The sequence below is a fragment of the Streptomyces sp. SID5464 genome (assembly GCF_009862985.1).
Taxonomy (GTDB): domain Bacteria; phylum Actinomycetota; class Actinomycetes; order Streptomycetales; family Streptomycetaceae; genus Streptomyces; species Streptomyces chartreusis_D.
Genome location: NZ_WWIQ01000050.1, coordinates 118,350 through 164,112, shown reverse-complemented (window position 1 = coordinate 164,112; position 45,763 = coordinate 118,350). Strand labels below are relative to the sequence as shown.

Genomic DNA, 45,763 nt, shown 5'->3' with positions numbered 1-45,763 from the left:
CCGGGCGATTAGCTCAGTGGGAGAGCGCTTCGTTCACACCGAAGAGGTCACTGGTTCGAACCCAGTATCGCCCACCGGAAACAGCCGGTCCGTCCCAGACGGACCGGTTTTTTCATGCCCCGCACCAGGTGCTCAGGCCGCCGCCGGCAGGTCCGGCCGCAGCGGCCAGGCCGGGTCGACCGATTCCTCCACGCCGCTGCGTGCGAACCACGCCTGGAGCCCCCGGGCCTGCGCCGCGTGCCACACCGCCTGAAGCGTGTGCAGCTCACCGGGGGCGAGGCGCTCCAGCCGCGACGCGAAACGGCGGCCCACCGCCCGGGTGACCTCCAGCGCCGCCACGGCGTCGGCCGCCGCGTCGTGCGCGCCCTCCAGGGCGACGCCGTAGTGCGCGCACAGATCGGTCAGGGTGCGGCGGCCCTTGCGGTAGCGGTCCAGGTGCTTGTCCAGGACCCTCGGGTCGAGCACGAACAGCGGCGCCGACTCGAACCAGCGGCTCAGGGCCGAGGCGCGGTGACGGCGCAACTCCCGGTCGAACAGGGTCAGATCGAACGGCGCGTTCATCACCACGACCGGGCGGCCCGCCTGCGCCTGCTCGGCGAGCGCCTCCGCTATCTCGAACATCACCGGCGCCGGCCACCGGCCGTTGCGCTGGAGGTGTTCCTCCGTCAGCCCGTGCACCGCCGTCGCCTCGGCGGGCACCGGCACGCCCGGGTTCACCAGCCAGCGGCTGACCCGCGGCCGGATGCCCGGGGCGTCCTGGACGACGACGGCGGCCGACACGATGCGGTCGGTCTCGACGTCCACGCCCGTCGTCTCCGTGTCGAAGGCGGCCAGCGGCCCTTCATACCAGCACGTCGTCATAGCCACACAACCCCTCTTCACCTTCGGCAGTTGACGCACCGTCCGCTGCCCGATCCGGTGATACCCGGGCTGTTTGCGCCGTACGCCGGAAGGAGACAACAGGAGTACGGGTCCGCGCAGTTCAACGGCCCGCACGGGGACTCACTTGTTCTGGAAGGCTGTTGGCCATGGCCATAGCGCAGCCCGAACGGGGCGGGCTGCTGCCCGAGCGCACGGCCCCCTCCCGCGGCACCCTCGCCACCACCGCCTGCATGGAGACACTCCAGGTCGGCTATCTGCACGCCGTCGCTGCGGCCGCGGGCTGCTCGCTCTCCCAGCCGTTCCCCGACAACGGCATCGACTGGCACGTCAGCCACAGCGCCCCCGGGCACACCGTCGACGACGAGGTCACCATCAAGGTGCAGCTCAAGGCCACGTACCAGGTGCCGCCCGACCCACCGGGCCGCACCTTCGCCTTCACGCTCGACAACGACCACCTGGCGAAGCTCGCCCGCACACCCGTGTCGGTGCACAAGATCCTGGTGGTGATGCTGGTGCCGCGCTCCCGGGACGACTGGCTGCGCGCCGGCCACGACCGGCTCGACCTCAGGCACTGCTGCTACTGGACCAACCTCGCCGGCCAGCCGATCACCGGCCGCCGCCGCACCACCGTGCGGATACCGACTTCACGCATCTTCGACGACCGGGCCCTGTGCGAGATCATGACGCGGGTCGGGACGGGAGGGAAACCGTGACGCACCGCCCGACCGAGGAGCCACTGAGGCCCGTGCGGCCGCACCCCGTCGACACCACCTTCAGCGGCGCTCCGCCCGAGCCCGCGGACGTCGACCCGGCCGTACTGAGCGCCCTGCTCCGCCGGCACGGCTGGCAGCGGCGCGGCGGCGCCCCGGGACGCTACGGCCGCTGGACCCCACCCGGCCCGGGCAGCGCCGGCACCAGTCTCCTCGTGCCCGAGAACCGCGCCTTCCCCGACAGCGACGACCTGCTCGGCGAGGCCCTGCTCGCCCTGTCCCGCAGCGGCTCGCCCTCCGCCCGCGAGGTCCTCGTCTCCCTCGCCGTCCCCAGCGACGAGATCCGCTGGTGGCACGACGTCCCGGCCGGGCCCGCCGGTGCGGCGCCCTGGACCGTCGAGGACCGGCTGCGCACCGCCGCCCGCCGGATGCTGCTCGCGGCGGCACTCGCCACCCGTGCCCGGGCCGGCTACCACGGCGCCCGCCACCGGGCCTCCGCCGCCGCGGCCCTGGAACACGTCCTCGTCGGCTCCGCCGCGGACGGCCGGCTCACCGCCTTCGTGCCCGTCGCAGGCGGCCGCCCCCTCGCCGTCCGCCTCCACCAGGCCCTGTACGCCGCTCGTGAGGCCATCGACTACCAGCGCGCCACCGGCGGCATGGACGCCTTCGACGCCGCGGTCGAGGCGGGCGTGAGCCACGAGCTCACCGAGGCCCTCGTCGCCCTGGTCCGGGGCACGGAGGGCGCCCGGGTCGCCGTCGAGTGGGCCCCGGCCGCCGGTGTGCCCGAGGGCTGCGCGCCCTCCGCCGAGCCCGTCGAGTTCTCACCCGGCGACCTGCCCGTGCTGCGCGAGGCGGGCGCCCGCTACCTGCGCGAGGAACCCGCCGTGCCGGTGCGGATCACCGGAGCGGTGACACGGATGCGCAGATCGGGGCCGCGCGGCGAGGGCACCGTACGGCTGCGGGTGCTGGCCGGGGCCGACGTACCGAACGTCCGGATCACCCTGGACGAGGAGGCGTACCGGATCGCCGGGCACGCCCACCTCGTCGGGCTGCCGGTGCGGGTCCAGGGACGGCTGGAGAGCAGGGGCGGCTTCCGGCGTCTCACCGGCGCCCACGGCGTCGTACCGGTGCAGGTCGACGACGCCGAGCGGGACCGCCTCATGAAGGCGCTCCAGGAGAACGCCGGGGTGGCGGCCTTCTTCGAGGAGGCCTGCGGAGGGGACTGCGGGGACTGATTTCGCGAAGGGTGGTCCCGGGTCGGTACGATCCTTACTCGTGCGCGCGCTCCGGTATGGCGCACGCAGCCCCCTTCAGTCAGGAGAGACCGGTGTCAGACGTCCGTGTGATCATCCAGCGCGATTCCGAGCGGGAAGAACGCGTGGTGACGACGGGCACTACGGCCGCCGAGCTCTTCGCCGGCGAGCGCTCGATCATCGCCGCGCGCGTGGGCGGCGACCTCAAGGACCTGTCGTACGCCCTGTCCGAGGGCGACGAGGTCGAGGGCGTCGAGATCTCCTCCGAGGACGGCCTCAACATCCTGCGCCACTCGACCGCGCACGTCATGGCGCAGGCCGTGCAGGAACTCTTCCCCGAGGCCAAGCTCGGCATCGGCCCGCCCGTCAAGGACGGCTTCTACTACGACTTCGACGTCGAGAAGCCGTTCACGCCCGAGGATCTCAAGGCCATCGAGAAGAAGATGCAGGAGATCCAGAAGCGCGGGCAGCGCTTCTCCCGCCGCGTGGTCACCGACGAGGCCGCCCGCGAGGAGCTGGCCGGTGAGCCGTACAAGCTGGAGCTGATCGGCCTCAAGGGCTCCGCCTCCTCCGACGACGGCGCGGACGTCGAGGTCGGCGCGGGCGAGCTGACGATCTACGACAACCTGGACGCCAAGACCGGCGAGCTGTGCTGGAAGGACCTCTGCCGCGGTCCCCACCTGCCCACCACCCGCAACATCCCGGCGTTCAAGCTGATGCGCAACGCGGCCGCCTACTGGCGCGGCAGCGAGAAGAACCCCATGCTCCAGCGCATCTACGGCACCGCATGGCCGACCAAGGACGAGCTGAAGGCGCACCTGGAGTTCCTCGCCGAGGCCGAGAAGCGTGACCACCGCAAGCTCGGCAGCGAGCTCGACCTGTTCTCCATCCCGGAGCAGATCGGCTCCGGCCTCGCCGTCTTCCACCCCAAGGGCGGCATCATCCGCCGGGTCATGGAGGACTACTCGCGCAAGCGGCACGAGGAGGCGGGCTACGAGTTCGTCTACACCCCGCACGCGACGAAGGGGAAGCTCTTCGAGACCTCGGGCCACCTGGACTGGTACGCCGACGGCATGTACCCGCCCATGCAGCTCGACGAGGGCGTGGACTACTACCTCAAGCCCATGAACTGCCCGATGCACAACCTGATCTTCGACGCGCGCGGCCGGTCGTACCGTGAACTGCCGCTGCGCCTCTTCGAGTTCGGGACCGTGTACCGGTACGAGAAGTCGGGCGTCGTGCACGGCCTGACCCGCGCCCGCGGCTTCACCCAGGACGACGCGCACATCTACTGCACGCGCGAGCAGATGTCCGAGGAGCTCGACAAGCTGCTCACCTTCGTGCTGGAGCTGCTGCGCGACTACGGCCTGACCGACTTCTACCTGGAGCTGTCCACCAAGGACCCGGAGAAGTTCGTCGGCTCGGACGAGGCCTGGGAGGAGGCGACCGAGACGCTGCGCCAGGTCGCCGAGAAGCAGGGCCTGCCGCTCGTCCCGGACCCGGGCGGTGCCGCCTTCTACGGCCCGAAGATCTCCGTCCAGGCCAAGGACGCCATCGGCCGCACCTGGCAGATGTCGACCATCCAGCTCGACTTCAACCTGCCGGAGCGCTTCGACCTGGAGTACACGGCCGCGGACGGCTCCAAGACCCGCCCGGTCATGATCCACCGCGCGCTGTTCGGCTCGATCGAGCGCTTCTTCGCGGTGCTCCTGGAGCACTACGCGGGCGCGTTCCCTGCCTGGCTGGCACCGGTCCAGGCGCTCGGCATCCCGATCGGCGACGCGCACGTCGAGTACCTGGAGAAGTTCGCGACGGCGGCCAGGAAGCAGGGGCTGCGCGTCGAGGTCGACTCCTCCTCCGACCGGATGCAGAAGAAGATCCGCAACGCCCAGAAGCAGAAGGTGCCCTTCATGGTCATCGCGGGCGACGAGGACATGTCCCACGAGTCCGTGTCCTTCCGCTACCGCGACGGCTCGCAGGAGAACGGCATCCCCTTCGACGAGGCCATCGCGAAGATCCAGAAGGTCGTCGAGGAGCGCGCGCAGGTCTGATCGCACGGCGCTCGGGCCCCCGGGAGATCCCGGGGGCCTTTGCCGTCCCCCCAGCTCGACGCCATATGCTGCACTGCATGACGAGTGAGCCGGAGCAGCAGCTGGGAGTGGGGACGCAGGACGCGTTCCAGCGTCTGTGGACGCCCCATCGGATGGCCTACATCCAGGGTGAGAACAAGCCGACCGGCCCGGGCGCCGGCGACGGCTGCCCCTTCTGCTCGATCCCGGCCAAGTCCGACGAGGACGGACTGGTCGTCAAGCGCGGCGAGCAGGTCTACGCGGTGCTCAACCTGTACCCGTACAACGGCGGGCACCTGATGACCGTGCCCTACCGGCACGTCGCCGACTACACCGACCTCACCGCGGGGGAGACCGCCGAGCTCGGCGAGCTCACGAAGCAGGCGATGACGGCCCTGCGCACCGCCTCGGGCGCCCACGGCTTCAACATCGGCATGAACCAGGGCTCGGTCGCCGGCGCGGGCATCGCGGCGCACCTGCACCAGCACATCGTGCCGAGGTGGGGTGGCGACACGAACTTCATGCCGGTGGTGGGGCACACGCGGGTGCTGCCGCAGCTGCTGGCGGACACGAGGAAGATGCTGGCGGAGGCCTGGCCGACTACCTAGCCTGCGGGCAGTCGTGCCGCTGGGGCGACGGGGCCCCTGTTCGAGCGAACCTGTTCGAGCGAAGCCGAGAACTTGGAGGAGGGTGGGCACAGGCGGCACCCCGCAGCGCCGGGTCGCGCACCCACCCGGCCCCAGCCGAAACGCAGGGCGCCGAAACAACTAGGCGTCGTAGACGTCGGCCTTCTTCGGCGAAGCCTCCTGCACCGCCCCACTGAGCACCGCCGACCTGGAGCCGAACTTCTCCACATCCACCCCGTTCTCCCGCAGCACCTTCAGCGCCGCCGCGTGCACCACACGCAGCACGGGCGTCGCAGCCCGCAGCGCGTCGTCCGCCATGAACCGGTGCCGCCACGGCTGATCCGCCCACGAGTGCCGCAGACCGAACGGCTCCGGAAGCGTCAGGCTGCCGCCGAGCCAGTTCAGCAGCGGCGGGTACCAGGTCAGCGGGGCGCGCGCGGCCAGCCGTACCACCTCGTCGGCGTCGATCAGAGGCAGTTTCACGGTGCGGGTCTCCCAGAAGCGGAGAGCCTTCTGCACCGTCTTCTCCTTGGCCGCGGGCTTCTCGTTGAAGAGGGGGTTGACCGGCCCCAGCGCGTGACCGGTGACCTCGATGCGCAGCGTGTCGTGCAGCACCGTCACCGTGATCAGCATCGTGATGACCAGGTGGCCGTCCCACAGCGTCCACTGCACGCCGAGGTAGTGCCGGTCGCCGCTGCCGAACTGCTGCTTGTTGCAGATGTCCTGGATGGCGTGCGTCCGCACCGTGTACGCGTCGACGTCCGCACCGCTCGGCCGGGACACCTCCGTCGCCTTCTCGCCGATCGGCGTGACGATCCAGTGCGTGATGGACGGCTTGGGGAAGCCGCCGGTGTTGATGGACGTGCGCTCCAGCATGCCCAGGCCGCCCTGGATCGCCACGATGACGTCCCAGCTGCGGAAGGGGTGGAAGTCCTTGCCCGGCTCGGCGGACACCAGCTCCTCGGCCAGCTGCCAGCTGCCCCACCGCGTGCCCATGCCGAGTATGCCCTTGGGCCCGGCGTAGAAGACCGAGTTGGACCGCTGCTCGGCGCCCAGGCGCGCCAGCTCCTTGCGGACCTGCTCGGCCGCGTCGCCGGGGTTGCCCGGGACGGCCTCCGGGATCTTGGCGCCCACGCCGCCGCCCGACAGCAGGCTCGACCAGCGGTCCCGCAGGTCCCGGGCCGTCCGCTCGCAGATCTGCTTGGCCCAGAACCAGCCGACCACCGGCATGACGACCGCCGCGCGCCCGTACAGGGCCCAGAATCCTTCGAACGGCATGCGGATCAGGAACAGCACGGCGAGCGCGCCCACGGCGACCAGCAGGGTCGTGGCGAGGGCGCCGGCGCGCTTGTCCTCGCGCTTGGCCATGGTGGTGCGCAGCGTGAACACCAGCAGCCACACGAGGAATCCCGGCAGGAAGAGCACCCCGCAGATCACCGTGACCGCCGAGAGCCAGTTGTCGCGGTCGCGGCGGATGCGGTGGGCCGCCAGGCAGTGCTCCACGACGACCTGGGGCTCGATGCCGAAGGACTGGATGACCGGCTTGCGCCCGGCGCCCAGCATGCGGTCGACGACGGCGCGGGAGAAGGCCTCGCCGAAGTTCGGGCGGAGGATCTTCGCCCAGGGGCGCGGAGGGGTCACCTTCGACTGGTGCCACTCGTTGTCGGCGTTCAGGATCTTGGTGACCTCGTCGTCCCGGTACGCCGCGGCGGCCAGCGCGTAGGTCGCCGCGGTCTGGCCGCTCGCACCCGCCAGAGGCACCTGGGCCCCCGGGCTGAAGTCGAATCCGTCCGTCACTGCCGCCCCCATCGCTGCCGCTTCCGCATCAAGCGGCCTTCCCGAGTTCCGCGCTCCGCACACCTGTTGATCAGGTCATCAGCGTATCCGCAGGCACCGACATCCGTCGGCGGGCGGTCCTCGAAACCGCCCGCCCGCTCGGAGGGAGCCCCCACGAGGGCCACTTGAGGCCTCCTGGGCCCCAACCAGGAGGTGGTGCACGCCTGTTCAAGGCGGCTCTGTGCTCCTCTTCTAGGAGGCCTTGCGCTCCTCTCCACGGATCCGGTCCGCGACCTGCTGCGGCATCGGCTCGTGCCGTGCGTACCGGCGGCTGAAGCGGGCCGTGCCGTGCGTCATCGACCGCAGGTCGATCGCGTACCGGCCGATCTCGATCTCGGGCACCTCGGCCCGGATCAGGGTGCGCCCGCCGGGCGTCTGCTCGGTGCCGAGCACCCGGCCGCGCCGCCCCGACAGGTCGCTCATCACGGCGCCCACGAAGTCGTCGCCGACCAGCACCGACACCTCGGCCACCGGCTCCAGCAGATGGATCTTCGCGTCGGACGCGGCCTCCCGCAGGGCGAGCGCCCCGGCCGTCTGGAACGCGGCGTCGGAGGAGTCCACCGAGTGCGCCTTGCCGTCCAGGAGGGTCACGCGGACGTCGATGAGCGGATACCCGGCGGCGACTCCCTTGGCGGCCTGGGCCCGCACGCCCTTCTCCACCGACGGGATGAACTGCCGGGGCACCGCACCGCCGACGACCTTGTCCACGAACTCGATGCCCGAGCCGCCCGGCAGCGGCTCCACCTCGATCTCGCAGATGGCGAACTGCCCGTGCCCGCCGGACTGTTTGACGTGCCGGCCGCGCCCGGCCGCCTTGGTCGCGAACGTCTCGCGCAGGGACACCCTGTGCGGTACGACGTCGACCTGGACGCCGTAGCGGCTGCGCAGCCGCTCCAGTGCGACGTCCGCGTGCGCCTCGCCCAGGCACCACAGGACCACCTGGTGGGTGTCCTGGTTCTGTTCCAGCCGCATCGTCGGGTCCTCGGCCACCAGCCGGGCCAGGCCCTGCGAGAGCTTGTCCTCGTCGGGCTTGCTGTGCGCCTGGATGGCCAGCGGCAGCAGCGGGTCGGGCATCTGCCACGGCTCCATGAGCAGCGGGTCGTCCTTGGCGGACAGGGTGTCGCCGGTCTCGGCCCGGCTCAGCTTGGCCACGCAGGCCAGGTCGCCCGCGATGACGTGCGACACCGGGCGCTGCTGTTTGCCGAACGGCGTGGACAGGGCGCCGATCCGCTCGTCGACGTCGTGGTCCTCGTGCCCGCGGTCGGCCAGGCCGTGCCCGGAGACGTGGACCGTCTGGTCGGCGCGCAGCGTGCCGGAGAAGACGCGGATCAGCGACAGCCGGCCGACGTACGGGTCGGAGGAGGTCTTCACGACCTCCGCGACCAGCGGCGCGTCCGGATCGCACGGCTTGAGCTCGCGCGGCTTGCCGTCGATCGTCGTCACCCGGACCGTCTCGTGCTCCAGCGGCGTGGGGAACCCCCGGGTGATCAGTTCCAGCAGCTCCACCGTGCCGAGCCCCTGCCGGGAGCCCTCGGTGGCGGGGGCGGCGGCCAGGACGGGGAAGAAGACCCCGCGTGCGACGGCCCGCTCCAGGTCCTCGATCAGGGTCTTGACGTCGACCGGTTCCCCGCCGAGGTAGCGGTCCATGAGGGTCTCGTCCTCGCTCTCCGAGATGATCCCCTCGATGAGCCGGTTGCGGGCCTCCTCGATCAGCGGCAGCTGGTCCTCGCCCGGCTCCGACTCCTTGCGCTCGCCGGTCGAGTAGTCGAACAGCTTCTGCGACAGCAGCCCGATCAGGCCGGTCACGGGCGCGTGCCCGTCGGGCGCCTGCGGGCCGTGCAGCGGCAGGTAGAGCGGCAGGACCGCGTCGGGGTCGTCCGCGCCGAAGGCCTCCGCGCAGATCCGGGTCATCTCCTCGAAGTCGGCGCGCGCCGCCTCCAGGTGCGTGATGACGATGGCCCGGGGCATGCCCACGGCCGCGCACTCCTCCCACACCATGCGGGTCGAGCCGTCCACGCCGTCCGAGGCCGAGACGACGAAGAGGGCCGCGTCCGCCGCGCGCAGACCGGCCCTGAGCTCACCGACGAAGTCGGCGTATCCGGGGGTGTCGAGGAGATTGACCTTGATCCCGTCCCACTCGACGGGCACCAGGGAGAGCTGCACCGAGCGCTGCTGCCGGTGCTCGATCTCGTCGTAGTCGGAGACGGTGCCGCCGTCCTCCACACGGCCCGCCCGGTTCACTGCCCCCGCCGTGAGCGCGAGGGCCTCCACCAACGTGGTCTTGCCCGATCCGGAGTGGCCGACCAGCACCACATTCCGTACGGACTGGGGGTGGTCGGCCGCCTGTGCCCTGCCGGCGGCCCCAGGGTGTGTCTGTGCCTTGTCGCCCATGATCCTGCCTCCCGTGCACGGTGAGGTCACTGTGGGCGCGGACACGCGGAATCCGCGTGCGGTGCGGCTCCGGCGACGCCCGCGGTTATTCGACCTTCCCACTCCCGTCACGGTGCGTCCATACGAAGGACGTGATCGCGCCCCGCCCCGCGCACCGGTGCGCCGTGACACGGGCCTCGGGTCCCGCCCGTCGCCCGCACGCGCGCGTGGCTACGATGGGCCAGCCGGTGGCCAGCAGGGGCCAGACGGCGACACCGACCCTCGGGAAGGCCATGCTGAACAAGTACGCGCGTGCATTCTTCACGCGTGTTCTCACACCGTTCGCCGCGTTTCTGATCCGGCGGGGCGTCAGCCCCGACACCGTCACGCTCATCGGCACCGCCGGTGTGGTCGCGGGCGCGCTGGTCTTCTACCCCATGGGCGAGTTCTTCTGGGGCACGGTCGTGATCACGCTGTTCGTGTTCTCCGACCTGGTCGACGGCAACATGGCCCGCCAGCTCGGCCGCTCCAGCCGCTGGGGCGCCTTCCTGGACTCCACGCTCGACCGGGTCGCCGACGGCGCGATCTTCGGCGGCTTCATCCTCTGGTACGCCGGCGGGGGCGACGACCTCGTCCTGTGCGCCGTCTCGATCTTCTGCCTGGCCAGCGGCCAGGTGGTGTCGTACACCAAGGCCCGCGGCGAGTCGATCGGCCTGCCGGTCGCCGTCAACGGGCTGGTCGAGCGGGCCGAGCGGCTGGTGATCTCCCTGGTCGCGGCCGGCCTCGCGGGCCTGCACGCGTTCGGTGTCCCGGGCATCCAGTACCTGCTGCCGGTCGCCCTGTGGATCGTCGCCGTGGGCAGCCTCGTCACGCTCATCCAGCGGGTCGTCACGGTCCGTCGCGAGTCCGCGGAGGCCGAGGCCGCGGCGGCCGCGCAGGACGACGCAGCGCAGGACAATGAGGGCAAGCAGCAGAACGCCTCCCACGGGAGCGAGGCGGCCACGTGAGCGCACAGGACCGGCTGACGGACGCGCTGTACGGACTCGGCTGGAGCACCGTCAAGAAGCTCCCCGAGCCGGTCGCCGTACGGCTCGGGCAGAGCATCGCCGACCTCGCCTGGAAGCAGCGCGGCAAGGGCGTGCAGCGCCTGGAGAGCAACTACGCGCGCGTGGTGCCCGGTGCGAGCCCCGAGCGCCTCGCCGAGCTCTCGCGCGCGGGCATGCGGTCGTATCTGCGCTACTGGATGGAGTCCTTCCGCCTCCCCGCCTGGAGCGAGGAACGGATCACGAGCGGCTTCGACCCCAAGGGCCTGCACCACCTGACCGATGGCCTGGCCGCAGGCAAGGGCGTCGTACTCGCCCTGCCCCACCTGGCCAACTGGGACCTCGCCGGCGCCTGGGTCACCACGAAGCTGGGCATCCCGTTCACGACGGTCGCCGAGCGTCTGAAGCCGGAGACGCTGTACGACCGGTTCGTCGCCTACCGCGAGGGCCTCGGCATGGAGGTCCTGCCGCACAGCGGCGGCACCGCCTTCGGCACCCTGGCCCGGCGGCTGCGCGACGGCGGCCTGGTCTGCCTGGTCGCCGACCGCGACCTGTCCGCCTCCGGCGTCGAGGTCGGCTTCTTCGGCGACACGGCCCGGATGCCGGCCGGACCGGCCCTGCTCGCCCAGCAGACGGGCGCCCAGCTGCTTCCCGTCACCCTCTGGTACGACGACTCGCCCGTGATGCGCGGCCGTGTCCACCCGCCCGTCGAGGTGCCCGAATCAGGCACGCGCGCCGAGAAGACGTCTGTCATGACACAGGCGCTGGCCGACGCCTTCGCCACGGGGATCGCCGACCATCCGGAGGACTGGCACATGCTGCAGCGCTTGTGGCTCGCGGACCTCGACCCGGCGAAGGGGTCATCGTGAGGATCGGCATCGTCTGCCCGTACTCCTGGGACGTACCGGGCGGCGTCCAGTTCCACATCCGGGACCTGGCCGAGTACTTCATCCGTCTCGGCCACGAGGTGTCCGTCCTCGCCCCGGCCGACGACGACACGCCCCTGCCGCCGTACGTCGTCTCGGCCGGACGCGCGGTGCCGGTGCCGTACAACGGCTCGGTGGCCCGGCTCAACTTCGGCTTCCTGAGCGCCGCCCGGGTGCGCCGCTGGCTGCACGACGGCGCGTTCGACGTCATCCACATCCACGAGCCGACCTCGCCCTCGCTCGGCCTGCTGACCTGCTGGGCCGCCCAGGGACCGATCGTCGCCACGTTCCACACGTCCAACCCGCGCTCCCGGGCCATGATCGCCGCGTACGCCATCCTGCAGGCCGCCCTGGAGAAGATCAGCGCGCGGATCGCGGTGAGCGAGTACGCCCGCCGCACGCTGGTGGAGCACCTCGGCGGGGACGCCGTCGTGATCCCGAACGGCGTAGACGTCGACTTCTTCGCCAAGGCCGAGCCCAAGGCCGAGTGGCAGGGCGAGACGATCGGCTTCATAGGGCGTATCGACGAGCCCCGCAAGGGCCTGCCCGTGCTGATGAAGGCCCTGCCGAAGATCCTCGCCGCACGCCCGCGGACCCGGCTGCTGGTCGCCGGGCGCGGTGACGAGGAGGAGGCGGTGGAGACACTGCCCGCCGAGCTGCGCTCCCGCGTCGAGTTCCTCGGCATGGTCAGCGACGAGGACAAGGCCCGCTTCCTGCGCAGCGTCGACCTGTACGTCGCGCCCAACACCGGCGGCGAGAGCTTCGGGATCATCCTGGTCGAGGCCATGTCCGCCGGAGCCCCCGTCCTCGCCTCCGACCTGGACGCCTTCGCCCAGGTCCTGGACCGGGGAGAGGCCGGGGAGCTGTTCCCCAACGAGGACGCCGACGCCCTGGCGGACGCGGCCGTACGCCTGCTGGACGACCCGGGCCGCCGCGCGGAACTGCGCGAGCGGGGCAGCGCCCACGTACGGCGCTTCGACTGGTCGACCGTCGGCGCGGACATCCTGTCCGTCTACGAGACGGTGACGGCGGGCGCGGCGGCGGTGGCCGAGGACGAGCGGACGAGCGGGCTGTGGGGGCGGCTCGGGCTGGCCCGGGACTGACCGGGACCGACCGGGCACCCGGCCGTGTGCGCAGGCACCGGTAGCCTCTGGGCCGTGACCGCAACCCTCATCTGGATCCTCGTCGCCCTCGTGGTGATCGGCCTGTACCTGAGCTGGACGGCCGGGCGGCTGGACCGGCTGCACGCGCGCATCGACGCGGCGCGCGCCGCACTCGACGCACAGCTGCTGCGCCGCGCCTCCGTCGCCCAGGAACTGGCCACCTCCGGGGTGCTCGACCCGGCCGCCTCGATCGTCCTCTACGAGGCCGCGCACGCCGCCCGTCAGGCGGTGGAGGAGCAGCGGGAGGTCGCCGAGAGCGAACTGAGCCAGGCGTTGCGGGCCGTGTTCGGGGAGGTCCAGCAGGTGGAGGCGGTGCGGGAGGCGCCCGGAGGCGAGGAGGCCGCCGAGGAACTCGCGCAGGCGGTGCGGCGGGTCCCGATGGCCCGCCGCTTCCACAACGACGCCGTACGGGCCGCCCGTGCCCTGCGCCGGCACCGCAAGGTCCGCTGGTTCCGGCTGGCGGGCCACGCCCCGTTCCCCCTGGCCTTCGAAATGGACGACGAGCCTCCGGCGGCCCTGGCGGACCGGGCCGCCTGAGCCCCCGTTCACGCGCCGTTCCCCGGCCGTCCGCCGGAAAAGGATCCACAGCGTTCCCATTGGCCCTTGCTGTGGCCTGGTCCCCTCACGTTTCCTCAGTGCTGCAGAAATCCCCTTTCCGCTAGCGAGGTCACCCGTGTCCACCACGTCCCCCAACTCCCAGGCCCCCGAGACCGGCACCGCCCGTGTGAAGCGCGGTATGGCCGAACAGCTCAAGGGCGGCGTCATCATGGACGTCGTCACGCCGGAGCAGGCGAAGATCGCCGAGGACGCGGGCGCCGTCGCCGTCATGGCCCTGGAGCGGGTCCCGGCCGACATCCGCAAGGACGGCGGCGTGGCCCGCATGTCCGACCCGGACATGATCGAGGGCATCATCGACGCCGTCTCGATCCCGGTCATGGCCAAGTCCCGCATCGGCCACTTCGTCGAGGCCCAGGTGCTGCAGTCCCTCGGCGTCGACTACATCGACGAGTCCGAGGTCCTCACCCCGGCCGACGAGGTCAACCACTCCGACAAGTGGGCCTTCACCACGCCGTTCGTCTGCGGCGCCACCAACCTGGGCGAGGCCCTGCGCCGCATCGCCGAGGGTGCCGCGATGATCCGCTCCAAGGGCGAGGCCGGCACCGGCAACGTCGTCGAGGCCGTCCGCCACCTGCGCCAGATCAAGAACGAGATCGCCAAGCTGCGCGGCTTCGACAACAACGAGCTGTACGCCGCCGCCAAGGAGCTGCGCGCCCCCTACGAGCTCGTCAAGGAGGTCTCAGAGCTCGGCAAGCTGCCGGTCGTGCTGTTCTCCGCGGGCGGCGTCGCCACCCCGGCCGACGCGGCCCTGATGCGCCAGCTCGGCGCCGAGGGCGTCTTCGTCGGCTCCGGCATCTTCAAGTCCGGCGACCCGGCCAAGCGCGCCGCCGCCATCGTGAAGGCCACCACCTTCTACGACGACCCGAAGATCATCGCCGACGCGTCCCGCAACCTCGGCGAGGCCATGGTCGGCATCAACTGCGACACCCTCCCCGAGGCCGAGCGCTACGCCAACCGCGGCTGGTAACCCCCATGAGCACTCCTGTCATAGGCGTCCTGGCCCTCCAGGGCGACGTACGGGAGCACCTCGTCGCCCTGGCCGCGGCCGACGCCGTGGCCAGGCCGGTGCGGCGCCCCGAAGAACTCGCCGAGGCGGACGGCCTCGTCATCCCCGGCGGCGAGTCCACCACCATCTCCAAGCTGGCCGTCCTGTTCGGCCTGATGGAGCCGCTCCGCGCACGGGTGCGGGCCGGCCTGCCCGTCTACGGCACCTGCGCCGGCATGATCATGCTCGCCGACAAGATCCTCGACCCGCGCTCGGGCCAGGAGACCGTCGGTGGCATCGACATGATCGTGCGCCGCAACGCCTTCGGCCGGCAGAACGAGTCCTTCGAGGCGGCCGTCGACGTCAAGGGCGTCGAGGGCGATCCGGTGGAGGGTGTCTTCATCCGCGCCCCCTGGGTCGAGTCCGTCGGCGCCCGGGCCGAGGTGCTCGCCGAGTACGACGGCCACATCGTCGCGGTGCGTCAGGGCAACGCCCTGGCCACCTCGTTCCACCCGGAACTGACCGGCGACCACCGTGTGCACGCCCTGTTCGTCGACATGGTGAGGGCGAACCGGACAGCCGAGTCCTTGTAGGATTCCTGCGTTCGTTGCTGAGATGGGTTACGCGAAGGAGACAGGCAGATGTCCGGCCACTCTAAATGGGCCACGACGAAGCACAAGAAGGCCGTCATCGATGCCAAGCGCGGCAAGCTCTTCGCGAAGCTGATCAAGAACATCGAGGTGGCGGCCCGGATGGGCGGCGCCGACCCCGAGGGCAACCCGACGCTCTACGACGCCATCCAGAAGGCGAAGAAGTCGTCGGTCCCCAACAAGAACATCGACTCGGCGGTCAAGCGCGGCGCGGGCCTGGAGGCCGGCGGCGCCGACTACGAGACGATCATGTACGAGGGTTACGGCCCGAACGGTGTCGCGGTGCTCATCGAGTGCCTCACCGACAACCGCAACCGCGCCGCCTCCGAGGTCCGTGTCGCCATGACCCGCAACGGCGGCTCCATGGCCGACCCGGGTTCGGTGTCGTACCTGTTCAACCGCAAGGGCGTCGTGATCGTCCCCAAGGGCGAGCTGACCGAGGACGACGTCCTGGCCGCCGTGCTCGACGCGGGTGCCGAGGAGGTCAACGACCTCGGCGAGACCTTCGAGGTCCTCAGCGAGGCCACGGACCTGGTCGCGGTCCGCACCGCCCTCCAGGACGCCGGCATCGACTACGACTCCGCCGACGCCAACTTCGTCCCGACCATGCAGGTCGAGCTGGACGAGGAGGGCGCCAAGAAGATCTTCAAGCTGATCGACGCGCTGGAGGACAGCGACGACGTGCAGAACGTCTTCGCCAACTTCGACGTCAGCGACGAGGTCATGGAGAAGGTCGGCGCGTAACGCCGCCGCGGGCTCCGCAGGACCCAACGGGCCGACGGGACACACCCCGTCGGCCCGTCGCGTTGTCGGTGGCACCCGATAGCCTGCGTGAACAGGCGATCGAGAGGGAGGGCGCGTGCGCGTTCTGGGGGTGGACCCGGGCCTGACCCGGTGCGGTGTCGGCGTGGTCGAGGGCGTCGCCGGGCGGCCGCTCACCATGGTCGGCGTCGGCGTCGTCCGCACGCCCGTGGACGCGGACCTCGGCCACCGCCTCGTCGCCATCGAGCAGGGCATCGAACAGTGGCTGGACGAGCACCGGCCCGAGTGCGTCGCCGTGGAGCGCGTCTTCAGCCAGCACAACGTCCGTACGGTGATGGGCACGGCCCAGGCCAGCGCCGTCGCCATGCTCTGTGCCGCCCGCCGCGGCATTCCCGTCGCCCTGCACACCCCCAGCGAGGTCAAGGCCGCCGTCACCGGCAGCGGCCGGGCCGACAAGGCCCAGGTGGGCGCCATGGTGACCCGCCTGCTCCGGCTCAGCGCACCGCCCAAGCCCGCCGACGCGGCCGACGCCCTCGCCCTCGCCATCTGCCACATCTGGCGCGCCCCCGCGCAGAACCGACTCCAGCAGGCCGTCGCCCTGCACACATCGAAAGGCCGTACGGCATGATCGCCTTCGTCAGCGGCACCGTCGCCGCGCTCGCCCCCGACGCCGCGGTCGTCGAGGTCGGCGGCGTCGGCATGGCCGTCCAGTGCACGCCGAACACGCTGTCCACGCTCCGCACGGGCCAGCCCGCCAAGCTGCACACCTCCCTCGTCGTACGGGAGGACTCACTGACCCTGTACGGCTTCGCCGACGACGACGAGCGGCAGACCTTCGAGCTGCTCCAGACGGCCAGCGGCGTGGGACCGCGGCTCGCCCAGTCGATGCTCGCCGTGCACACCCCGGACGCCCTGCGCCGGGCCGTCGCCACCGGCGACGAGAAGGCGCTCACCGCCGTCCCCGGCATCGGCAAGAAGGGCGCGCAGAAGCTGCTGTTGGAGCTGAAGGACCGGCTCGGCGAACCGGTCGGCACGCCCGCCGTCGGTACACCCGCCGGCGACGGCTGGCGCGACCAGCTGCACGCCGCCCTGATCGGCCTCGGCTACGCGACCCGGGAGGCCGACGAGGCCGTGGCCGCCGTCGCTCCGCAGGCCGAGGCGGCAGGGGGCACGCCGCAGGTGGGACAGCTGCTGAAGGCGGCCCTGCAGACCCTGAACCGCGCCCGATAGTACGCACCGAGATTCCGAGGCACACTCCATGAACTGGGACGACACGACCGACGCCGATGCCGCCGAGCGGCTGGTGGACTCCGTCGCCGACCGTGAGGACCAGGCCGTCGAGGCCGCCCTGCGCCCCAAGGACCTGGGCGAGTTCATCGGCCAGGAGAAGGTCCGCGAGCAGCTCGACCTCGTCCTGCGCGCCGCACGCGCGCGTGGTGCCACCGCGGACCACGTGCTGCTCTCCGGCGCCCCCGGCCTCGGCAAGACCACCCTGTCGATGATCATCGCGGCCGAGATGGGCGCCCCCATCCGCATCACCTCGGGCCCCGCCATCCAGCACGCCGGCGACCTCGCCGCGATCCTCTCCTCCCTCCAGGAGGGCGAGGTCCTCTTCCTCGACGAGATCCACCGCATGTCCCGGCCCGCCGAGGAGATGCTGTACATGGCGATGGAGGACTTCCGCGTCGACGTCATCGTCGGCAAGGGCCCCGGCGCCACCGCCATCCCGCTGGAGCTGCCCCCCTTCACCCTGGTCGGCGCCACCACGCGCGCGGGCCTGCTGCCGCCCCCGCTGCGCGACCGCTTCGGCTTCACCGCGCACATGGAGTTCTACGAACCGGCCGAACTGGAACGGGTCATCCACCGCTCCGCCGACCTCCTCGAGGTCGAGATCGAGCCGGACGGCGCCGCCGAGATCGCCGGGCGTTCCCGCGGCACGCCCCGCATCGCCAACCGTCTGCTGCGCCGCGTCCGGGACTACGCGCAGGTCAAGGCCGACGGCCTGATCACCAAGGACATCGCGGCCGCCGCCCTCGCCGTCTACGAGGTGGACGGCCGCGGCCTCGACCGCCTCGACCGGGGCGTGCTGGAAGCCCTGCTCAAGCTGTTCGGCGGCGGCCCCGTGGGCCTGTCCACGCTCGCGGTCGCGGTGGGGGAGGAGCGTGAGACCGTGGAGGAGGTCGCCGAGCCCTTCCTGGTGCGCGAGGGCCTGCTGGCCCGCACCCCGCGCGGCCGGGTCGCCACCCCCGCCGCATGGGCACATCTCGGCCTCACCCCGCCCCGTTCCCAGACCGCCGGAAACGGACAACAGGACCTGTTCGGGGCGTGACGGCGCCGTCACCGCTCCGGGACGGCGCGGCCAGTGGCCGGAGCAGGAACCCCGGTGCCATGCTGAGCGTTGTTCCATGCGCGCGGACTCGCTTAGACTCCGCCGATGCCGCCTTTGTCGGCGGCGTACACACCCCCAACCATCTGGCCGCTCACAGCGCGGTCGTGTGAAGGAAGTACCGACCCGTGAGTCTCCTGACCCTCCTCCCGTTCATCGTGCTCATCGGGGCCATGTTCCTGATGACCCGGTCGGCCAAGAAGAAGCAGCAGCAGGCCGTGGAGATGCGGAACCAAATGCAGCCCGGCAGCGGTGTCCGCACCATCGGGGGCATGTACGCCACGGTCAAGGAGGTGAACGAGGACACCGTCCTCGTCGACGCCGGTCCGGGCGTCGAGCTCCTCTTCGCCAAGAACGCCATCGGTGCCGTCCTCACCGACGACGAGTACAACCGCATCGTCCACGGCATCGAGCACGACCTGAAGTCCGACGCCGACCTCGTCCCGGACGACGCCTCCTCCCTCACCGAGACCGGCGACTCCGCCGCCGACGCCGACGCTGACGACAAGGCCGTCGACCTCGGCAAGAAGGACGCGGCCGACGAGCAGCCCGACGACGCCCCGGCCGGCGAGGCGAAGACGGACGAAGAGCCGAAGAAGACCGACGGCGACTCCGAGGCGAAGTAGTCGCGTCCCGGGGTGCGCGGGCCCGGCCCGCGCACCCCGGGACACGACCGGCTCGCACGGAATCCCGACACCATGTCATGGCCGCCCGTCCGCCGATCCGGAGCGCGGCGGCCCGAGAGGGAGTACGAGAAGGTGGCCACACCTAAAAAGGGCCGGAGCGCGAGCGCCCAGAGCAAGCCGGGGCGCTCGCTGGCCCTGATCCTGATCGCCATCGCGGCGCTCACCGGTGGGATGTTCGCCTCGGGACACACGACACCGCGTCTCGGCATCGACCTGGCCGGCGGTACGAGCATCACGCTCGAAGCGGTTCCCGAGGCCGGCAACGAGGCGGCGATCAACAAGACCAACATGGACACCGCCGTCTCCATCATGGAGCGCCGTGTCAATGGTCTGGGCGTCTCCGAGGCCGAGGTCCAGACGCAGGGCCGGGACAACATCATCGTCAACATCCCCAAGGGCACGAACTCCGAGCAGGCCCGCAAGCAGGTCGGCACCACCGCCAAGCTGTACTTCCGCCCGGTCATCGCCACCGAGGTCTCCGGCGGCCCCGGCGCGGCCAGCCCCTCGCCGAGCCCCACGGGAAGCCCCTCGGACAGGCCGTCCGGCAAGGCCACCGACAAGCCCGAGGCCACCGACAAGGGCTCCGCCTCCCCGTCCGCCTCTCCCACCACGCAGGGCCGCGCGGTCACGGACGCCCTGAAGGCCGACGCGACGCCGTCCGCGAGCGTCTCGGACAAGGCGAAGGCCAGCCCCTCCCCGTCCGCGTCCGGCGGCGGTGCCGCCGACGACGCGAGCAAGCTCCAGGAGCAGTACGCCAAGCTCGACTGCACCAACGCGCAGACCCGCTCCAAGGTGGGCGACGGCGTCAAGGCCTCCCAGCCCACCCTGGCCTGCGGCAAGAACTCGCAGGGGCAGTGGCAGAAGTACATCCTCGGCCCCGCCGAGGTCGACGGCACCGACGTCGACAAGGCCCAGGCCGTCCTGAACACCCAGAGCGGTGCGGGCTGGACGGTCACGATGGACTTCACCGACGCGGGCGGCAAGAAGTTCGCGGACATCACCGGCAAGCTGGCGAAGAACCAGTCGCCGCAGAACCAGTTCGCGATCGTCCTCGACGGCGACGTGGTCTCCGACCCGTACGTGCGGCAGGCGCTGACCGGCGGCAACGCGGAGATCTCCGGCAACTTCAACCAGCAGTCCGCCCAGGACCTCGCCAACATGCTGAGCTACGGTGCGCTGCCGCTGACCTTCAGGGAGGACAGCGTTTCGACCGTCACCGCCGCGCTCGGCGGTGACCAGCTGAAGGCCGGTCTGATCGCCGGTGCGATCGGCCTCGCGCTGGTCGTCATCTACCTGCTGCTCTACTACCGCGGCCTGGCGTTCATCGCGATCCTCTCGCTGCTGGTCTCCGCCGCCCTGACCTACACGATCATGGCGTTGCTCGGCCCGACCATCAATTTCGCGCTGAATCTGCCGGCCGTGTGCGGTGCCATCGTGGCGATCGGCATCACGGCGGACTCGTTCATCGTGTACTTCGAACGCGTCCGCGACGAGATCCGGGAGGGCCGCACGCTGCGCCCCGCCGTCGAGCGGGCCTGGCCGCGCGCCCGGCGCACCATCCTGGTCTCCGACTTCGTGTCGTTCCTCGCCGCCGCGGTGCTCTTCATCGTCACCGTCGGCAAGGTCCAGGGCTTCGCGTTCACGCTCGGCCTGACCACCCTGCTCGACGTGGTCGTCGTGTTCCTCTTCACCAAGCCGCTGCTGACGCTGATGGCCCGCCGCCCGTTCTTCGCGAACGGCCACAAGTGGTCCGGCCTCGACCCGAAGAGCCTGGGTGCGAAGCCCCCGCTGCGCCGCACCCGCCGCCCCGCCGCCCCCGTCGACACCAAGGAGGCCTGAGATGTCGAAACTCGGCACCCTCGGCGCCCGACTGCACCGTGGCGAGGTCGGCTACGACTTCGTCAAGAACCGCAAGATCTGGTACGGCCTCTCCATCCTGATCACCATCACGGCCATCGTCGGCCTGGCGGTCCGCGGCCTGAACATGGGCATCGAGTTCCAGGGCGGCGCCGTCTTCAACACCCCGAAGAACACCAGTGCCTCGGTGTCCCAGGCGGAGCGGTACGCGGAAGAGGCCTCCGGCCACGACGCGATCGTCCAGAAGCTCGGCGACGGCAGCCTGCGCATCCAGGTGGCCGGCATCGACACCGGTGCGGCCGACAAGATCAAGGACAAGCTCTCCGACGACCTCAAGATCGACGCGGAGCAGATCAACGCCGAACTGGTCGGCCCCAGCTGGGGTGACCAGATCGCCAGCAAGGCCTGGCAGGGCCTCGGCATCTTCCTGGTCCTCGTGGTGATCTACCTGGCGATCGCCTTCGAGTGGCGCATGGCGCTCGCCGCGTTCGTCGCCCTGATCCACGACATCACCATCACGGTCGGCATCTACGCCCTGGTCGGGTTCGAGGTCACACCGGGCACGGTGATCGGTCTGCTGACCATCCTCGGCTACTCGCTCTACGACACGGTCGTGGTCTTCGACAGCCTCAAGGAACAGACCAAGGACATCACCAAGCAGACCCGCTGGACCTACAGCGACGTCGCCAACCGCTCGATCAACAGCACCCTGGTCCGCTCCATCAACACCACGGTGGTCGCACTGCTGCCGGTGGCGGGCCTGCTGTTCATCGGTGGCGGTGTCCTCGGCGCCGGCATGCTGAACGACATCTCGCTGTCGCTGTTCGTCGGCCTCGCCGCCGGTGCGTACTCCTCGATCTTCATCGCCACGCCGCTCGTCGCCGACCTCAAGGAGCGCGAGCCGCAGCTGAAGGCCCTCAGGAAGCGCGTCCTCGCCAAGCGGGCCCAGTCCGGCGTCCAGGGCGAGACCGAGGCCCACGGCGCCGACGAGTCGTACGACGGCGAGCCCGAGGACGCCGCGCCCGCGGTCGTCGGCCCCCGCAACCAGCCCGCGTCCCGCAGCCGGGGCCGTGGCCGTCCCTCGGGGAAGCGCCGATGACCGACATCAGGGAGCTGCTGCTCAGCCGCATCAGGGACGTGGCGGACTACCCGGAGCCGGGCGTGATGTTCAAGGACATCACCCCGCTCCTGGCGGACCCGGCGGCGTTCACCGCGCTCACCGACGCCCTCGCCGAGATCGCCGAGCGCACCGGTGCCACCAAGGTCGTCGGCCTGGAGGCCCGGGGCTTCATCCTCGGCGCCCCGGTCGCCGTCCGCGCCGGCATCGGCTTCATCCCCGTACGCAAGGCGGGCAAGCTCCCCGGAGCCACCCTCGGCCAGGCCTACGACCTGGAGTACGGCTCGGCGGAGATCGAGGTGCACGCCGAGGACCTGAGCGCCGACGACCGTGTCCTGGTCGTCGACGACGTCCTCGCCACCGGCGGCACCGCCGAGGCCTCGGTCCAGCTCATCCGCCGGGCCGGCGCCGAGGTCGCGGGCCTCGCCGTCCTCATGGAGCTCGGCTTCCTGAGCGGCCGCGCCCGCCTGGAACCGGCGCTGAACGGTGCCCCGCTGGAGGCGCTGCTCACGGTCTAGGAAGCCCACGGCAGCCCGGTGACACCGCCACGCCACCGGCACGACACCGCGGAGGCGGGCCCGGAGGAATCCGGCGCCCGCCTCTCGCGTTTCTCGGGTAGACGGTCCTCACATTGGCCTGAAGGCGATCCTGGGGCCCAGGATCGCTACCATGGGGTCTCCGGAGCCTGACCGGGGGACCCGGATCGCGCACGAGGAGCCCTCTTGCCAGACGAGGCCCAGCACCTGACCGCCGCCAAGCCCGAGTCCGCCTCGGCAGCCGCGGCCAAGCCCGCGCCGAACGCGCCCCACGCGAAGAACGACACCCGCGGGCCGGTCGAGCACGCCCAGTCGGCGCCGGTCGACAAGCCCGCCGAGCAGGCGCGCCCCAAGCCCGCCCCGCCCGTGCGCCAGGCCGCCGGCCAGCCCGCCCGGACCGGCTCCTCCAACCGCGTCCGCGCCCGCCTGGCCCGTCTAGGCGTCCAGCGCGCGAACCCGTACAACCCGGTGCTGGAGCCGTTGCTGCGGATAGTCCGCAGCAACGACCCGAAGATCGAGACGTCCACGCTCCGCCAGATCGAGCGCGCCTACCAGGTCGCCGAGCGCTGGCACCGCGGCCAGAAGCGCAAGAGCGGCGACCCGTACATCACGCACCCCCTCGCGGTGACGACCATCCTCGCCGAGCTGGGCATGGATCCGGCCACCCTCATGGCCGGCCTGCTGCATGACACGGTCGAGGACACCGAGTACGGCCTGGACGACCTGCGCCGCGACTTCGGCGACGTCGTCACCCTGCTCGTCGACGGTGTCACCAAGCTGGACAAGGTCAAGTTCGGCGAGGCCGCGCAGGCCGAGACCGTGCGCAAGATGGTCGTCGCCATGGCCAAGGACCCGCGCGTCCTGGTCATCAAGCTCGCCGACCGCCTGCACAACATGCGCACCATGCGCTACCTCAAGCGCGAGAAGCAGGAGAAGAAGGCGCGCGAGACCCTGGAGATCTACGCGCCGCTCGCCCACCGCCTGGGCATGAACACCATCAAGTGGGAGCTGGAGGACCTCGCGTTCGCGATCCTCTACCCCAAGATGTACGACGAGATAGTACGTCTGGTCGCCGAGCGCGCTCCGAAGCGCGACGAGTACCTCGCCATCGTCACCGACGAGGTCCAGCAGGACCTGCGGGCGGCCCGCATCAAGGCGACCGTCACCGGCCGCCCGAAGCACTACTACAGCGTCTACCAGAAGATGATCGTCCGCGGCCGTGACTTCGCGGAGATCTACGACCTGGTGGGCATCCGCGTCCTCGTGGACACCGTCCGTGACTGCTACGCGGCCCTCGGCACGGTGCACGCGCGGTGGAACCCGGTCCCCGGCCGGTTCAAGGACTACATCGCGATGCCCAAGTTCAACATGTACCAGTCGCTGCACACGACGGTCATCGGCCCCGGCGGCAAACCGGTCGAGCTCCAGATCCGCACGTTCGACATGCACCGCCGCGCCGAGTACGGCATCGCCGCGCACTGGAAGTACAAGCAGGAAGCCGTCGCCGGCGCCTCCAAGGTGCGCACGGACGCGCCCAAGTCCTCCGGCAAGGACAAGGACGCCATCAACGACATGGCGTGGCTGCGGCAGCTGCTCGACTGGCAGAAGGAGACCGAGGACCCCGGCGAGTTCCTGGAGTCGCTGCGCTTCGACCTCTCCCGCAACGAGGTCTTCGTCTTCACTCCCAAGGGCGACGTCATAGCGCTCCCGGCGGGTGCCACACCGGTGGACTTCGCCTACGCGGTCCACACCGAGGTCGGCCACCGCACCATAGGAGCCCGGGTCAACGGCCGGCTGGTCCCGCTGGAGTCCACCCTCGACAACGGCGACCTGGTCGAGGTCTTCACCTCCAAGGCGTCCGGCGCCGGCCCGTCGCGCGACTGGCTCGGCTTCGTCAAGTCACCGCGCGCCCGCAACAAGATCCGGGCCTGGTTCTCCAAGGAGCGCCGTGACGAGGCGATCGAGCAGGGCAAGGACGCCATCGTCCGCGCCATGCGCAAGCAGAACCTGCCGATCCAGCGCATCCTGACCGGCGACTCCCTGGTGACCCTCGCGCACGAGATGCGCTACGCGGACATCTCCGCGCTGTACGCGGCGATCGGCGAGGGCCATGTCTCCGCGCAGAACATCGTGCAGAAACTCGTCCAGGCCCTCGGCGGCGAGGAGGCCGCCACCGAGGAGATCGACGAGTCGGTCCCGCCGGCCCGCGGACGCAGCCGCAAGCGCCGCTCCAGCGCCGACCCGGGCGTCGTGGTGAAGGGCGTCGAGGACGTGTGGGTCAAACTGGCCCGCTGCTGTACGCCCGTCCCCGGCGACCCCATCATGGGCTTCGTCACGCGGGGCAGCGGCGTATCGGTTCACCGCACCGACTGCGTCAACGTCGACTCGCTGTCCCGTGAGCCCGAGCGGATTCTCGAGGTCGAGTGGGCGCCCACCCAGTCCTCGGTCTTCCTGGTCGCCATCCAGGTCGAGGCCCTGGACCGTTCCCGGCTCCTCTCGGACGTCACTCGCGTCCTGTCCGACCAGCACGTCAACATCCTCTCCGCGGCCGTCCAGACCTCCCGCGACCGTGTCGCCACCTCCCGCTTCACCTTCGAGATGGGCGACCCGAAGCACCTCGGCCATGTGCTGAAGGCGGTCCGGGGCGTGGAGGGCGTCTACGACGTGTACCGGGTGACGTCGGCGCGCAGCAGGTCGTAACGCTGCGCAGCGACCACACGAAAGGGGGCCCCGTACGGCATGTACGGGGCCCCCTTTCGACCGGCTGATCAGCCTCCGAACTCCTGGAGACCCTTCAGCGCCTGGTCCAGCAGCGCCTGCCGGCCCTCGAGCTCACGCTCGAGCTTGTCGGCCTTGGCGTTGTTGCCCTGCGCCCGGGCCTGCTCGATCTGGCCCCTCAGCTTGTCCACGGCGGCCTGGAGCTGGCCGGTCAGACCCTCGGCACGCGCGCGTGCCTCCGGGTTCGTCCGGCGCCACTCGGTCTCCTCCGCCTCCTGGAGGGCCCGCTCGACGGCGTGCATACGGCCCTCGACCTTGGGCCGGGCGTCGCGCGGCACATGACCGATGGCCTCCCACCGCTCGTTGATCGAACGGAACGCGGCCCGGGATGCCTTCAGGTCCGTGATCGGCAGGAGCTTCTCGGCTTCCTCGGCCAGCTCCTCCTTGAGCTTCAGGTTCTCCGCCTGCTCGGCGTCCCGCTCGGCGAAGACCGAGCTGCGCGCGGCGAAGAAGACGTCCTGGGCACCGCGGAAGCGGTTCCACAGGTCGTCCTCGTGCTCGCGCTGGGCCCGGCCGGCGGCCTTCCACTCGGCCATCAGCTCGCGGTACCGCGCTGCCGTCGCACCCCAGTCCGTCGAGTTCGACAGCGCCTCGGCCTCGGAGACCAGCCGCTCCTTGGTCCGCCGCGCCTCCTCGCGCTGGGCGTCCAGCTGCGCGAAGTGCTGCTTGCGCCGCTTGGAGAACGCCGACCGCGCGTGCGAGAAGCGGTGCCACAGCTCGTCGTCGGACTTGCGGTCCAGCCTCGGCAGACCCTTCCAGGTGTCCACCAGGGCCCGCAGCCGCTCACCGGCCGCCCGCCACTGGTCGGACTGCGCCAGCTCCTCCGCCTCGGCGACCAGAGCCTCCTTGGCCTTGCGCGCCTCGTCGGACTGCTTCGCCCGCTGCGCCTTGCGCTCCTCGCGGCGCGCCTCCACCAGCTCGGTGAGCTTGTCCAGCCGGACCCGCAGGGCGTCCAGGTCGCCCACCGCGTGGTGCGCGTCGACCTGCTCCCGGATGTGGTCGATGGCCGCCTGGGCGTCCTTCGCCGACAGGTCGGTGGTCTTCACTCGCTTCTCGAGGAGGCCGATCTCGACAACCAGGCCCTCGTACTTGCGCTCGAAATAGGCCAGCGCCTCATCGGGGGAGCCTGCCTGCCACGAACCGACGACCTGCTCGCCGTCGGCCGTACGCACGTACACGGTCCCCGTCTCGTCGACGCGGCCCCACGGGTCGCTGCTCACAGCGCCTCCTCCACATGATGCCTGCGAGGGGCCTGAAGCTCCCCCGGGCATCGTCCACAGTTTCGTCACGGCCAACATAGGCGACCGGCGGGGGGCCTGTCCGCATCCCGCGCGACCGAAATTACGCAGTTGAGGGTCAGGATTTGGTGACCGTGGCCTTGTTGATCACGACCGTCGCGTTGGGCGCCGTGTTGCCCGTCTGAGGGTCGGGAGCCTGCGCTCCGGCGGCGGCGATTTTCTTGAGGACCTTCATGCCCGCCTCGGACACCGTCCCGAACGGTGTGTAGTCGGGCGGCAGCTGACTGTCCTGGTAGACGAGGAAGAACTGGCTGCCACCGCTGTTGCGGCCCTGCTTCGTCTGGGCGTTGTACTGGTTCGCCATCGCGACCGTGCCCGCCGGGTACACCCCGCCCTTGAGGCTCTTGTCCTTCAGGTTCTCGTCCGGGATCGTGTAGCCGGGGCCGCCCATGCCGGTGCCCTGCGGGTCGCCGCACTGCAGGACGTAGATGCCCTGATTGGTGAGCCGGTGGCACTTGCTGTGGTCGAAGTAGCCCTTGCCGGCGAGGAAGTTGAACGAGTTGACGGTGTGCGGCGCCGCCGACGCCTTCAGCGCGATGTCTATCTCGCCGCAGGTCGTGTCCAGCTTCATCGTGTACTTCGCCGACTCGTCGATCGACATCGCCGGTTCCTTCTTCCAGGTCTCCGACTTGACCTTGCCCGCGGCGGGCTTCTCGCACGGGTCCGGGGCCTTGCTGGGCGAGGCGCTCGGAGTGACCTCCGCGTTCGCGTTCTCCTTCTTGCCGTCGTCCTCGAACGGCTTGGTCAGGAAGACCGATACGGAGAGCACCACGACCACGCCGAGAACCGAGGCGATCACGGAGTTGCGGATACGGGCCCTGCGTCGCGCATCTGTGCGCCGTTGTTGCTGCCGCAAGTACTTCTCACGGGCGAGCTGACGCCGCCGCTGTTCCTGGCTGACCACCGGGTTCTCTCCTCATGCGTCTGATACGTCGACCGGTACGCGTGGGGCCTGTGCGCCGACCGCCTGCGTGTGCCCCGTACCGTATATGGGTTCGCTGAGGAATCGGCAGCGCCGGTAGGCTCTGACAGCAGCCGCAGCCGCCCGTATCGACACAACGAAGGACGATCGTGCTCATTGCCGGGTTCCCCGCCGGGGCCTGGGGGACGAACTGCTACCTCGTCGCCCCCGCCGCCGGTGAGGAGTGCGTGATCATCGACCCCGGCCATCAGGCCGCCGACGGCGTCGAGAAAGCGATCAGGAAGCATCGGCTCAAGCCCGTCGCCGTCGTCCTCACGCACGGCCACATCGACCACGTGGCCTCGGTCGTCCCGGTCTGCGGCGCGCACGACGTGCCGGCCTGGATCCACCCCGACGACCGGTACATGATGAGCGACCCCGAGAAGGGAATCGGCCGTTCCATCGGGATGCCGCTCATGGGCGAGCTGACGGTGGGGGAGCCCGACGACGTCAAGGAGCTGGCCGACGGCGCCAAGCTCGAGCTGGCGGGCCTGGAGCTGTCCGTCGCGCACGCGCCCGGCCATACCAAGGGGTCGGTGACCTTCGGCATGCCCGAGGCGGCGGACATCCCGCCGATCCTGTTCTCGGGCGACCTGCTGTTCGCCGGCTCCATCGGACGCACCGACCTGCCCGGCGGTGACATGGCCGAGATGCTCGACTCGCTGGCCCGCGTGTGCCTGCCGCTCGACGACTCGACCGTGGTGCTGTCCGGCCACGGCCCCCAGACGACCATCGGCCAGGAGCGCGCCACCAACCCGTATCTGCGGCAGGTGGCGGCAGACCGCCAAGGAAGCGGCGCTTTCGAGGCTCCCCGACGAGGAATGTGACGAGACCTTCCGTGAGCACCTTCAAGGCCCCCAAGGGCACGTACGACCTGATTCCGCCGGACAGCGCCACGTACCTCGCTGTCCGTGAGGCGATCGCCGCGCCGCTGCGCAACTCCGGCTACGGCTACATCGAGACGCCCGGGTTCGAGAACGTCGAACTCTTCGCGCGCGGAGTCGGCGAATCGACGGACATCGTGACGAAGGAGATGTACGCCTTCGAGACGAAGGGCGGCGACAGGCTGGCCCTGCGCCCCGAAGGCACGGCCTCCGTCCTGCGCGCCGCGCTGGAGGCCAACCTGCACAAGGCGGGCAACCTCCCGGTCAAGCTCTGGTACTCCGGCTCGTACTACCGCTACGAGCGCCCCCAGAAGGGCCGCTACCGCCACTTCTCCCAGGTCGGTGCCGAGGCGATCGGCGCCGAGGACCCGGCACTGGACGCCGAACTGATCATCCTGGCCGACCAGGCGTACCGCTCGCTGGGCCTGAGCAACTTCCGCATCCTGATCAACAGCCTGGGCGACAAGGAGTGCCGCCCGGTGTACCGGACGGCACTCCAGGACTTCCTGCGCGGCCTGGACCTGGACGAGGACACCCTGCGCCGGGCGGAGATCAACCCGCTGCGCGTCCTGGACGACAAGCGTGAGGCGGTCCAGAAGCAGTTGGGGGACGCGCCGCTGCTGCGCGACTACCTCTGCGACGCCTGCAAGGCGTACCACGAGGAGGTGCGCGAGCTGATCACGTCGGCGGGCGTCGCCTTCGAGGACGACCCGAAGCTGGTGCGCGGCCTGGACTACTACACCCGCACGACCTTCGAGTTCGTCCACGACGGCCTGGGCTCCCAGTCCGCCGTCGGTGGCGGCGGGCGCTACGACGGCCTGTCCGAGATGATCGGCGGCCCCGCGCTGCCGTCCGTCGGCTGGGCCCTCGGCGTCGACCGCACGGTCCTCGCGCTGGAGGCGGAGGGGGTCGAGCTCGAACTCCCGGCGACCACCAGTGTGTTCGCCGTCCCGCTCGGCGAGGAGGCCCGCCGGGTCCTGTTCGCCAAGGTCACGGAGCTGCGCAAGAACGGCATCGCGGCCGACTTCTCCTACGGCGGCAAGGGCCTCAAAGGCGCGATGAAGAACGCCAACCGCAGCGGCGCCCGCTACACGATCGTCGCCGGCGAGCGCGACCTCGCCGAGGGCGTCGTCCAGCTCAAGGACATGGAGTCGGGCGAGCAGACGGCGGTCGGCGTGAACGAGATCGTGGCGGAACTCGAAGCGCGACTCGGCTAGCAGCAGACCAGAAGCGAAGGCTCCGGACACCTGCCGAGGTGCCCGGCGCCTTCGTCACTGCTCCAACAACCCGTACCGCAGCGCGCTGGTGACGGCCGCTGTCCGGTCGTCCACCCCGAGCTTGCCGAAGACGCGCAGCAGATACGTCTTCACCGACGACTCGCCGATGCTGCATCGATGTGCGGCTGCCGCCGCGTGGGCCGACGCCTGGTCTCGGCGTTGGTGGGGCATGGTGAGGTGTGTCGCTATTCCAGGAGTCCGTGGCGTAGGGCGCTGGTGACGGCCGCCGTCCGGTCGTCCACCCCCAGCTTGCCGAAGACGCGCAGCAGATACGTCTTCACCGTCGACTCGCCGATGAAGCTCGTCGACATGATCCCGGCGGCCATCATCGCCGGGACGTACAGCTGCGAGGCGGTGATGCCCGCGCCCGCCACGTCGTCCCGGAAGATCGAGGCGAACAGGAACAGGAAGACGACCGGAAAGGCGAAGGTGAACACCACCTGGTCGCGCTGCCGGAAGAACTGCCTGATCTCCAGGGCGCCCCGCCGCGGTCGTGGTCACCGTGCCTCCTCCTGCGACTGTCCGGTCAGCCGGAGGTAGACGTCCTCCAGCGTGGGCCGGCTCACCGCCAGCCCCGGGATCTCCCCGTCGAAGCGGTGCATGAGTCCGGCGATCGTCCTGGTCGGTGTGACCGTGCGCTCCCTGCGCGGGGTGCCGTCCGGCTCGGTCCACTCGACGAGGGCCTCGGTGCCGTACCGCTCCCGCAACGCCCCGGGCTCGCCCTCGGCGACGATCCGGCCCTTCGCGACGACGGCCAGCCGGTGCGCGAGGGCCTCCGCCTCCTCCAGGTAGTGCGTGGTCAGCAGGATCGTCGTGCCGTCGTCGGCCAGGGCGCGGATCAGCGACCAGAACCGCCGCCGGGCCGCCGGGTCGAACCCGGTCGTCGGCTCGTCCAGAAGCAGCAGGTCCGGGCCGCCGATCACGCCGAGCGCCAGGTCCAGACGCCGCCGCTGGCCACCCGACAGGGCCTTGATCCGGCTGTCCGCCTTCGCCTCCAGACCGACCGCGCCGATGACCTCCTCAGGGTTCCGGGGCCGCGGGTAGTAGCCGGCGAAGTGCCGCACCGTCTCCCGGACCGTCAACTCCGCGGGCGCCGATTCGTCCTGCCAGACGATTCCGACACGTGAGCGCCACGCGCGCGTGCCGGTCGCCGGGTCCGACCCGGGCACGGACACCTCGCCGGCGTCCCGGTCCCGGTTGCCCTGGAGGATCTCCACCGTGGTGCTCTTGCCCGCGCCGTTGGGCCCGAGCAGGCCGAACACCTCGCCCCGGCGGATGCCCAGATCGATGCCGCCGAGGGCGGTCACGTCCCCGTACCGCTTGCGCAGCCCCCGCGCCTGGACGGCGAGGTCGTACCCGTGTGCTGTCATGGGACGAGCGTCGGCCGGAATGCAACCCTCAAGGACGACCGTGCGGACATGCTTATGTCCACTGAACGGTGGACGGACGTACCGGTGCGGCACAATGGCCCTGTCCGAAGTTGTCCAGGTCTCAAGTGACGGAATCGGCGTGATGAGCAAGACGACAGTCCAGGACGTCTCCACGGGGCCCGAGCCGGAGTGCGCCGAGAACGCGCCCCGCGCCGAGGGCGGCAGCCGGGCCCTCGCCCTCCTGCTGGTGATCACCGGCGCGGCCGGACTGCTCGCCTCGTGGGTCATCACGATCGACAAGTTCAAGATTCTCGAGGCCAAGGTCGAGGGCAAGACGTTCACGCCCGGCTGCAGCCTCAACCCCGTCGTCTCCTGCGGCAGCGTCATGGAGAGCAAGCAGGCCGCGGTCTTCGGTTTCCCGAACCCGATGCTCGGCCTCGTCGCCTACGGCATCGTCATCTGCGTCGGCATGAGCCTGCTCGCCCGCGCCCGCTTCCCGCGCTGGTACTGGCTCACCTTCAACGCCGGCTGCCTCTTCGGCGTGAGCTTCTGCGCCTGGCTGATGTTCCAGTCCCTGTACCGGATCAACGCGCTGTGCCTGTGGTGCAGCCTGGCCTGGGTCGCCACGATCCTGATGTTCTGGTACGTGACGTCGTTCAACATCCGCAAGGGCTTCCTGCCCGCCCCGAGCTGGCTCAGGAGCTTCTTCGCCGAGTTCACCTGGGTCATGCCCGTGCTGCACATCGGCATCATCGGCATGCTGGTCCTGACCCGCTGGTGGGACTTCTGGATGAGCTGAGCCGGGAGCACCGGGGCCCGGAGGGATTGTCAGTGCCGTGATTTAGGGTTTCTGACGTGGAGCCCGACCTGTTCACCGCCGCAGCAGAAGAACGCCAGGAGAAGGAGCCGTCCAGCAGCCCCCTGGCGGTGCGGATGCGCCCGCGCACCCTCGACGAGGTGGTGGGCCAGCGGCATCTGCTGAAGCCGGGCTCGCCCCTGCGCAGACTGGTCGGCGAGGGCGCCTCCGGCCCGGCCGGCCCCTCCTCGGTGATCCTCTGGGGCCCGCCCGGCACCGGCAAGACCACCCTGGCGTACGTCGTCTCCAAAGCGACCAACGCCCGCTTCGTCGAACTGTCGGCGATCACCGCCGGCGTCAAGGAGGTCCGCGCGGTCATCGACGGCGCCCGCCGCGCCTCCGGCGGATTCGGCAAGGAGACCGTCCTCTTCCTCGACGAGATCCACCGCTTCAGCAAGGCCCAGCAGGACTCCCTGCTCCCGGCCGTCGAGAACCGCTGGGTGACACTGATCGCGGCGACGACGGAGAACCCGTACTTCTCGGTGATCTCGCCCCTGCTGTCCCGCTCCCTGCTGCTCACCCTCGAACCGCTCACGGACGACGACATCAAGGGCCTCGTCCGGCGCGCCCTGACCGACGAGCGCGGCCTGAAGGACGCCGTCACCCTCCCCGAGGAGACCGAGAGCCACCTCCTGCGCATCGCCGGCGGCGACGCCCGCCGTGCCCTGACGGCCCTGGAGGCCGCCGCCGGCGCCGCCCTCGACAAGGGCGAGACGGAGATCGGCCTGACCACGCTGGAGGAGACGGTCGACCGGGCGGCCGTGAAGTACGACCGCGACGGCGACCAGCACTACGACGTGGCCAGCGCCCTGATCAAGTCCATCCGTGGCTCCGACGTCGACGCCGCCCTGCACTACCTGGCCCGGATGATCGAGGCCGGCGAGGATCCCCGCTTCATCGCCCGGCGTCTGATGATCTCCGCCAGCGAGGACATCGGCCTCGCCGATCCGAACGCGCTGCCGATCGCGGTCGCCGCCGCCCAGGCCGTCGCCATGATCGGCTTCCCGGAGGCCGCCCTCACCCTCAGCCACGCCACCATCGCCCTCGCCCTGGCCCCGAAGTCCAACGCCGCGACGACCGCGATCGGCGCCGCCCTGGAGGACGTACGCAAGGGACTGGCCGGGCCCGTGCCCGCGCACCTGCGCGACAGCCACTACAAGGGCGCCACCAAGCTCGGCCACGGCCGGGGCTACGTCTACCCGCACGACCTCCCCGAGGGCATCGCCGCCCAGCAGTACGCCCCGGACGCCCTGAAGGACCGCGAGTACTACGAGCCGACCCGGCACGGCGCGGAGGCCCGCTACGCGGACGCGGTCGAGTGGACCCGGAAGAACCTCGGTCGAAAGCGGTCCTGAGCACCCTGTAAACTCGTTCGGAGTGCCGCGTCCCGTGCAGTCAGAACGGGACAGTCGGCCGGAGCCAGTCGGGGGGCACAGTCCTCCAGGACCGGCTCCAGGAGCGTCGCGCACCGTCGAACGGTGTCGCGGGCAGCCCACCACCACCCGTCGCAGGACGGAACCGGTCGGTGGGCCACTCGCGTGCTGCACGTATGTGCCCAGACCAGGGGAGCGGCTGCCCACCGAGTCCGACAGGACGACGAGGGTTTCCCCGGCTGCGGATGCGACCTCCCACAACCCTGACAAGCCGAATCCAGGAAATGAGAAAGCAGTGGCGAACCAGTCCCGCCCCAAGGTCAAGAAGTCGCGTGCCCTCGGCATCGCGCTGACCCCGAAGGCCGTCAAGTACTTCGAGGCCCGTCCCTACCCGCCGGGTGAGCACGGCCGCGGCCGCAAGCAGAACTCGGACTACAAGGTCCGTCTGCTCGAGAAGCAGCGCCTGCGCGCGCAGTACGACGTGTCCGAGCGCCAGCTCGTCCGCGCCTACGAGCGTGCCTCCAAGGTCCAGGGCAAGACCGGTGAGGCCCTGATCATCGAGCTGGAGCGCCGTCTCGACGCCCTGGTCCTGCGTTCGGGCATCGCCCGCACGATCTACCAGGCCCGCCAGATGGTCGTCCACGGCCACATCGCGGTCAACGGCAAGAAGGTCGACAAGCCCTCCTTCCGTGTCCGCCCGGACGACGTGGTGCAGGTCCGCGAGCGCTCCAAGGAGAAGACCCTCTTCACGATCGCCCGTGAGGGTGGCTTCGCCCCCGACGGCGAGACCCCGCGCTACCTCCAGGTGAACCTCAAGGCCCTGGCGTTCCGCCTGGACCGCGAGCCGAACCGCAAGGAGATCCCGGTGATCTGCGACGAGCAGCTCGTCGTCGAGTACTACGCCCGCTGATCCACGGCAGGCACGCGGTACCCCGGCCCGTCGTCTCCCCGCCCCTCCGGGCGGGCGAGGCGGCGGGCTTTCGCGAATCCGCCGCCCCCGGGCGGTAATCCGGTACGGAGCCGCATCCCCGGCGCGATAGGCTCGTCGCACGACTTTTTCGATGTTCAGGCACGTTTTCAGGGAGCGGGTGCACACAGTGTCCGGTGGAGAGGTGGCCGGAATCCTGGTGGCCGTCTTCTGGGCGATCCTGGTCTCCTTCCTCGCCGTCGCGCTGGCGAGGCTGGCCCAGACGCTCAGGGCGACCACCAAGCTCGTGGCGGACGTGACCGATCAGGCCGTCCCGCTCCTGGCCGACGCCTCCGCGGCGGTGCGCTCCGCGCAGACCCAGATCGACCGGGTCGACTCGATCGCCTCCGACGTCCAGGAGGTCACGTCGAACGCCTCCGCGCTGTCGACCACCGTCGCCTCCACGTTCGGCGGCCCCCTGGTCAAGGTCGCAGCCTTCGGTTACGGCGTGCGCCGGGCCCTCGGCGGCCGCAAGGAGGACGTGCCCGGCAAGGCGTCGAGGCGTACCGTGATCGTGGGCCGCACGGTCTCTCGGCGCAGCGCCCGAGGGAAGAGGGACTGAGAGCCAGCGATGTTCCGCCGTACGTTCTGGTTCACCACCGGCGTCGCCGCCGGAGTGTGGGCCACCACCAAGGTCAACCGGAAGCTGAAGCAGCTGACGCCGGAGAGCCTCGCCAGAGCCGCGGGGAACAAGGCGATCGAGGCCGGCCACCGGCTCAAGGACCGCGCGGTCGACTTCGCGCTCGACGTCCGCGACAACATGGCCCAGCGGGAGGCCGAACTGGGCGACGCGCTCGGGCTCAACGCCCCCGTCGACCCCGAACTCCCGGCACCCAGGCGGTACGCCGCCATCGAGAACCGCACAGAGCCGAAGACGTACGTCATCGACAGCACGTCGTACGCGTACAAGAAGAATTCGTACAACCGGAATGAGGACCACTGATGGAGTCGGCTGAGATTCGCCGCCGCTGGTTGAGCTTCTTCGAGGAGCGCGGTCACACCGTCGTCCCTTCGGCGTCGCTCATCGCGGACGACCCGACTCTGCTCCTCGTCCCGGCCGGCATGGTGCCCTTCAAGCCCTACTTCCTGGGTGAGGTCAAGCCGCCCTTCGCCCGCGCCACCAGCGTGCAGAAGTGCGTGCGCACGCCGGACATCGAAGAGGTCGGCAAGACCACCCGGCACGGCACGTTCTTCCAGATGTGCGGCAACTTCTCCTTCGGCGACTACTTCAAGGAAGGCGCCATCAAGCTCGCCTGGGAGCTGCTCACCAGCCCCCAGGACAAGGGCGGTTACGGCCTCGACCCCGAGCGCCTGTGGATCACCGTTTACAAGGACGACGACGAGGCCGAGCGCATCTGGCACGAGGTCGTCGGCGTGCCGAAGGAGCGCATCCAGCGCCTCGGCATGAAGGACAACTACTGGTCCATGGGCGTCCCCGGCCCCTGCGGCCCCTGCTCCGAGATCAACTACGACCGCGGCCCCGAGTTCGGCGCCGAGGGCGGCCCCGCCGTCAACGACGAGCGGTACGTGGAGATCTGGAACCTCGTCTTCATGCAGTACGAGCGGGGCGAGGGCACCGGCAAGGACAACTTCGAGATCCTCGGCGACCTGCCCAGCAAGAACATCGACACCGGCCTCGGCCTCGAGCGACTCGCCATGATTCTGCAGGGCGTTCAGAACATGTACGAGATCGACACCTCGATGGCCGTCATCGACAAGGCCACCGAGCTGACCGGCGTCCGCTACGGCGACGCCCACGCCTCGGACGTGTCCCTGCGCGTGGTCACCGACCACATGCGCACCGCCACCATGCTCATCGGTGACGGCGTCACCCCGGGCAACGAGGGCCGCGGTTACGTGCTGCGCCGCATCATGCGCCGCGCCATCCGCAACATGCGCCTGCTCGGCGCCACCGGCCCGGTCGTCAAGGACCTGATCGACGTCGTCATCGGGATGATGGGCCAGCAGTACCCCGAGCTCATCACCGACCGCGAGCGCATCGAGAAGGTCGCCCTCGCCGAGGAGAACGCCTTCCTCAAGACGCTGAAGGCCGGCACCAACATCCTCGACACCGCCGTCAGCGACACCAAGGCCGCCGGCTCCACCGTGCTGCCCGGCGACAAGGCCTTCCTGCTCCACGACACCTGGGGCTTCCCGATCGACCTCACCCTGGAGATGGCCGCCGAGCAGGGCCTGTCCGTGGACGAGGAGGGCTTCCGCCGCCTGATGAAGGAGCAGCGGGAGCGCGCCAAGGCCGACGCCCAGGCCAAGAAGACCGGCCACGCCGACCTCGGCGCCTACCGCGAGATCGCCGACCGGGCCGGCGCCACCGACTTCATCGGCTACACCGACACCGAGGGCGAGTCCACGGTCGTCGGCATCCTCGTCGACGGCGTCTCCTCGCCGGCCGCCACCGAGGGCGACGAGGTCGAGATCGTCCTCGACCGCACCCCGTTCTACGCCGAGGGCGGCGGCCAGATCGGCGACACCGGCAAGATCAAGGCCGACTCCGGTGCCGTCATCGAGGTCCGCGACTGCCAGAAGCCGGTCCCGGGTGTCTACGTCCACAAGGGCGTCGTCCAGGTCGGTGAGGTCACCGTCGGCGCCAAGGCCCACGCCTCCATCGACGACCGCCGCCGCAAGGCCATCGCCCGTGCCCACTCGGCCACGCACCTGACCCACCAGGCCCTGCGGGACGCCCTCGGCCCGACGGCCGCCCAGGCCGGTTCCGAGAACCAGCCCGGCCGCTTCCGCTTCGACTTCGGCTCCCCGTCCGCCGTGCCGACGGCCGTGATGACCGACGTCGAGCAGAAGATCAACGAGGTGCTCGCCCGCGACCTCGACGTCCGTGCCGACGTCATGGGCATCGACGAGGCCAAGAAGCAGGGCGCCATCGCCGAGTTCGGCGAGAAGTACGGCGAGCGCGTGCGCGTCGTGACCATCGGCGACTTCTCCAAGGAACTGTGCGGTGGCACGCACGTGCACAACACCGCCCAGCTGGGCCTGGTGAAGCTGCTCGGCGAGTCGTCGATCGGCTCCGGTGTCCGCCGGATCGAGGCCCTGGTCGGCGTGGACGCCTACAACTTCCTCGCCCGTGAGCACACGGTCGTCGCCCAGCTCCAGGAGCTGATCAAGGGCCGCCCGGAGGAGCTCCCGGAGAAGGTCTCCGCCATGCTCGGCAAGCTGAAGGACGCCGAGAAGGAGATCGAGAAGTTCCGCGCCGAGAAGGTCCTCCAGGCCGCCGCCGGCCTCGCCGAGTCCGCCAAGGACGTCCGTGGCGTTGCTGTCGTGACCGGTCAGGTCCCGGACGGCACGACCGCCGACGACCTGCGCAAGCTCGTGCTCGACGTGCGCGGACGCATCCAGGGCGGACGGGCCGCCGTGGTCGCCCTGTTCACGGTGGCGAACGGCAAGCCGCTGACGGTCATCGCCACCAACGAGGCCGCCCGCGAGCGCGGTCTGAAGGCCGGCGACCTGGTCCGTACGGCCGCCAAGACCCTCGGCGGCGGCGGTGGCGGCAAGCCGGACGTCGCCCAGGGCGGCGGCCAGAACCCGGCCGCGATCGGCGATGCCGTGGACGCCGTCGAGCGCCTGGTCGCCGAGACGGCCAAGTAAGAAACGGGTCCGGAAAGATGCGCAGAGGACGTCGACTCGCTATCGACGTCGGGGACGCCCGTATCGGGGTCGCCTCGTGCGACCCCGACGGGATCCTCGCCACCCCGGTGGAGACGGTCCCGGGGCGTGACATCCCCGCAGCTCAGCGGCGGTTGAAGCAGCTCGTCGAGGAGTACGAGCCCATCGAGGTCGTGGTGGGTCTCCCGCGCTCCCTCAAGGGCGGCGAGGGCCCGGCCGCGGTCAAGGTCCGGGGCTTCGCACAGGAACTGGCGCGCATGATCTCCCCGGTTCCGGTGAGACTCGTGGACGAACGCATGACGACGGTGACGGCCAGTCAGGGACTGCGCGCTTCGGGCGTGAAGTCCAAGAAGGGAAGGTCCGTCATCGACCAGGCGGCGGCGGTGATCATCCTGCAACAGGCCCTTGAATCCGAACGGGTGTCAGGTAAAGCACCCGGAGAAGGCGTCGAAGCGGTCATCTGATCGCGATACGGTAACGTTCCGCGCGATGCGGCGGCATTCGAACAGCCGCCGCACAGCAAGAGGCGGGACGGGAGCCGAGCCGGAAGCCGCGTGACCGCCGCCTCGCGGCTCTAGGGGATCGATGACTGAGTATGGCCGGGGCCAAGGCTCCGAACCGTGGCATCCGGAGGACCCGTTGTACGGGGACGGCGGATGGGGAGGAGAGCAGGTCCACCCGGGCCGGCAGTCTCCCTACGGCGGCCAGCCGCAGCACTATCCAGAGCAGCCGCAGCAGCCGCAGTACGGCGACTGGGGCACCGGCGAACAGGCCGGATACGGTCAGGCGCAGCAGCAGTACCAGTACGACCAGCAGCAGTACGCGGCACAGGCCCACGGGCATCAGCAGTACCCGGGGCAGGGGAACCAGGGACACCAGCAGGACCCCCAGTACCAACAGGACCCGCAGTACCAGCAGGACCCCGGGTACCAGCAGCAGTACGACAACGGTGGCTGGGCCACCGGCCGGCACCAGCAGGTCTCGTACCCCGGCGACCCCGCCGACCCGTACGGTCAGCAAACCGGTGCGTACGGCCAGGACCAGTCCGACTACTACGGCACGCCCGACGCGTATCCGCCACCGGAGCCGCCGGGCCGGCGGCGGGCCGAGCCGGAACCGGAGACCGACTGGGATCCCGGCCCCGACCAGGGTGAGCACGCCTTCTTCGCGGGCGGTGACGACGATGACGACGCCGACGAGCCGGGCGACCGCCGTCGGCGCGACGACCAGCGGGGACGCGGCGGCAAGCCCAAGAAGCGCCGCAGCGGAACGGCCTGCCTGCTGGTCGTCCTGGTCCTCGGCGGCGGCCTGGCGGGCGTCAGCTACTTCGGCTACCAGTTCTTCCAGGATCGTTTCGGCGACGCGCCTGACTACGCGGGGGACGGCAACGGGCAGGAGGTGTCCGTCGAGATCCCGCAGGGCGCGGACGGTTACACGATCGGCCGGGTGCTGAAGTCCGCGGGCGTCGTGAAGAGCGTCGACGCCTTCGTCTCGGCGCAGGCCGCCAACCCCGACGGCAGGAGCATCCAGGACGGCGTCTACACGCTGCAAAAGCAAATGTCGGCCGGCAGTGCGGTCGAACTGATGCTCAGCCCGGAGAGCCGCGACAACCTGATCATCGCCGAGGGCAAGCGCAACGCCGACATCTACCGGCTCATCGACAAGCGGCTGGAGGTCAAGCCGGGCACCACCGCCGAGGTCGCCAAGAAGGACTGGAAGAAGCTCGGCCTGCCCGACTGGGCGCTGAACCACAAGGACGTCAAGGACCCGCTGGAAGGGTTCCTCTACCCGTCCAGCTACGGCATCGCCAAGGGACAGAAGCCCGAGGACGTGCTGAGAGGGATGGTGGCCCGGGCCACGCAGACGTACGAGAAGCTCGGCGTGGAGAAGAAGGCCCGGAGCCTCGGACTCGAAGACCCCTGGCAGCTGATCACCGTCGCGAGCCTGGCCCAGGCCGAGGGCACGAGCCACGACGACTTCCGCAAGATGGCCGAGGTCGTCTACAACCGGATGAAGCCGGGGAATCCGCAGACCAACGGCATGCTGGAGTTCGACTCCACCTACAACTACATCAAGAACCAGAGCAAGATCGATCTGAGTCTGAGCGAGCTGCGGAACTACGACAACCCGTACAACACGTACTTCCACAAGGGCCTGCCGCCCGGGCCGATCGACAACCCGGGTGAGGCGGCGCTCAAGGGCGCCCTGAACCCGACGAAGGACGGCTGGTACTACTTCATCTCGCTGGACGGCAAGACCAGCGAGTTCACCAAGACCAACGCAGAGCACCAGAAGCTGGTCGACAAGTTCAACGCCTCGCGGAACAACTGAGGAACACCTGATGGCCGCACATCGCCGAGCCGCCGTTCTCGGCTCCCCGATCGCTCACTCGCTGTCGCCGCGGCTGCACAACGCCGCGTACCGGGCGCTGGGACTGGCCGACTGGTCGTACGACCGGTTCGAGATCGACGAGGACGCGCTGCCCGGATTCCTCGACGGGCTCGGCCCGGAGTGGGCCGGGCTGTCGCTGACCATGCCGCTGAAGCGGGCGGTGATCCCGTTGCTCGACGAGATCACCGACACGGCCGCCTCGGTGGAGGCGGTCAACACCGTGGTCTTCCGGCCGGACGGACGCCGGGTCGGCGACAACACCGACATCCCCGGGCTGGTGGCGGCGCTGCACGAGCGCGGCGTGGAGAAGGCGGAGAGCGCGGCGATCCTGGGCGCCGGAGCCACCGCGTCCTCGGCTCTCGCGGCCCTGGCCCGGATCTGCACGGGCGAGGTCGCCGTGTACGTGCGCAGCGAACGCCGCGCGGCTGAGATGCGGCAGTGGGGTGAGCGGCTCGGAGTCCGGGTCCGGCCCGCCGACTGGGCCGACGCCGCCCGTGCCTTCGAAGCACCCCTGGTCGTCTCGACGACCCCCGCCGGCGGTACGGACGCGCTGGCCGAGCAGGTCCCCGAGCGCGTGGGCACCCTGTTCGACGTGCTCTACGAGCCCTGGCCCACGCCCCTCGCCGCGGCGTGGGAGGAGCGGGGCGGACAGGTGCTGAGCGGCCTCGACCTGCTGGTCCACCAGGCGGTGTTCCAGTTCCGGCAGTTCACCGGCGACTCCCGGTCGCCGCTCGCCGCGATGCGGGAGGCCGCTCAGCGGGACTGACGTGTCAGCCGCACCAGCCCAGCGGGCTCGTGTACTCGTCGGTGTACGGCGACGAGGAGCTCCACCAGCGGGTCGAGCCGGAGTACTGCACGCACTTGCCCGCGGCCTTCACGCGCACGGGGCCGGCGTAGGAGTTGTAGTTGCCCGAATCCTTGATCCAGGTGCCGCCCTCGGCGCGGATGCCCACGCTGACGGGGTTGCCGATCTGCTCGCCGGTGACGACGGTGACCGCGCAGTTGTAGCCGGTGGAGGAGTTGTAGAGCAGGTAGACGATCGCCTGCGGTCCGCCGGTCTCGAGGTAGAGGCCCAGCTTGTGGGAGGACTGGACGTAGTAGCCGGAACCGCAGACGGTGACGGGGTTGCTCGCCGCCTGTGCCGAGCTCGTGAATGCCAGGGAGATGCCCAGCGCGGCACAGAGGGCGACGACTGCTCTCAGAACGTGTCTCATGGTGGTGTGAGTGGTCCTCACGTATCAGATCCGGATTGAGGATCAAGGAACGGGACGCGAGGAACATACGAGGCGGGAGGGCGCTGAGACAGCTGATTTCCGGCCTACGAACGGTGACATCTGACGCTCGATCGGCTTGTGCTCGGCGCACGGTTCCACTAAGTCCGCCGCTCACGGCTGTCCGCCAGCCGGACTCGGATCGGAGTCCTCCGCGTGGCATGGGAGGATCGATGGTGCCGGACGGGGCCGCGCACCCGGTCGGGCCGTAGCCGTACGCGATGAGATGCGTACGCTGGGCAGTAAGCAGGCCGCGAACACTGAGGAGCACCGTTGAGCAGGTTGCGCTGGCTGACCGCGGGGGAATCCCACGGTCCCGCACTCGTCGCGACGCTGGAGGGTCTTCCCGCCGGCGTGCCGATCACCACGGACATGGTGGCGGACCATCTCGCGAGGCGGCGCCTGGGCTATGGGCGCGGTGCCCGGATGAAGTTCGAGCGGGACGAGATCACCTTCCTCGGCGGCGTCCGGCACGGCCTCAGCCTCGGCTCCCCGGTCGCGATCATGGTGGGCAACACCGAGTGGCCGAAGTGGGAACAGGTCATGGCGGCCGACCCGGTCGACCCGGAGATCCTCGACGGCCTCGCCCGCAACGCCCCGCTGACCCGTCCCCGTCCCGGCCACGCCGACCTCGCCGGGATGCAGAAGTACGGCTTCGACGAGGCCCGGCCGATCCTGGAGCGCGCGTCCGCGCGGGAGACCGCGGCCCGCGTGGCCCTCGGGGCGGTGGCCCGGTCGTACCTGAAGGAGACGACCGGCATCGAGATCGTCTCCCACGTGGTGGAGCTCGCGGCCGCGAAGGCGCCGTACGGCGTGTACCCGACGCCCGCTGACGTGGAGAAGCTGGACGCGGACCCGGTCCGCTGCCTGGACGCCGACGCGTCGAAGGCGATGGTCGCCGAGATCGACCAGGCCCACAAGGACGGCGACACCCTCGGCGGTGTGGTCGAGGTGCTGGCGTACGAGGTGCCGGTCGGCCTCGGTTCGCATGTGCACTGGGACCGCCGCCTGGACGCCCGCCTGGCCGCCGCACTCATGGGCATCCAGGCGATCAAGGGAGTCGAGGTCGGCGACGGCTTCGACCTGGCTCGCGTCCCCGGCTCCAAGGCGCACGACGAGATCGTCGCGACCGAGGAGGGCATCAAGCGGACCTCCGGCCGCTCCGGCGGCACCGAGGGCGGGCTGTCCACCGGTGAGCTGCTGCGCGTGCGGGCGGCGATGAAGCCGATCGCGACCGTGCCGCGGGCGCTGAAGACGGTGGACGTCGTCACCGGCGAGGCCACGGCCGCCCACCACCAGCGTTCCGACGTGTGCGCGGTGCCGGCCGCCGGCATCGTCGCCGAGGCGATGGTCGCCCTCGTCCTCGCGGACGCGGTCGCGGAGAAGTTCGGCGGCGACAGCGTCGCCGAGACCCGCCGCAACGTCCGGTCCTACCTCGACAACCTGGCCATCCGATGAGCCCGCTGATCGTGCTGGTCGGCCCGATGGGCGTGGGCAAGTCCACCGTCGGGCAGCTGCTGGCCGAGCGGCTCGGGGCCGGCTACCGGGACACCGACGACGACATCGTCGCCGCGCAGGGCCGGACGATCGCCGAGATCTTCGTCGAGGAGGGCGAGCCCGCCTTCCGCGCGATCGAGAAGCAGGCCGTGCGCGAGGCGCTGGCCGGGCACGACGGGGTGCTGGCACTGGGCGGCGGCGCCGTCCTCGACCCGGACACCCGCGCGATGCTCGCCGGGCAGCGCGTGGTGTACCTGTCGATGGACGTCGAAGAGGCGGTCAAGCGCACGGGCCTCAACGCGGCCCGGCCGCTGCTCGCCATCAACCCGCGCAAGCAGTGGCGCGAGCTGATGGAGGCCCGCCGGCACCTCTACGAGGAGGTCGCCACGGCCGTGGTCGCCACCGACGGCCGCACCCCCGAAGAGGTCACCCGAGCCGCCCTGGACGCACTGGAGTTGAAGGAAGCATGAGCGAGGCAGTGACGCGGATCCAGGTCGGCGGCACGGCGGGCACCGATCCCTACGAGGTCCTCGTGGGCCGTCAACTCCTCGGCGAGCTGCCCGGGTTGATCGGCGGCAAGGCCAAGCGGGTCGCGATCGTCCACCCCGAGGCACTGGCCGAGACCGGTGACGCCCTGCGCGCCGACCTGGCCGGGCAGGGCTTCGAGGCGGTCGCCATCCAGGTGCCCAACGCCGAGGAGGCCAAGACCGCCGAGGTCGCCGCCTACTGCTGGAAGGCGCTGGGCCAGTCCGGGTTCACCCGCACCGACGTCATCGTCGGCGTCGGCGGCGGCGCGACCACGGACCTGGCCGGGTTCGTGGCCGCCACCTGGCTGCGCGGGGTGCGCTGGATCGCGATCCCGACGACGGTCCTGGCCATGGTGGACGCGGCCGTCGGCGGCAAGACCGGCATCAACACCGCCGAGGGCAAGAACCTGGTCGGTGCCTTCCATCCGCCCGCCGGTGTGCTCTGCGACCTGGCCGCGCTGGACTCGCTCCCGGTCAACGACTACGTGTCCGGACTCGCGGAGGTCATCAAGGCCGGATTCATCGCCGACCCGGTGATCCTGGACCTCATCGAGTCCGACCCCGAGGGCGCCCGCACCCCGGCCGGTCCGCACACCGCCGAGCTCATCGAGCGCTCCATCCGGGTGAAGGCCGACGTGGTGTCGTCCGACCTGAAGGAGTCGGGCCTGCGCGAGATCCTCAACTACGGCCACACGCTCGGCCACGCCATCGAGAAGAACGAGCGCTACAAGTGGCGGCACGGCGCGGCGGTCGCGGTGGGCATGCACTTCGCCGCCGAACTGGGCCGTCTCGCCGGGCGGCTGGACGACGCCACGGCCGACCGCCACCGGACCGTCCTCGAATCCGTCGGGCTGCCGCTGCACTACCGGCACGACCAGTGGCCCAAGCTGCTGGAGACCATGAAGGTCGACAAGAAGTCCCGCGGCGATCTGCTGCGCTTCATCGTCCTCGACGGTCTGGCCAAGCCCACCGTGCTGGAGGGGCCCGACCCGGCCGTGCTGCTCGCCGCGTACGGAGAAGTGGGCCAGTAAGTCCCTCGGCGCTCCTTCCGCCCGAAATCGCCTTACGGGGGTGGGCACTTCGGGCTGCCCCCGGCCGTTCACACAACGATGGCCGGGGGCGGTACCGTTCGGTAGCAGCGGGTTCCGCCCCCGCTGTCAGCGCCCATCGCCTGTACGAGACGGAGTGGCACCGGATGCAGCACGCAGTGGGTTCTCCGCTGCCGCCGCCCCACCAGCCGGGGCACGGACCGGCCGTCGGCTGGTCGCCGGCCGCACACCACCCGGGTCCGCACCACCCGGGCGCGCACCAGGGCTCCGCGCCCGTGCCCCCGCCGCCCCCGGCCCCCGGGTATCCCGCGCCCCCGCCCGGGCCGGGCGCGCCACCGCCGCCGGCCTCCGTCCCTCCGGCGCCGGACACCACCGGCCATGTGCCGCTGCCGCCCGGCGGTCCGGTCGCCATGCCCAGCGCGCCACCCGCGACGGCGGCCCCCGATCCGGCCGGTACGACGCTCGCCGTGCTGCTCATCGGACCCGCGGGGGCCGGGAAGACAAGCGTCGCCAAGTACTGGGCGGACCATCGCCGGGTGCCCACGGCGCACATCAGCCTCGACGACGTACGCGAGTGGGTCCGCTCGGGCTTCGCCGACCCGCAGTCCGGGTGGAACGACAACTCGGAGGCGCAGTACCGCCTCGCCCGCCGCACCTGCGGTTTCGCCGCGCGGAACTTCCTCGCCAACGGCATCTCCTGCATCCTCGACGACGCGGTCTTCCCCGACCGGCCCGTCGTCGGCCTCGGCGGCTGGAAGCGGCACGTCGGGCCGGGCCTGCTGCCGGTCGTCCTGCTGCCCGGGCTGGACATCGTCCTGGAACGCAACGCGGAGCGCACGGGCAATCGGCGGCTGACGGACGAGGAGGTCGCCCGTATCCATGGGCGGATGGCCGGGTGGTACGGGTCCGGCCTGCCGATCATCGACAACTCGCAGTTGGATGTCCCGGAGACGGCGCGGGTGCTGGACGATGTGCTGGCCAGGTCCATTGCCAGCCCGCCGAAGTGGTAGTCGGCGTGGGGGCGGTGCGGTAACCCGGCGTTTCCGTGTCCGGGACGTTGGTGCCGAGGCCGGGTGGGTCCGCAGCCCGGCGGAACGGGGTGCCGCCGCGCCCACCCTCCCCGGGGCCCCCGTCGCGCCGTTCCGAGGACGGACAC

General features: G+C 70.6%; 41 protein-coding genes, 1 tRNA gene and 3 pseudogenes. 35 read left to right on the top strand and 10 right to left on the bottom strand.

Annotation, left to right across the window (positions count from 1 at the left end):
• Positions 1–2 precede the first annotated feature (2 nt).
• A tRNA-Val gene (locus GTY47_RS24795) sits at positions 3–74 on the top strand.
• Positions 75–132: 58 nt separating this feature from the next.
• Here GTY47_RS24795 and GTY47_RS24790 read toward each other — a convergent pair.
• Entirely contained in the window at positions 133–861 is a 729-nt protein-coding gene (locus GTY47_RS24790) for a 3'-5' exonuclease (RefSeq protein ID WP_010046533.1), read from the bottom strand.
• A gap of 167 nt (positions 862–1,028) precedes the next feature.
• Here GTY47_RS24790 and GTY47_RS24785 point away from each other — a divergent pair, with 167 nt between their 5' ends.
• From GTY47_RS24785 to GTY47_RS24770, 4 genes are all read left to right on the top strand, one after another.
• Positions 1,029–1,595: a DUF4365 domain-containing protein gene (locus GTY47_RS24785; protein ID WP_010046532.1), complete on the top strand. Its 567-nt coding sequence runs from the start codon at positions 1,029–1,031 to the stop codon at positions 1,593–1,595.
• Positions 1,592–2,827 carry a hypothetical protein gene (locus tag GTY47_RS24780; protein WP_010046531.1) on the top strand — a complete coding sequence of 412 codons (1,236 nt, stop codon included), beginning with the start codon at positions 1,592–1,594 and terminating at the stop codon, positions 2,825–2,827. The genes GTY47_RS24785 and GTY47_RS24780 overlap by 4 nt, the downstream gene beginning before the upstream one ends.
• Before the next feature lie 92 nt (positions 2,828–2,919).
• A complete protein-coding gene (gene thrS, locus GTY47_RS24775; protein WP_010046529.1) occupies positions 2,920–4,896 on the top strand; it encodes a threonine--tRNA ligase in 1,977 nt (658 codons plus the stop codon).
• A gap of 65 nt (positions 4,897–4,961) precedes the next feature.
• Positions 4,962–5,522, top strand: a complete 561-nt coding sequence (locus tag GTY47_RS24770; RefSeq protein ID WP_010046527.1) for an HIT domain-containing protein — start codon at positions 4,962–4,964, stop codon at positions 5,520–5,522.
• A 159-nt stretch (positions 5,523–5,681) separates the two neighbouring features.
• Here the strand turns inward: GTY47_RS24770 and GTY47_RS24765 are convergent, their stop codons facing one another.
• Positions 5,682–7,349 carry a membrane protein gene (locus GTY47_RS24765; RefSeq protein WP_040904147.1) on the bottom strand — a complete coding sequence of 556 codons (1,668 nt, stop codon included), beginning with the start codon at positions 7,347–7,349 and terminating at the stop codon, positions 5,682–5,684.
• Positions 7,350–7,568: 219 nt separating this feature from the next.
• Positions 7,569–9,767, bottom strand: coding sequence for an elongation factor G-like protein EF-G2 (locus tag GTY47_RS24760; protein WP_029181634.1), 2,199 nt, complete (start codon positions 9,765–9,767; stop codon positions 7,569–7,571).
• 215 nt (positions 9,768–9,982) lie between these two features.
• Between GTY47_RS24760 and pgsA the strand changes: the two genes are divergently transcribed.
• The 15 genes from pgsA to relA all read left to right on the top strand — a co-directional run bounded on the left by pgsA (position 9,983) and on the right by relA (position 25,175).
• On the top strand, positions 9,983–10,753 hold the full coding sequence (pgsA, locus tag GTY47_RS24755) for a phosphatidylinositol phosphate synthase (RefSeq protein ID WP_040904145.1): 771 nt from the start codon (positions 9,983–9,985) through the stop codon (positions 10,751–10,753).
• Positions 10,750–11,658, top strand: coding sequence for a phosphatidylinositol mannoside acyltransferase (locus GTY47_RS24750; protein ID WP_010046516.1), 909 nt, complete (start codon positions 10,750–10,752; stop codon positions 11,656–11,658). Before pgsA ends, GTY47_RS24750 begins: the two co-directional genes overlap by 4 nt.
• The gene (locus GTY47_RS24745; RefSeq protein ID WP_010046514.1) at positions 11,655–12,818 is read left to right on the top strand and encodes a glycosyltransferase family 4 protein; all 1,164 of its coding nucleotides are present in this window, start codon (positions 11,655–11,657) and stop codon (positions 12,816–12,818) included. Before GTY47_RS24750 ends, GTY47_RS24745 begins: the two co-directional genes overlap by 4 nt.
• Before the next feature lie 54 nt (positions 12,819–12,872).
• Positions 12,873–13,415, top strand: coding sequence for a membrane protein (locus tag GTY47_RS24740; RefSeq protein ID WP_010046512.1), 543 nt, complete (start codon positions 12,873–12,875; stop codon positions 13,413–13,415).
• Between the two features lie 136 nt (positions 13,416–13,551).
• Positions 13,552–14,463 carry a pyridoxal 5'-phosphate synthase lyase subunit PdxS gene (gene pdxS, locus GTY47_RS24735; RefSeq protein ID WP_010046510.1) on the top strand — a complete coding sequence of 304 codons (912 nt, stop codon included), beginning with the start codon at positions 13,552–13,554 and terminating at the stop codon, positions 14,461–14,463.
• Between the two features lie 5 nt (positions 14,464–14,468).
• Positions 14,469–15,074, top strand: a complete 606-nt coding sequence (gene pdxT, locus GTY47_RS24730) for a pyridoxal 5'-phosphate synthase glutaminase subunit PdxT (protein WP_010046508.1) — start codon at positions 14,469–14,471, stop codon at positions 15,072–15,074.
• Positions 15,075–15,122: 48 nt separating this feature from the next.
• Positions 15,123–15,875, top strand: a complete 753-nt coding sequence (locus GTY47_RS24725) for a YebC/PmpR family DNA-binding transcriptional regulator (protein ID WP_010046505.1) — start codon at positions 15,123–15,125, stop codon at positions 15,873–15,875.
• 115 nt (positions 15,876–15,990) lie between these two features.
• On the top strand, positions 15,991–16,521 hold the full coding sequence (ruvC, locus tag GTY47_RS24720) for a crossover junction endodeoxyribonuclease RuvC (protein ID WP_029181633.1): 531 nt from the start codon (positions 15,991–15,993) through the stop codon (positions 16,519–16,521).
• Positions 16,518–17,123 (top strand): Holliday junction branch migration protein RuvA, encoded by a 606-nt coding sequence (gene ruvA, locus GTY47_RS24715; RefSeq protein ID WP_010046499.1) that lies wholly within the window; start codon positions 16,518–16,520, stop codon positions 17,121–17,123. Before ruvC ends, ruvA begins: the two co-directional genes overlap by 4 nt.
• A 28-nt stretch (positions 17,124–17,151) precedes the next feature.
• Positions 17,152–18,222 (top strand): Holliday junction branch migration DNA helicase RuvB, encoded by a 1,071-nt coding sequence (gene ruvB, locus GTY47_RS24710; protein WP_010046498.1) that lies wholly within the window; start codon positions 17,152–17,154, stop codon positions 18,220–18,222.
• A 185-nt stretch (positions 18,223–18,407) separates the two neighbouring features.
• Positions 18,408–18,905 carry a preprotein translocase subunit YajC gene (gene yajC, locus GTY47_RS24705; protein ID WP_010046497.1) on the top strand — a complete coding sequence of 166 codons (498 nt, stop codon included), beginning with the start codon at positions 18,408–18,410 and terminating at the stop codon, positions 18,903–18,905.
• Positions 18,906–19,037: 132 nt separating this feature from the next.
• Positions 19,038–20,804 (top strand): protein translocase subunit SecD, encoded by a 1,767-nt coding sequence (secD, locus tag GTY47_RS24700; RefSeq protein ID WP_010046495.1) that lies wholly within the window; start codon positions 19,038–19,040, stop codon positions 20,802–20,804.
• A gap of 1 nt (position 20,805) precedes the next feature.
• Positions 20,806–21,921, top strand: coding sequence for a protein translocase subunit SecF (gene secF / locus GTY47_RS24695; RefSeq protein WP_010046493.1), 1,116 nt, complete (start codon positions 20,806–20,808; stop codon positions 21,919–21,921).
• Positions 21,918–22,457: an adenine phosphoribosyltransferase gene (locus GTY47_RS24690; protein ID WP_010046491.1), complete on the top strand. Its 540-nt coding sequence runs from the start codon at positions 21,918–21,920 to the stop codon at positions 22,455–22,457. The genes secF and GTY47_RS24690 overlap by 4 nt, the downstream gene beginning before the upstream one ends.
• A 204-nt stretch (positions 22,458–22,661) precedes the next feature.
• Positions 22,662–25,175, top strand: coding sequence for a GTP pyrophosphokinase (gene relA / locus GTY47_RS24680; RefSeq protein WP_010046489.1), 2,514 nt, complete (start codon positions 22,662–22,664; stop codon positions 25,173–25,175).
• Between the two features lie 68 nt (positions 25,176–25,243).
• Here the strand turns inward: relA and GTY47_RS24675 are convergent, their stop codons facing one another.
• Together GTY47_RS24675 and GTY47_RS24670 are read right to left on the bottom strand one after the other, a co-directional pair.
• Positions 25,244–26,473, bottom strand: a complete 1,230-nt coding sequence (locus GTY47_RS24675) for a DUF349 domain-containing protein (protein WP_010046486.1) — start codon at positions 26,471–26,473, stop codon at positions 25,244–25,246.
• A gap of 136 nt (positions 26,474–26,609) precedes the next feature.
• Positions 26,610–27,455 carry a peptidylprolyl isomerase gene (locus GTY47_RS24670; RefSeq protein WP_029181632.1) on the bottom strand — a complete coding sequence of 282 codons (846 nt, stop codon included), beginning with the start codon at positions 27,453–27,455 and terminating at the stop codon, positions 26,610–26,612.
• A gap of 167 nt (positions 27,456–27,622) precedes the next feature.
• Between GTY47_RS24670 and GTY47_RS24665 the strand changes: the two genes are divergently transcribed.
• Positions 27,623–28,339 carry an MBL fold metallo-hydrolase gene (locus GTY47_RS24665; protein ID WP_010046481.1) on the top strand — a complete coding sequence of 239 codons (717 nt, stop codon included), beginning with the start codon at positions 27,623–27,625 and terminating at the stop codon, positions 28,337–28,339.
• Positions 28,340–28,350: 11 nt separating this feature from the next.
• The gene (hisS, locus tag GTY47_RS24660; RefSeq protein WP_010046480.1) at positions 28,351–29,613 is read left to right on the top strand and encodes a histidine--tRNA ligase; all 1,263 of its coding nucleotides are present in this window, start codon (positions 28,351–28,353) and stop codon (positions 29,611–29,613) included.
• A 54-nt stretch (positions 29,614–29,667) separates the two neighbouring features.
• Here the strand turns inward: hisS and GTY47_RS24655 are convergent.
• From GTY47_RS24655 to GTY47_RS24645, 4 genes and pseudogenes are all read right to left on the bottom strand, one after another.
• A pseudogene (locus GTY47_RS24655) lies at positions 29,668–29,781 on the bottom strand (DNA-binding response regulator); the annotation flags it as partial.
• A 77-nt stretch (positions 29,782–29,858) separates the two neighbouring features.
• Positions 29,859–29,972: pseudogene (locus tag GTY47_RS40400) on the bottom strand (DNA-binding response regulator); the annotation flags it as partial.
• Positions 29,973–30,149, bottom strand: a pseudogene (locus GTY47_RS40395) (ABC transporter permease); the annotation flags it as partial.
• Positions 30,150–30,170: 21 nt separating this feature from the next.
• Positions 30,171–31,043, bottom strand: a complete 873-nt coding sequence (locus tag GTY47_RS24645; RefSeq protein WP_010046477.1) for an ABC transporter ATP-binding protein — start codon at positions 31,041–31,043, stop codon at positions 30,171–30,173.
• Between the two features lie 142 nt (positions 31,044–31,185).
• On the opposite strand from GTY47_RS24645, the gene GTY47_RS24640 reads away from it, so the two are divergent.
• From GTY47_RS24640 to GTY47_RS24600, 9 genes are all read left to right on the top strand, one after another.
• Positions 31,186–31,842 (top strand): vitamin K epoxide reductase family protein, encoded by a 657-nt coding sequence (locus GTY47_RS24640; RefSeq protein ID WP_010046475.1) that lies wholly within the window; start codon positions 31,186–31,188, stop codon positions 31,840–31,842.
• Positions 31,843–31,898: 56 nt separating this feature from the next.
• Positions 31,899–33,254: a replication-associated recombination protein A gene (locus tag GTY47_RS24635; protein ID WP_010046472.1), complete on the top strand. Its 1,356-nt coding sequence runs from the start codon at positions 31,899–31,901 to the stop codon at positions 33,252–33,254.
• A 313-nt stretch (positions 33,255–33,567) separates the two neighbouring features.
• Positions 33,568–34,182 (top strand): 30S ribosomal protein S4, encoded by a 615-nt coding sequence (rpsD, locus tag GTY47_RS24630; protein WP_010046470.1) that lies wholly within the window; start codon positions 33,568–33,570, stop codon positions 34,180–34,182.
• Positions 34,183–34,360: 178 nt separating this feature from the next.
• A complete protein-coding gene (locus GTY47_RS24625) occupies positions 34,361–34,801 on the top strand; it encodes a DUF948 domain-containing protein (protein ID WP_040904142.1) in 441 nt (146 codons plus the stop codon).
• A gap of 9 nt (positions 34,802–34,810) precedes the next feature.
• Complete coding sequence (locus GTY47_RS24620) at positions 34,811–35,182, top strand: hypothetical protein (protein WP_010046465.1); 372 nt, start codon at positions 34,811–34,813, stop codon at positions 35,180–35,182.
• Positions 35,182–37,854: an alanine--tRNA ligase gene (alaS, locus tag GTY47_RS24615; protein ID WP_010046463.1), complete on the top strand. Its 2,673-nt coding sequence runs from the start codon at positions 35,182–35,184 to the stop codon at positions 37,852–37,854. Before GTY47_RS24620 ends, alaS begins: the two co-directional genes overlap by 1 nt.
• Before the next feature lie 17 nt (positions 37,855–37,871).
• Positions 37,872–38,336 carry a Holliday junction resolvase RuvX gene (gene ruvX, locus GTY47_RS24610; RefSeq protein WP_010046461.1) on the top strand — a complete coding sequence of 155 codons (465 nt, stop codon included), beginning with the start codon at positions 37,872–37,874 and terminating at the stop codon, positions 38,334–38,336.
• Between the two features lie 121 nt (positions 38,337–38,457).
• A complete protein-coding gene (mltG, locus tag GTY47_RS24605; RefSeq protein WP_029181630.1) occupies positions 38,458–40,203 on the top strand; it encodes an endolytic transglycosylase MltG in 1,746 nt (581 codons plus the stop codon).
• A 10-nt stretch (positions 40,204–40,213) separates the two neighbouring features.
• Positions 40,214–41,029 carry a shikimate dehydrogenase gene (locus GTY47_RS24600; RefSeq protein WP_010046455.1) on the top strand — a complete coding sequence of 272 codons (816 nt, stop codon included), beginning with the start codon at positions 40,214–40,216 and terminating at the stop codon, positions 41,027–41,029.
• 4 nt (positions 41,030–41,033) lie between these two features.
• Here GTY47_RS24600 and GTY47_RS24595 read toward each other — a convergent pair whose 3' ends face one another.
• Positions 41,034–41,477 (bottom strand): hypothetical protein, encoded by a 444-nt coding sequence (locus GTY47_RS24595; protein WP_010046453.1) that lies wholly within the window; start codon positions 41,475–41,477, stop codon positions 41,034–41,036.
• Between the two features lie 330 nt (positions 41,478–41,807).
• On the opposite strand from GTY47_RS24595, the gene aroC reads away from it, so the two are divergent.
• From aroC to GTY47_RS24575, 4 genes are all read left to right on the top strand, one after another.
• Positions 41,808–42,992, top strand: coding sequence for a chorismate synthase (gene aroC / locus GTY47_RS24590; protein WP_010046452.1), 1,185 nt, complete (start codon positions 41,808–41,810; stop codon positions 42,990–42,992).
• The gene (locus tag GTY47_RS24585; protein WP_010046451.1) at positions 42,989–43,501 is read left to right on the top strand and encodes a shikimate kinase; all 513 of its coding nucleotides are present in this window, start codon (positions 42,989–42,991) and stop codon (positions 43,499–43,501) included. The genes aroC and GTY47_RS24585 overlap by 4 nt, the downstream gene beginning before the upstream one ends.
• Positions 43,498–44,589 (top strand): 3-dehydroquinate synthase, encoded by a 1,092-nt coding sequence (gene aroB, locus GTY47_RS24580; protein ID WP_010046448.1) that lies wholly within the window; start codon positions 43,498–43,500, stop codon positions 44,587–44,589. The genes GTY47_RS24585 and aroB overlap by 4 nt, the downstream gene beginning before the upstream one ends.
• A gap of 164 nt (positions 44,590–44,753) precedes the next feature.
• Positions 44,754–45,617: a Pro-rich N-terminal domain-containing protein gene (locus GTY47_RS24575; protein WP_078602954.1), complete on the top strand. Its 864-nt coding sequence runs from the start codon at positions 44,754–44,756 to the stop codon at positions 45,615–45,617.
• Positions 45,618–45,763 lie beyond the last annotated feature (146 nt).

What these genes read in the sequence shown, in the direction of transcription:
- GTY47_RS24790 (WP_010046533.1), bottom strand. Translation starts at nt 861, where the DNA reads ATGACGACGTGCTGGTATGAAGGGCCGCTGGCCGCCTTCGACACGGAG.
- GTY47_RS24785 (WP_010046532.1), top strand. Translation starts at nt 1,029, where the DNA reads ATGGCCATAGCGCAGCCCGAACGGGGCGGGCTGCTGCCCGAGCGCACG.
- GTY47_RS24770 (WP_010046527.1), top strand. Translation starts at nt 4,962, where the DNA reads ATGCTGCACTGCATGACGAGTGAGCCGGAGCAGCAGCTGGGAGTGGGG.
- GTY47_RS24765 (WP_040904147.1), bottom strand. Translation starts at nt 7,349, where the DNA reads ATGGGGGCGGCAGTGACGGACGGATTCGACTTCAGCCCGGGGGCCCAG.
- GTY47_RS24760 (WP_029181634.1), bottom strand. Translation starts at nt 9,767, where the DNA reads ATGGGCGACAAGGCACAGACACACCCTGGGGCCGCCGGCAGGGCACAG.
- pgsA (WP_040904145.1), top strand. Translation starts at nt 9,983, where the DNA reads ATGGGCCAGCCGGTGGCCAGCAGGGGCCAGACGGCGACACCGACCCTC.
- pdxT (WP_010046508.1), top strand. Translation starts at nt 14,469, where the DNA reads ATGAGCACTCCTGTCATAGGCGTCCTGGCCCTCCAGGGCGACGTACGG.
- GTY47_RS24725 (WP_010046505.1), top strand. Translation starts at nt 15,123, where the DNA reads ATGTCCGGCCACTCTAAATGGGCCACGACGAAGCACAAGAAGGCCGTC.
- ruvA (WP_010046499.1), top strand. Translation starts at nt 16,518, where the DNA reads ATGATCGCCTTCGTCAGCGGCACCGTCGCCGCGCTCGCCCCCGACGCC.
- ruvB (WP_010046498.1), top strand. Translation starts at nt 17,152, where the DNA reads ATGAACTGGGACGACACGACCGACGCCGATGCCGCCGAGCGGCTGGTG.
- secF (WP_010046493.1), top strand. Translation starts at nt 20,806, where the DNA reads ATGTCGAAACTCGGCACCCTCGGCGCCCGACTGCACCGTGGCGAGGTC.
- GTY47_RS24690 (WP_010046491.1), top strand. Translation starts at nt 21,918, where the DNA reads ATGACCGACATCAGGGAGCTGCTGCTCAGCCGCATCAGGGACGTGGCG.
- GTY47_RS24645 (WP_010046477.1), bottom strand. Translation starts at nt 31,043, where the DNA reads ATGACAGCACACGGGTACGACCTCGCCGTCCAGGCGCGGGGGCTGCGC.
- GTY47_RS24640 (WP_010046475.1), top strand. Translation starts at nt 31,186, where the DNA reads ATGAGCAAGACGACAGTCCAGGACGTCTCCACGGGGCCCGAGCCGGAG.
- GTY47_RS24620 (WP_010046465.1), top strand. Translation starts at nt 34,811, where the DNA reads ATGTTCCGCCGTACGTTCTGGTTCACCACCGGCGTCGCCGCCGGAGTG.
- alaS (WP_010046463.1), top strand. Translation starts at nt 35,182, where the DNA reads ATGGAGTCGGCTGAGATTCGCCGCCGCTGGTTGAGCTTCTTCGAGGAG.
- ruvX (WP_010046461.1), top strand. Translation starts at nt 37,872, where the DNA reads ATGCGCAGAGGACGTCGACTCGCTATCGACGTCGGGGACGCCCGTATC.
- mltG (WP_029181630.1), top strand. Translation starts at nt 38,458, where the DNA reads ATGACTGAGTATGGCCGGGGCCAAGGCTCCGAACCGTGGCATCCGGAG.
- GTY47_RS24600 (WP_010046455.1), top strand. Translation starts at nt 40,214, where the DNA reads ATGGCCGCACATCGCCGAGCCGCCGTTCTCGGCTCCCCGATCGCTCAC.
- GTY47_RS24595 (WP_010046453.1), bottom strand. Translation starts at nt 41,477, where the DNA reads ATGAGACACGTTCTGAGAGCAGTCGTCGCCCTCTGTGCCGCGCTGGGC.
- GTY47_RS24585 (WP_010046451.1), top strand. Translation starts at nt 42,989, where the DNA reads ATGAGCCCGCTGATCGTGCTGGTCGGCCCGATGGGCGTGGGCAAGTCC.
- aroB (WP_010046448.1), top strand. Translation starts at nt 43,498, where the DNA reads ATGAGCGAGGCAGTGACGCGGATCCAGGTCGGCGGCACGGCGGGCACC.
- GTY47_RS24575 (WP_078602954.1), top strand. Translation starts at nt 44,754, where the DNA reads ATGCAGCACGCAGTGGGTTCTCCGCTGCCGCCGCCCCACCAGCCGGGG.